The organism is Arcicella rosea (assembly GCF_014204325.1).
GTDB classification, from domain to species: domain Bacteria; phylum Bacteroidota; class Bacteroidia; order Cytophagales; family Spirosomataceae; genus Arcicella; species Arcicella rosea_A.
Window position 1 is genome coordinate 1 of record NZ_JACHKT010000018.1, and the last position, 57,671, is coordinate 57,671.

Here is a 57,671-nt window from a genome sequence, read left to right on the forward strand (position 1 = left end):
TAGCGATATGACAGATTACTTTTTTATCCCATTTTGAAGTAAATACAAAATTGTACTTTTTTAAGCAAATAAAAATCTTTTGCAAGATATGAGCTTTTTAATACTAGACAATTTTAAAAACAGTATTAAAATTTCTCATAGCTCAATTCTCAATGCTATAACCATGAAATACCTTACCAATCAACTCCCAAGTAATACTTTAGTTAGCGACGAACAAACTTATCTTTGGTTTAGTGGCACTTCGTATTTGGGCATTCCTCATCATCCTATTTTTAAAGAAAACTTCATTAAAGCCGTTGCCGATTATGGTACTTCTTGGGGAAGTTCAAGAAATAATACTGTTCAATTAAGCATTTATGAAAAAGCAGAAAAAGCTTTGGCAGAAATGGCACAAATGCCAGCCGCACTAAGCGTTTCGTCGGGAATGTGGGCGGGGCAATTGGTCGTAAATTTCTTAAAACACGAAGGTGCTACTTTCTTTTTTGCTCCGAAAACGCATCCTGCTTTGTGGAATGGAACGATTCCATTTTCTTCCGAAAGTTATCAGGCATGGACATTATCCATTGCTGAAAAAGTACAAAATACCTTCGCCGACAAGATTGTCATCTGTACCGATTCTGTGGGTTCTCCTTATGTAGAATACTTTGATTTTGAATGGATTAATACACTTCCAACGCATAAAAATATTACCGTTGTTATCGACGCTTCGCATAGTTTTGGGATTGATTTACCCAAAATTTCAGCTAAAAACATTCACTTAATTATTACTTCTTCGCTCAACAAAGCAATGGGTATGACGGGCGGAGTAATTTTTGCAGAAAAAGATTTTATCGAAAAGCTAAGACACTTTCCGATGTTTTCTGGAGCATCACCCATGATGCCTGCCTTGTTGGAAGCGTTTGTCAATTCAACTGATATTTTTCAAGAACAAAGAACAAAACTCTTTAAAAATATTCAATACTTCAATCAACAAATTCCAAATTCAAATTTAGATAGTATTGACAATTATCCTGCTTATTGTACCCATCAAGTAGGTCTTCACGAACACCTCAAAAAGCACGGCATCATGACAGCCTGCTTCCCATACCCCACCGCCACCGATTTACCCGTTACTCGCTTAGTAATTAGTGCCTTGCATACAAAAGAAGATTTAGATAAATTAGCTGAAGTTTTGAATGTTTGGAAGTAAAATTAGGTAGCACGAGTTTCCAACTCGTAAAGCAACTATTACACGAGTTGGAAACTCGTGCTACGGAAATTATACTTATTTTACTAGATGACCATTACATTTCACTAGATGGCAATTTAATCAAACAAGATGACTATTCCATTTTACTAGATGACAGTTCCATCAAACAAGACGACCATTCTATTTTACTAGATGACAGTAACATCAAACAAGATGACTATTCTATTTTACTAGATGACAATTTCATCGAACAAGATGTCGATTCCATTTTACTAGATGGCACTTACATCGAACAAGATGTCGATTATATTCAAATTATGAGAATTTTGATTGATAATGAACAGTAGTACGAGTTTCCAACTCGTAATTAACGATTACTTTACGAGTTGGAAACTCGTGCTACGGAAATACATCAACAAATTGACAAATGAATAAACACAAAATAGCTAAAACTTTAACGCTAATCACTTTGCTGTTAGTGACTTCTGGTATGACTCAAGCTCAGAATCTTGATACTGATTTCCTCCCTAAATTAATGGCTACTAAGACCGAACAGTTCAAAGATATTTTGGATAATGCCGATAAGTATCGGGTGCAAATTCTTTATACTCAGATTGATAGAGATAAAAAGAACCGTCCGACTTTTAAAAGTTATGGTTTTAGAATCAACAATTCTGAGTATTTTTATCCAGCCAGTACGGTGAAGTTTCCAGCAAGCGTGATGGCTTTGGAGAAAATTAATAAACTCAACATCAAAGGATTAACCAAAGAAACACCCATGTTTACGGGTGCGGAGTATGAACGTCACACACCTGTAGCGAAAGACTCTACAGCAGAAAATGGCTTGCCTTCGGTGGCACATTATATCAAAAAAATATTGATGGTTTCGGATAATGATGCTTTTAATCGGCTCTATGAATTTTTAGGACAAGAAGCGTTTAACGAAACCCTTCATCGGAAAGGCTATGAACAAAGTCGTATTTATCACCGCTTACAAGTGGGTATGAACCCTGAACAAAACCGAAGAACAAATCCTATCCAGTTCAAAGAAGACGACAAGGTTTTGTATGAACAGCCTATGGTGATTTCTGAGAAAAATTACGCTTCACCTACGCCCATTTTAATAGGTAAAGGTTATATGAAAGGAGATTCTTTGGTGAAAGAACCTTATGCTTTTACTGACAAAAACTTTTTCCCATTATTAGAGCAACAAGGTATTCTGAAATCTGTACTTTTTCCAGAAGCTGTTCCTGCCAAACAACGCTTTCAATTGACGGATTCCGACTATCGGTTTTTGTACAAGTATATGTCACAAACGCCTACTGAAAGTACTTATCCGAAGTATGAAGCTCCCGATTTTTATTCGACCTATTGTAAGTTTTTGATGTATGGAAGTCATAAAGACGATGTGGTAAATCCAAATATTCGCATCTTTAACAAAGTGGGCGATGCTTATGGTTTTTTGTTGGATAATGCCTATATCGTTGATTTTTCAACAGGTGTAGAGTTTATGCTCACGACTGTTTTGCTTTGTAATAATGATGAAGTTTTCAACGACGACCACTATGATTATGAAACCGTTGGCTTTCCTTTTATGAAGAATTTAGGACAATTGATTTACAACTACGAAAGTACTCGTCCGAGAAAATTTAAAGCAGATTTGAGTAAGTTTAAGGTGAGTTATGATAAATAAATATTACTATCTTTGAGCTACACAAATTTCTAGTAATATCGTTCAGATTTTTACAAACCTTTCTATGAAAAAAATTCTTCTAACAACCATCATTTTACTATTTTCTTTTTTTCACCTCTACGCACAGCAAGTTCCCACCATTACGACAGGACAAATAACTGAAGTTGTATGTAAAGGAGATACAATTTCCGTTCCATTTACAAGTACTGGCTCGTTTGATGCAGATAACACCTTTATGGTGCAGATTAGAGGTAGTCAACAATGGATTGATTTGGCTACAGAAGGTACCTCTAGCCCCTTAAAAGCAATAATCCCGTTAAATTATTTCACTCGTGAAAACAGTAATGATAATCAACAATCTATTAGAGTTATTGCGACTAAACCAAATATAATTGGTCGAGAATCTAGTTTCTACACCATTTATTCAAAACCTAACATTACACTATCTGGTGCTTCAATTCTTGATATTAGCCCTTATACCAGTACAGTATTAAAATTTAAAGGGTCAGGGAGTACGCCTATTACTGTAGTGCTTATGGACAGCACAAAACTTTCTATAAATTTTTTAAAATCTAATTTTGAATCAAATGACCCTTTTAATGCCTCAATCTATCCAACAAAAACAACAAACTACAAAATAGCCTATACAGAAAATATATGTGGTAGGTCTAACGGTTTTGGTAATGTTAGCATCACTGTTAATGAAATAGGGCTTAAAGCTTTAGAGCCAAATGTCACTAAGATATGTGTAGGTAACGTACTTAAAATTCCCTATTCTGCTTCTGGTAAAATCAATTCAGATAATCAATTCAAAATTAAACTTAGTAGTAGCAACGATAAATCAGAAACCTATGAAATTGATGCTGTTGCCAAAGACAATATCATAGAAGCTATTATTCCAGAAAAAATACCTCAAGGCACATATTATTCCTTACAAATTATTAGTAGTAGTCCAAAAGCCAGTTCTATTTGGTATGATTTTAACATACTTATCACTGAAAAGGCTGGTGTAGAAATTGCTCAAGAAAATATTGACGTTATTTGGGGCAACAAAGTAAATCTTAATTTTACACTAAAAGGACTGGGACCATGGATGGTAAAAATGAATGATGGCACTAATATTCCTCTAAGGATGTTCGATTATACGTCACCAAATTCCACTCTTACACAGAATTTCCAAATCAAACCTGATAAATCACAAAAATATTCTATTACATCCTTTATAAGTGGTTGTGGTTCAGGAATTGGCGGACAAAATATTACAAGTGTGATTGTAAAACCAGGAGTAGTACTTGATTCTATACAACAATTTAAAGAAATATGCGTAGGAGAAACTATTTCCGCCAAATTTCGTATCAATAGTTCATCATTGAATCCCAGTTCATTCAAAGCTGTTTTAAATGATTTTAACAATCATACAGTTATTCTTCCTGCTTCTTTCAATGATGGTTTATTAAAATTAGCCATTCCCAAAACACTGCTTGATATTAATGATTTTAATCTTACTTATCGTTTAGGTATATCATTCAACAATAATAAAAATATAGTTTACAGTCCTAATTCTATTCAAATAAAAAATAAGCCAACAGCTACCTTACTTGACGCCGATCCTTTTGAATTAGAAGAACCTGGCATTGTTTATATTCCAGTGAAAGCAACAGGAACCGGTATTATGACTTTTGTTTTTAATGATTCGATTAACATTGAAGATAGAAGTTATCCAGGATATGCTCTAAATAGCGATATTCCAGTGATTGATGTAAACGTTATAAAAAATACAACATTCAAACTTACTTCAGTTAGTAATTTGTGTGGAACAACTTACATTAATGAAAATAAAAAGATTGATGTCACTGTAAAAAATCCAAAGAAAAATGATTTAACAATAAAGTACGTAAATAATCAAATCTGTGCAGGTGATAGAATAAAAATACTAATTGATACACTAGGTAAATTTCAAGATAATAATGAATTTAAGGTTTTACTTTATGTAGGAATGTACAATAGAAACCCTACTGTTATTGGATCAGGGAAAGGAAAGTTAATAGAAGCATCAATCCCAAGTAATTTAGCAGGTAGTGCAGGTGCATATTACATTGAAGTAGTATCAACAAATCCTGTATTAGCTAGTCGCAAGCGAAATATAATGATTAATGCTAAACCAAACGCTAAACTTCTTAGCTATTCTACTTTACAAAATAATGAAGCCGTATTGTTAGCAGGTGAATCTATTAATACCTACTTAACTGTTGAAAACAGTATTCTTCATGATGGCACATATAGTAATTATGGATATAGTTTTTCAGATGGTACCAACGGTTTCGGACGAGGTAAATCATTTTATCCAACTTTTACAAAAAGTAATACTTACTCCCTACTATCAATATCAAATGAATGTGGTAATGGTACGGTTAGTAATGATATAAAAATAAAAGTTGTTCCCTTTAAAATTATTCGAAATTCTAATTCCATACAAAGCTCCAGTCCTCCTCTATCTATTTGCTCAGGAGCTAATTTAACCTATTCTTATTCCATTTTAGGAAGTGCAGAAAATGGTACAACTTATAATTTACAAATTGCATCGGCTAAAGACTCCGTCTTTACCGATTTAGTAAGTAAAACAAGCGAAAACCCTATCAATGTTAAAATTCCTAGTCAAATCAAAGAGGGAGTATATTTTATTCGATTAGTTAGCAATACAAACGAACCTCAGTCATCATCTTGGGCAAAATACAATATCAATGTTTTGAACAACGTAAATTTCACAACAGTATCAAGCCATGATACAATAACAGAATATGGTGGGAATGAAGTTAAATTTAAATATCAAAGTAAATCGGCAACACCAACAAACATTATCATTGCAGATAATTTTGGTAAAGTATATTCTTATAACAGTCAATCACTTGAAAACACAATAAGTATTATTCCTCAAAAAAGTACTACCTTTTCTATAAAATCAGTCGAAAATGTTTGTGGCTATGGAACAGCTAGTGGTTCTGTAAAAGTTACTATTATACCAGCATTAGTAATTCAATCAACGGGTTCATTAAATGGTTGTAGCGGAAAAGAAATAGAAATAAATTATTCTCCAGTAGGTGAATATGAGGCTGGTAATACTTTCAAATTTTCTTTTATAAACAAATCGAAGCCTAATATTAAGTATGAAGTAGGGCAAACGAGTAATGCTTCAGGAAATATAAAGTTAAAAATACCAAGTGATGCTCTTTGGGGAAGTTATCAATTAGAAGTAATTTCTTCAAAACCAGCCCTAACAAAGACTTATACAGACAACATCTTCAATATTTTCACCACATCTGATATTACCATTACTGGTAATACAATCATCAATGCTGGGCAAACTGCCTATTTCAAGCTTACGAATAACTCTCTTAAATCAAGTGCGTTATTAAGTTTAGATGCTGGGAATTATGAACTTTCAGATGGAACGAAAGGCAATTTTTATTATTATGAAAATATAGTTGCTGTTAAGCCTAGCCAAACAACAACTTACACACTTACTTCTGCTAACAATACTTGCGGTTTAAGTAAAATATCAGGTAATGTTACTGTAACAGTTAACCCTATTTCAAGCAAAAGTATCAATACAGAGTTCTATTCAAATTATGGCTACCCATATATTTGTCCTGGGGCTAATTATAATTTATATTATTACACGAATGGAAATTTTACGGCAAGTACTAAATTTTCAGCCCAAATTTCTGATAAAAATGGTGAAAACTATGTTGACATAAAAATGCAAGGGACAAGTAATCCATTACTAGTTACCATTCCTACTGATTTACCTACAGGAAATAATTATCGTTTTAGAGTAGTATCAACAGAAACGGATGTAAGTAGTTCAGCTAGCTCTTCACCTTTAAATGTGATGATAAACCCTACAGTAAGTTTTGATTCTTTAGTTTATATGAGTGATAGTAAACCTGTAAATTTAAAGTTTGATTTTAGTGGTACTCCTCCATGGTTTTTTAGGTTTGGCATAGACCAATCAACAACCCAATCTTACAGGATAGAAACTTCACCATTTACTATAATTGTAACTCCTAAAACTTCTGTTTCCTATAAAATATATAACTTAAACGATGCCTACTGTGTAGGAAAAGTATCAGGAACGGGAATTGTTCGCATTGAGCTTGTCACTGCCAATGAAGACCCTAGAGATTTGAATATAACGCTGTTCCCTAACCCAACAGCAGACTTTGTAACGATTAGAAGTGACAATTTTAAAAATACGACATTAAAGATTGTTGACGCTTTAGGAAAAGATATTTCAGAACAAGACTTAGTCAAATCTGAAACGGTTTTAGATTTTAGTGGTTTGACTACAGGCGTTTACCTTCTGCAATTCAATCGAGATAATAAACGAGTGGTTTATAAAATCCAAAAACTCTAATTTTTTAAATATTAAACTCCTTTCAAGTGTTAAATTTGAAAGGAGTTCTTTTTTAAGATTATATTCATAGAAATGTTTAACCCGTCAACAAACACTAACTTCCAACAACATTATGAAAAAACATTTCCTGCTATTCTTCTTCATTAATATCACAATTTTTGCAAGTCCTGTAAAATATACTTTTCCAACACTAACCCTTGCAGATTCTTCTGTTTCGCAGATTATAGATAGTTTTATGCAGCGGTTTGCTCCAGATAAACGAACAGCTATTTTTCAAATTGATGCTTTTCGAAAAGATAATCAATTGATTCTGACAGGAAAAACTAATTTGATAGAAGCTAAAAATGCTTTAATCAGTCGTCTGAAAGTAGGAAATGCCATCGTTGTTGATGAAATTAAAACTCTTCCTGAAACTGAATTAGAAGATAAAATTTATGGTTTGGTCGAAGTATCCGTTTGTAATATTCGCTACTCGCCTCGGCATAGCGGAGAGTTGGCTTCGCAGGCTTTATTGGGTACTCCAGTAAAGATTTTAGAGAAAGAAGATAATGGCTGGTTGTTGATTCAAACGCCAGATAACTATATCGCTTGGGTGGACAGAGGTGCAATTACTGCCATCAAAAAAGAACAATTAAAGCAATGGCAAAACTCGCCTAAACTTATTTATACTCGTTCGTATGGTTCGGCATATTCAGAAGCGAATATTAATTCAGAAACTGTTTCTGATTTGGTAGCAGGTTGTATTATTGAATTGAAAGCCGAAAAAGACGGCTTTTATGAAGTACTTTTTCCTGATAACAGAAAAGGATTTATTGCTAAAAGTGAAGCTAATATTTACAACAAATGGCTTTCGGGAATTAATGCTACTGAAGAAAATCTTGATAAAACATCAAAACGTTTAATGGGCGTTCCATATTTATGGGGTGGTACTTCTTTCAAAGGTGTTGATTGTAGTGGTTTTACCAAAACTGTTTATTTCTTGAATGGAATACTCTTGCCACGTGATGCTTCGCAACAAGTAATGATTGGTGAAACAGTTGATAAAACAGGCAATTGGTCAAATTTAAAAACTGGCGATTTATTATTTTTCGGAGAAAAACGTGAAGATGGCTCTGAAAGAGTAGTTCACGTAGCGATGTGGTTGGGAAATGGTGAATTTATTCACGCTTCGGATAAAGTGAGTATCAATAGTATGAATTCTTCTGCTCCGAATTATGATGCCTACAATTTCAAAAGATATTTACGAGCAAAACGTATTTTAAAAACTGGAATGGATGGAATTGAAAAGTTGAAATCGGATAAAGTTTATTAATGCTTAAAAGAAATGGGAACCTATCTGTATAAGTTCCCATTTTAATTTATATTTCATTCAAAAGTAAAAGTATTTTTACGCTCCAAAAACTCCTTTTATTTTGCCCCAAAGTCCTTTTGACGCTTCTTTGGCTTCTTCAATTTTTTCGGTAGCAACTTCTTTTAAGTCTTCAATTCCTGCACTTACTTCTTCTTTTAAATCATTAAATTCCTCTGTAGCTTCGGCTTTGAATTCTTCTGCTTTGGCAGCAATATCTATGTTTTTTAATTCCGTAATTTTTTCATTGACGGCTTCTTTTACATCTTCTAATTTTTCAGTCGCTTCTGCTTTCAGCTCAGTAATTTTCGCTGTTGCTACTACTTTTGCTTCTTCAAATTTTTCGGTAGCTTCGGCTTTAATTTCCTCAAATTTTGCTGTTGCTTCTGCTTTTAACTCTTCCGCTTTTCCTGAAATATCAATACTTTTTAATTCAGTGATTTTTTCATTTAATGCTTCTTTTACTGCGTCGAGTTTCTCTGTAGCCTCAGCTTTTAGCTCAGTAACTTCTTCTGCGGTTGCGGCCTTTACTTCTTCAAGTTTCTCAGCAGCTTCTTCTTTCAATTCCGCAGTTTCAGAAGCAACATCAATACTTTCTAATTCTGTGATTTTTTCAGTTACTGCTGTTTTTACTTCTTCAAGTTTTTCAGTTGCTTCTGATTTTAACTCTTGAGCTTCCGCAACAACATCTGTACCTGTAACTTCATTGATTTTATCCGTTGCAACTTCTGCTAAATCTTCAATTTTTTCAACAAGTATTGGTTGCTTCTCTTCTAATTGCTCTTCGGTTTGAGTTTCTTTATTTTCCATTGTTTGTGTTGTTAAAGTGACATTACACAAATATGAAAAAAATTAACAAAACTCCCTAATAATCAATAGAATAAGTTATCATTAAATAAGCTTACTAAAGTTCTTTTTTAGGATTACGAAAAGCATATACTAAAACACCAGTCGCAAACAGTACTACAGGCACACTTAGCCATTGCCCCATATTAAAAGCCATATCATTTTCAAAAGAAACTTGATTCTCTTTTAAGAACTCGTAGAAAAAACGAAGAATAAATACATACAATAAAAAGATGGCTGTCATAAAACCATTGGTTGTATTTTGTTTTTTCTTCGACCAAAACCACATCAAAATCACAAAAAGTACCAAACAAGATAGACATTCATATAATTGTGATGGGTGACGTGGAACAACTTCTAAATAATCATGTCCGAGCGACGGGTCATTAAAAAAGTTAAATGCCCAAGGTACATCTGTTTGTTTTCCTACAATTTCAGAATTCATCAAATTTCCAAAACGAATAAATGCACCGCCCAAAGCTGCTGTTGGTACTACCCTGTCGGTAACATATAAATAAGGAACATTTCTCTTTTTGGAGTACAGATAAAAGGCAATTAACATCCCAATTACTGCTCCGTGCGATGCTAAACCTGCATAAGGAGGTTTAATCATTGATATAAAAAACTTAACAGGGTCGCTTAACAATAGTGGATATTCATAAAAAAAGTAATGCCCCATTCTAGCCCCTACAACGGTAGCAATCATGGCATACAATAATAATTCATCGGCTTCTTCAAGCGAGCGTCCTTCTTTTTTAAACATATAGCTAAGTACTTGATAGCCTGCTAAAAAAGCCATTGCAAACATTAATCCGTACCAACGAATCGGGAAACCGAAAATTTCAAAAATTTCTGGAGAAGTATGCCAGTCAATATATGTTAATAACATTTGTATATGTTGATTTTTAATAAAAATATTTTTCAAAAATACAGCTTTTCTATCGAAAGATTTTCTTTTGTTTTATTAAAATACCGTGAAAATCGTTCTAAATTTTCTTTACAAATTTAAAAAGGCTTCTAAACCTCCCTCTAAATTTTTTAATTGCTGAAAGCCTTTTTTTGCTAAAATTTTTCTAGCTATTTCGCTTTGTAAACCTGAATAACAAACAATGATAATTTCTTCTTGCTGTAAATGAGCTATTTTTTCAACAGAAAGTAACAGTTCATCTAAAGGAATTTGCATTCCTCCAATATCAAAATCTTCAATTTCGTAAGGCGTTCGGATGTCTAAAATCTGAAGTGATGACAAACGTTCTTTAAATTCTGTAGGAGAAATACTGGATGAATTCATGGCAAATAAAAGTGGTCTGCCTCTTCGACAGACCACCCGAAATTATTTTGAAGCAAAACCAAATTAGTCTAATTTATTATAAGCTAAAATACCTCCTAATACATTTCTGACATTGGTATAACCTTGTGCCGTTAAAAATGCTTTAGCGTTTCCTGAACGAGCACCCGAACGACAATGAACAATCACTTCTTCCTCTTTCCAAGCTTCAATTTCATCCAAACGGTCTGGTAATTCTCCTAACGGAATCAATTTTGCTCCAAGATTTTGTTCATCAAATTCATATTCTTCTCGTACGTCAAGGAAATTAAAATTTTCACCTTTGTCAATTCTTTCTTTAAGTTCTTCTACAGTAATATCCATTGTGTTGGTATTTTATTGATTGTTAATTTTAATGACTAATCCATATTTTTCTGACAAATGTATTACGTTCATTTGAAAGTCGCAAAAGATACATTCCTGAATTTAGATGCTGTAAATTAATCGACTGACTGTCAACATTTTCTTTCAAAATACTTCTTCCATAAACATCTAATACTTCTACATTTTTCAAAGAACTATCGTTCCAATGAATAATATCTGGACTTGGATTTGGTGAAACGACTAAGTTCCTATCTTGAATTTCCGTCTCATTTTCCAATACAACATCCAAAGGCTTTCCTCCCATCACTGGACGAATCATCATACTTCCTCTGATAGCCTTGTAAATACTTGCATCAGCATTCGCTACATTCGCCCACGAATTACTGATATTAAAAAAATGTTTATTGGTGAATTGAGGCGAATTTTTATCTAAACCAACAATGATTGGCTCATCATCTGTCAATTGTAAGTAACCCACATAAAAAGTATCTGTAACGGCAACTGGGTCAATCGTGTATTCAACAAATCCATTCTGAACATCAGAATACTGTACTTTTGTGTAAAGTCCTCTGAGAATCTGCCCAGGTTTTCCGTGGTCATTTCCCATAACTTGTAAAGTAATGTTATTTCCAACGATATTTGTTAACGATGGCTGTAGATTAATACGAATTGCCTTTACAACATCAGCTTTATTGTTTACAAATTGGATAGCTACTCTTCCAAAACCTTTTTTAAGATAAGCACCCGCTTCTGCCGTTCCGTCGTCGTAAGCATAAAAGTTATCTAAAGCTACTGTTGTTGAAATGGTGTCATTTTGTGTAAGAATTCCATTTCTGAAAGAAATATTACTCGCATCTTGTGTTCCCAACAAGAATTTAAAATTTAAGTAAGCTTTATCGCCTGTAATATTATTGGCAAAATTATTTTTGAACTTAAACACTTTTGAAGCACCAGCCGTCAAGGCATCTCTACCTACTCTTTGGTCTTTTTGCAAAGTATCATTTCCTGCTGAAAGGTTTGTGTTTCTAACAGAAAAATAAATATTTACGTCGTTATTATTACTGTACAAATTGTTCACTTTCACACCCGTAGAATCATTGATTTCTGCCGATGGCGAAGGTTTTCCTGCTAAAAACTGAACCAATGGCATTGAGCGATAACGTTTTAATACTGGTTCGATATTATCACTACAAGCTATATCTTTCAAATAAGAAACTCTTTCAAATTTGTTCGTTTGGTTGTTCAGAACACTTCCTAAAATATATCCATTTACAGAATTGTCACTTTTTTTTGCCAAACAAACATAGTCTAAATGCCAAACATCAAATTGACCTGATTTTCTACCAAAACTCTGAAAACGAAATTGAAAATTTGAATGAAAGTACAAATTAGCACGAATTGGCAAAATTACTTGACTGAAATTGGAAGGAAGGTTTATACCTTTTTGCACCCAAACGGTATTCCAAGTATTGCCGTTCGTTAAAAATTGTAATTGCAATGAATCTGATAAATCTGGTTGTTCGCCCAAGCCTTTTCCTTGCCAAAAAAAACTAATATATAAAGAGTCAGCAGGAGTCTGAACTGATAAATTGATTGGAAGTGATGTTAAAGTATCTGTTGCTCCTTGGGTCAATTGATTCGTAAAATCATAAGGGAAACCATTGGCTTGTAATCCATCAAAAGTTGCCACATTCACCGTTGGTTGATTGACAGCTAAAGTATTATTCACAAAAACGCCTCCACCAGTTTGCCAAAGTGTAGGAATTGTTTGTCCGTTTTTTACCGTTGAAAAATCATCAAAAAAAGGAAGTGTTAACGCATTTATTCTACTACTTGCTTGACTTTTCTGTAAAGACGTTGATTGATTTTGCGGTACAGGAATTGTTAAAAACTGCGCATTCGAAACCTGATGAATAAGTAGGAAGAGTAGAAAAATAAAGAAGTGTTGCGTGAAACCACACAACACTATATTTTTTGATTTGATTAAATCAGAGGATATTTTTTTCATGAAATCGTTTAAAAGTAAAATATCAATTCGGTGGATTACCCGCAACCCAAAGGTCTATCATATCTCCAGAACGAACTTTATTTCCATTTTCGCATTCAGGATTTTGTTTGATAATCGTTCCTGCTGGTTCGGTAGAAGTTGGGTCATAAATAACAGTACCAATCTGTAAACCAGAACCTTTGATAACGATTTGTGCTTCATCATACAACTGTCCGACTACACAAGGTACATCAATTTCTACAGAATCAGTTCCATTACCTACTACCAAAGTAACTTTAGAGCCTTTAGCAATTAACGATCCCGATTCGATTTTCGTACCTCCGAACTTCACTTCTAATACTTCATTTTGTCGGCTATCGTTTTGATACTCTAAATCTGGTTTCAATAAACCCGAAACCAACAATTGTTGTTCAGCACTTCTTACCGACATTTCCGTAAGTTTAGGCAACTTAATCATCGGAGCCGTTTCGGTATTGATAGTCAAATAAATTTTTCTTCCTTGTTTTACTTTAGAATTCTCTAAAGGATATTGTGAAAGTACCGTAAGTGGTTTTAAACCAGCCGTGAAAGTGCTATCTGTTACTTCAAAATCGAGATTTCTTTCGTCCAAAAGGTCTTCTGCTTCTTCCATTGTTAATCCTTTTAGATTAGGAACAGTAATTGCATCGCCATGATTGGTACTCCAAGGCAAATACACAAAGAAAAAACCAAAGAATAAAACCATTAACAACAAGGTTATAATGGCTGCATGGAGATAAACGTCTTTTTTTGAATTGGTGGAAATTTTCATCATTAATTTTTTAGGGAAATATTAATGTCTATCTGTTAGTAATTATCTTTTTGAGCAATTATTTATTCTATTTTGCAAAGAATAAAGATATTTACAAACGGATAAAGGATATTTATGTTGCAATTTACAAGATATTCACTTGGGAAGAATAGATTTCGTAATATTTTAACATATTGCATCATATTTAAGGATTCAAGATTTTACGATGGAAAACAATATTATTTTACTGACTGATAGTTATAAAGTAAGTCATTACAAGCAATATCCCGAAGGCACAACACAAATTTATAGCTACTTTGAAAGTCGTGGCGGTAAATTTGAAGAAATTACTTTCTTTGGTTTACAATATTTATTGAAGGAGTTTTTAGTCGGACAAGTAGTCACGCAAAGAAAAATTGACCAAGCTGCCAAATTATATGAAGCTCATTTTGGTAATCCTACTTTATTCAACAAAGCAGGTTGGGAATATATTCTGAACAATCATGCAGGAAAATTACCTATCCGCATCAAAGCTGTTCCTGAAGGAAAAGTAATTCCAACGCATAACGTAATGATGACGGTAGAAAATACCGACCCAAATTGTTTTTGGCTGACAAATTTTCTGGAATCATTATTATTACAATTGTGGTATCCAAGTACTGTGGCAACGATTAGCAGAGAAGTAAAAAAACTTATTAGTCAATATCTTGAAGAAACAGGCGACCCCAATACAATTGATTTTAAATTACATGATTTTGGTTTCAGAGGCGTAAGTAGTGTGGATAGTGCAAGTATTGGTGGAGCCGCTCATTTAATCAATTTTATGGGAACTGATACTGTAGTTGCTTTAACTTTTATTCAGCATTATTACGGAAATGAAAACGATATGTTTGGTTTTAGCATTCCTGCGGCAGAACATAGTACCATCACCAGTTGGGGAAAAGACCATGAAGTAGATGCTTATGAAAATATGTTGGCACAATATCCAGAAGGTTTGGTGGCGGTTGTAAGTGATAGTTATGATATTTACAATGCTTGCGAAAAACTGTGGGGAGGATTATTAAAAGAACAAATTTTAGCCAGAAAAGGCACTTTAGTGGTTCGTCCAGACAGTGGTGAACCTAAAGATGTCGTGCTGAAAGTTGCTGAAATTCTGGGTGAAAAAATTGGTTTTAGCATCAACCCAAAAGGCTATAAAGTATTGCATCCAAACATCAGAATTATTCAAGGCGATGGCGTGAATTATGATAGTATCGGCGAAATTTTAGCCCATTTAAAAAATCATGGCTGGAGTGCCGACAATGTGGCTTTTGGCATGGGTGGTGCTTTGTTACAGAAAGTAAACCGTGATACACAAAAATTTGCTTTTAAATGTAGTGCAGCAACCATTAACGGAAAAGAGCAAGAAGTGTTTAAAGACCCCATCACCGACCACGGTAAAGTAAGCAAAAAAGGAAGAATGAAGTTAGTCTTTGAAAACAATACTTATCAAACCAAAAGTCTTGACGAAAGTGGAGAAGATATTTTGGAAACAGTATTTGAAAACGGAGAAATTTTGAAAGAAATTAGTTTTGGAGAGGTGAAAGGAAACAGTAAATGAAAACTTATTTATCCTTTTGGGATTAAGAAACCAAATATCTATGATTATTAACACAAATCAAACATACACAACTCATCATGAAAAAAATCATTATTACCTTTTTAACTTTATTATTAGTACAATTCTATGCTTTGGCACAATCAGACACACTTAGCAAAGTTTCTGCACTACAAAAAGCAGAGTACTCATTCAGAGGTGGGAAAGTCTATTTTATTCCTTCAATTGGTATTGAAAAAGGTTTTGTTCCTTATAGTATAGGAATGGAAATTGGATTAAGTAACTACCTAGGTTTAGGATTAGGAATTGGCCGTTCAAGAGTTGCTTATTATTCTCAATACTCGTACACTAAAACACTTAGCCATTATGAAACAGTAGCCAATACTGCCATCAGTCTAAACTTCCATTTTTCGCAGATTTTTCAATCTAAAATGATTGATATTGTACCAGGAATAGGCTGGGTTCATAGTTTTGCTTCGCCCAAAGAACTTAATATACTAGCAGGTTCTGTAGAATTTAGATTATATCCTGGGCCACACATTGGTATTGTTACAGGGCCATCCTTTGGAATCAGTTCTGCCACTGATTTAGGTTGGGGCATCGGTTTGATCTTCAAGTAAACAGCATAAATCATCCCGACTATTAAACCAAACATAAGTCATCCCGAATTTTAAAATCATAAAAAAGCGGTCGAAATTAGTTTTTCGACCGCTTTTTTATGATTGATGGGTAACGAATTCCTACTGTTTGAGCGAAGCGAGTTTAGGAATTCTTGATTTTCTTTTGTTACTTTTCTTTTATCAAGAAAAGAAAAGTAAGGACAAGGCGATAAAAACTACAAAACAACCCAAAACTCACTATTTGATTAGAAAATTCGGGATGAATCTGTTTCATTATCCTACAGCCTAAAGCTAAATCAAACTAATCTCTCCTACCCTTATTATTCCCTCTAAAAGGTTTCCACTCTTTATTTTCGGGCTTAACGTAAGGTTTTTTCTTTTTGTTTTTATCTAAACTTCCAGCATTATTTGGAATAGATTCATTCACTATAATTTTTCTTTCGTCGATTTCTGCACCATTTAATGACTCAATCGCTAATTTAGCTTCTGCATCATTAGGCATTTGCACAAAAGCAAAACCTTTGTTCTGACGAGTAATTTTATCAATCACAATTTTGGCAGAACTTACTTCGCCATATACTTCAAAAATCTCTTTCAGTCTTGCATCCTTCCACTTGAAAGGAATACTTCCTACATAAATATCCATTATTAATTATTTTATTTCGGCACAAAGGTAAAACATTCTATCCTATGTTTTGGCTGAATCCTGATAAAGCTTTTATACAGTTCGTAAATATTCTACCGAAATACCTTCTATTTTCTCTAATTTCCCCAAAATCTGGTTTGCTAGCGATTTACGAAAATCTATTTCAATAGTACATTGATTATCAAATTGTTGATTCTTGATTTTTAAATCAAAATCCTTCACCACTTTCATTACATCATTCATCTGAATATATTCAAACTGTACTTGATAGACTTCATTCACCGTTTTTTCAATGACCTCAGCCTCCGCCAAAGCTTCTTCCGTAGCGAATTTATAAGCATTGATTAAACCCGGAACGCCCAACAAAGTACCGCCCCAATAACGCACAACCACTACCAAAATATTGGTAATATCTTTCGACAAAAGCACATTCAATATCGGGCGACCAGCCGAACCCGAAGGCTCGCCATCGTCGTTTACTCTGAAATTAGTTCTATCCAAACCCAAACGAAAAGCATAACAAAAATGCACCGCCTTAAAATGTTCTTTACGAAGCGGTTCTATCAAAGCTTTCACTTCCGATTCTTGTTCTATTGGATAAGCAAAAGCAAAAAATTTACTCCCTTTATCTTTAAAAAGCCCTTCTGAGGGTGTTTTTATGGTTTTGTATGTATCTTCAAAAAGCATTACATTAATTTGAAAATTTGAGGATTTGAAGATTTGAAAATCTCATATAATTTAATTTCAAAATCAAACATTCAGTGATTTTGTATTTTTGGGCGTTAGCATTTTTTCGAAATTCCGCTGTTTGAGCGAAGCGAGTTTCGGAATTTCTTGACTTTCTTTTGTTACTTTTCTTTTGTCAAGAAAAGAAAAGTAAAATCTCTCTATGCAGAAATCTTATTTTGATTAATATAACCATAGGTAATTTTCTATTCATTGGACACACAATATTTCAACACCCTTGTTCTTATAAAATATAACATCTTCTGGCAAAGCATTCGTCACCAAAACATCTACCAAAGTAATCGCTGCGAAAGTTAAGTACTTGTCCTTTCCAAGTTTTGAGGCATCGCAAAGGAAATAGTTCTTTGCCGAAGCCTTTGCCATTGCCAAAGTAATACTGGCTTCGTCTTCCCCAAAAGCACTTAAACCATTTTCGGGCGAAATGCCATCTACACCCAAAAATGCCTTATCTACTTTATAGCGAGCGATATGTTCCTCCGCAATTTTACCGTGTACTGCTTGGCGTTCTTGGTCGATTTCTCCCCCAATGAGGTTGATAGATACTTGGCTGTTCATCAATTCATAGACCACGGGCAAAGAATTCGTAATCACTTTTATCCGCTTATTTTTGATAAACTGGCACATCCTAAATACCGTACTGCCACAGTCCATCAAAATAATATCGCCCTCTTGAATCTGCTGTGCCGCCAACTGACAAATCTTATCTTTCTCTTTGGCATTCATTGCCGTTTTGTTGGCAAAAGTAAAAGGCATTTGTGCCAAAGATAATTTCATCGCTCCGCCATGTGTGCGAAACAACAAGCCATCCGTAGCCATTTGTTGTAAATCTCTGCGAATGGTAATCTCTGAAATATCTAAAGCTTGGGCAAAATCTTTTACTTCGGCTTCTCCCTTTTCTTCTAAAATTTTTAGAATTATCTGCTTTCTATTTTGAAAACTCATAAAACATGATTAATTTGTTCAAAAATAATCAATAATTATCAAATATAATCATAAAATGACGCCAAGCATCAAAATTAACAAAACCGAAGTACTTTCTAACAATTGGTACACTTTGCGAAAAATCACTTTCGACATCCAACAAAAAGATGGTTCTTGGATTACGCAAGCTCGTGAGGCCTACGACCGTGGCAATGGTGCGGTGATTTTATTGTACAATGTTGCCAACAAAACCGTGATACTGACCGAGCAATTTAGAATGCCGACCTATCATAACGGAAATCCGACAGGCATGATGATTGAAGCTTGTGCAGGTTTACTCGACCAAGACAATCCAGAAGATTGCATCAAAAGAGAAACAGAAGAAGAAACAGGCTTTAGAATTACCGAAGTAAAGAAAATTTATGAAGCGTATATGTCGCCCGGTTCAGTGACAGAGATATTGTATTTCTTTGTAGCCGAATACGACAAGAGCCAACAAGTAAGCGAAGGTGGCGGAGTAGAAGGCGAACACGAAAACATTGAAGTATTAGAATTACCTTTTGAAAAAGCCCTCAACATGATAGAAACAGGCGAGATAAGAGACGCAAAAACGATTATGCTTTTGCAGTATGTTCAGTTAAAAGGCTTATTAAATGATTAGAAAAGAGGCTCTTACACAGCTTCTTTTCTCTTTTGGGAAGGAAGATTTCTCAGACGGAATACAAAATCTCTAAATCAGGAAGCAAAATCCCTTAGTCGGGACACGAAATCTCTAAGTCAGGAAGCAAAATCTCTTAGGCGGGTTAGAGGTTTTCTTTTCCAAGTAGCAATTTCTCTTTTCTGAGTATCAATATTTCTTTACCAAGTAAGCATTTCCTTTTTACAAGTAGCTATATTTCATTCACAAGTAAGCATCTTCCTTTTCTGAGTAGCAATATTTCTTTTCCAAGTAAGCGTTTTCCTTTCATAAGTAGCAATATTTCTTTTCCAAGTAAGCATTTCCCCTTTCTGAATAGCGTTATTTCTTTTCTATCAAATAAGGATCCTCAAATATTTTGCATTATACCAAGAAAACTTACCGTATAATAAGTTTTATGGAATTCGTGGATGGAATATTTTTGATTGGTTTTTGGAATTGGTAGATTGGGATTTAATTTACTGAGCAGTCGGAGACTGCTTTTTATATAACGTTCCAAGTCTGGAGACTTGCAACAGCGAGGAGAAGTAGGATGATATAAATTAACAATACAAATTGTACTACATCAATTGTCCGACAAAAATAAAAAAAACATAAACAATACAAGAAGTAATGCAAAACTTTCGCATATTAGTGAGTTTCCAACACTCTAAAAGACAGTTTAGTAACAAAAGAAAATGAAAAAAGCAAGTTTGACAAATTCTTCTTTAGTAGTCTTATTTTTGACTTCTTATATTCCATTATTTGGACTTTTGATACTTAGACAAATAAAACAGAATCGAGATTTTTTACATTTCGGTGGGTTTAAATTTGAGTCAATTATTATAGCATTTTTAAAATTTGGACTATCTTATTTTTTAATCTTAATTTCTTTATTTGGAATTGTAGGCGTAAAATTTCTTCTTTCAAATTTTAAGACAAAAATTAATAACGGACAAATAGTTAAAATTAAAGAAGTAGAAAATAAAAACAGTGAGGCTATTGGATATATTTCTACATATATAGTTCCATTCATTTTTCAAGATACAAATGATGTTTTTGACCTAACTTCTATTTTAATTGTCTTGATAATAATTTTTGTAATCTACACAAAATCAAATATGGTTGTAATTAATCCTATTTTAAATATTACTCATTCTTTATTCCAAATTGAATTTACTCAAAATAGTATAACCAGAAAATCATTATTAATTACAGAACAAATAGACATTGAAGTCGGACAGGAAATAAAAATAAATCAAATTTCAAAAGGTATAAATTATGGATAAATCAGAATTAATTGAAACAATAAAACAAGCAAATTCAGATAATTTGAATATGTATTTTGTTACTAGGATTTTAAAAGAGAATTTCAAAAATGGCTCAAAAATGCTTGAAAAATTTGATTTTAAAGTATACCAAATTGAAATAACAGATGGTATTCGAGAATACTTATTTGATTTATCCTTAAAGCAATTTGAGAAAATTGAAAATAATGAAAGTATAAATTTTATTGACTATGATGTTATTAGTGATGATACAGAACACTTGTTTACATATTCAGTAAAAAACAAAGTAGGTTCATTTTCAGATGTGGTTTACAAGCAATTAAATGATAACCCTGTTAAAATAACAGACCTAAATGAAATTTTAAGTTCAGAAAGTCTTTGGGCATATTGTGTTGGCTTTCAATTAGACAGCGAAAATACATTTTATACATTTAGGAAAATTTCACCAGGAAAAGTCGGAATAGATGAAAAAGAAGACAGTCAGAAAAAAACACTTTCTGCAAGTATTAGAACATTTTTTGACACCAACACCAACACATTATCTTTACTAAAAGGAGAAACTGTTTACTTGGATAAAAACATTGACTGTATTTTTTATCGTGATGTTTTCTATATACTAAGAAAATTTTATTTTGAACAAATTGTTGGATTACAAGATGAATACAAAAAGAGAGCCGAAGAAATTGCTGAAAATATATCTTGCCACATTTGTTTTGGCGAAACAAAATTGCTTTCTGAAAAAATAGCAAAATCGCCTTCTTTACATAAGAAATTGATGAAATTAGAAAAACTTGGAAGTTTGGATAAACTAAACGATAAAAGTTTAAAAAAATTAGAACGATTAGGAAAAAACAAAAAATCACCTATAAATGTACAAAACGGAAAAATAGTTTTTGAAACAGACGAGGATATTGAAAATGCACTTAAATTGTTGTGCGACTATTTTAAAACAGGGGATTATTCAGGAATATCTTATGGAACTTATGCAGGTAAAATACAAAAAAATGATGAAGGATAAAGGGTGATTGGCAACCCCTCACTGTTCCAAGTTTAATAAATTGAACAATAAATAAAATGCAGTCTCAGACTGCAAAACAAAGTAATAACCTAAATACAAAAAAGCTCTGGCTCGAAATCCTGAAAGGATTCAATGTTTATAGCAAATAATAAAGTGGAGAATACGACTCCTTCGGAGTCAAACAATTGTTGCTAAAACTTCTTCTCTATCTATAAACATTCAAATCCTTCGGATTTTTTATTTACTTGCACCTACAATACGACTTCTATCAGTTAAAATAAACAATTTGATAAATGAAATTCTTTATACAGACTAGCCATAAAACTATCGTTTTTCTTCTATTTTTCACTGTATGGACTGACATGATTTTACCCAAACAATATAATAACAGTAAGTTTGCTTTTTGGATTTGGGCGATGTTTCTTTTAAGTTGGTTTTATTTTGCATTTCGACATTTATCTACTATTTCAGACAGAAATATTAATATCAAACTATCATATAATTTAGCATTGATATGGTTAGTCATTGCCATAAGTTTACGTAGTGCATTTGGGTTTAACCTAATTCTTTTGGGTTATTTTAATTTGATATGTTACATTTATTTAGCTGTTATACTAACAATTTATTTGTCAGCATTGGAACAAAATAAAAAAGTAAATATTAAATCAATCATTACCTTTTTTATGATTCTCATTCTACCATTGGGTGCATGGTGGATTCATAAAAGAATCCAGAAAGTTGTTATACATCATAATGGTGTTGTGAATAACTAGCCCTCGCTGTTCTAAGTTTAAGAACTTGGAACAAAAATAAAATGCAGTCTCAGACTGCAAAACAAGTAAAACAGTACACAAAACAAATACAACAATGGGTTTTGCCTATAAAATAAATAATCCAAGAGGAACATATTTTATCACCTTTGCCAAGTTCTAGATAGTTTTGAGTATCATAAAGATTAAAACCTTAATTTTCTTTGGATTATGATAGCTTTTTAAAAATTGTGTCACAGAAATCACCAAACAACCTGAATAAAAAAATCCTGCTTTAAGAGCAGGATTTTTTTTGCTTTTTGTCAAAGAAATCGCCTTTATAAAGTTTGCAATTTGCAAACTTTATGCTATTTTTGAATTGTAATATTAAACAAATTACATTTATCGTAATGATAAAACCCAACCAGACAGATGAGCTACTAAGGGTAGCCTCTGAAAACCCAACAGGGTTCACGATTAACTTAACTGACTTTTCCCCTGTAAAAAGAGGATGGGCAGTTGCTCTAAAAGACACGCAGAATTGTTTTGGAAGAGCAGGAGCTGAAAAAGCAATTGCTATTGCCATTGAAAAAACTGCGAGTATTGTAGGCGGTTGGCATCACGACAGAGGTTATTACTTCGATGCGGTGCTGATTGTAGAAGATGAAGAAGAAGCCACACGGCTCGGTATTGAAAACGAGCAGATTGGAATCTACGAAATCCACACAAACACTTACAAAGAGTTAATCTTTTAAAGGTCAGGGGCTTAAAGCCCCTGCCTTTATTAATGTAAAATTAAAATCGTAAAACAAAAATCGAAAAGATGAAAACTGTAATCGAAAATCTTCATCGTTTAACGTATTTAAACGATGGGCAAAAGCAATCTCTTGAAGTGAAAGCTCAAGCTCACTTGAGATATAGCAACATTAGTTTTACGGTTATGAAAGTAACCGATACTGAGCTGATTATACAAACAGCTCAATTAAAACATTTAAGTGAAAATTATGCAGATATGGAAAAGCTTGTTAAAGTGACTGAAAGTGTTTTTTCGCCGATGTTGTACGGGCGTAAACTAAAGGTTGGAGCTAAACCTTATGTACCAGCACCCGCAGACATTGTTACATTTGATTGGATAAAAAAAGAGATGGCTCAACAACAATTGAAAGCCGTAGAGCTTGAAACAGCTTTAGGAATAGATAAAAGTACTCTATCTTTATTAATCTCTGGAAAGCGTGATATGACCAGAGCTATGAAGTCTATGTTTTATTATTTCTTTGAGTATAACAAGTTAGTTAGCTAATTCTCTTGCTGTTCCAAGTCTGAAGACTTGGAACAGCAAAAGTAATGGAGTGGAACAACAAAGCTATTTACTCAAAAAACTATTTTCGATTCATTTTTCGTATTTCCCAGAAAAGCCCAACATTAATATAACTATAAGGCTGCGAAAGCTCTTTGATAGGCACATTCGGTACTAAATACATTGCTTTTACTCTAACTCCTACTATTGAGCGGCCCATTGCATTGTATATATATGCTGTTTCTTTAGGTTTTCCAATGATAAATGGATAATCAATAATAGCACCTAATCCTAAAGCTGTTCCATTTCCCCTGTACAAACTTAAATCTCTACCCTCTTTTGCGAGAGGAATTATTCCATTGTAAGCGAAAGTGGCATAAGAATATACACGAAATCGTTTTGCAGATATTACCCGATAACCAGCCCCAAACTCAATGTTTGCAATACCTCCTTCAACATCTTTATCCCACAATACTCCTTGTCTAACTTCTAATGATTCATTAGTTCTGATTAATCCTTGAACTGCATTCGCATTCATTGCAAAAATCCATTTTTTATGAACCACTTGAAGTCCTATTGAAAAACCTATATTATTTTCTTTAAAGTACTTTTTAAAGCGTGAAGAGAAGTTAAAATAATTCATCGCTAAATCAAAGATAAAACCAGTTTCTGATTCTTGATATTCCTCTTTGATAAAATGCTGAACAAAAGGCACATACACAGATTCTGAGTTTTGTTGCATAAAAACATCAGCATCTTTGTTTAACTGTGATACAGCACTTGCTCTATTCCCCTGCATACTTTCTACATCAAAAGATTTATACATCAATACCAATAAATCTTTATCTTCTTGTTTCAGTCGTTCAGCATTTGGGATATTCTTTCGCAAAGTTTCTTTATTTTTCTCTACAAAAGCTGATGCAATTTGCAAAAGTCCATCGCTTTTATAAGCTACAATTTTATCTCCTTTGTTGGTTGAAAGATTATTTAATCCTCTGGAAATATCAGTAAGAAGAACACCGTATTCCTCCAAAGCCAAGCTCAATATAAGTCGTTCTGTTGAAGCAAAAGGAGCATAATTAGACAAGTCATATTTATCAGTAATAAACTTAAATGTAGTTTTTGCTTTCTTAAAATCATTGCTTTTAATAGCTTCAGCAATAATTAATCTGGCATTGGCAATAAAAGTAATGTCTTTACTTTCATAGGTATTTATTTCCTTTTCGAGTGAATTTTGTGTTGAATCTGCTGTTTGGGCTTTAAGCTGAAACGTGGTTGTAAAGAAAGAGAAAATGAGTAATAGTTTTTTCATTGAGTATGAATGTTTATGTAGTTTAACAGCTTGCTAACTTCAGTATAGTAGTCTTATAGCTTTTTTTACTAAAGATATTAATTTTTATCATCCTTAAATACCGCTCGTTCAAACAATTATAAAATTTTGTAAAGTATTGTACCCTAAAGATTGTCTGGGAAGAATCTTTTCATAAGCCGTTTTCCATTCATCCATTTTAAAAGCCACTCCTACTTTTCCTTGCTTTAACATTTGTTTTCACAAAAGTCATTGTGCTATATTTGTAGTGTACTATTAAACTAATACAGTATATGATAACAATCAACAACCTCTCGTTTAACTATGGAAAACGAAAACCTGTATTCCATCATTTAAACCTAAAACTATCAGCTGGAAATGTGTATGGATTATTAGGGAAAAATGGTGCAGGTAAATCCTCATTACTCCGAAACATGGCAGGTTTGCTTTTCCCAAGTGAAGGAACTTGTACAGTAAATGGTTACAATGCACAAGAGCGTTTGCCTAGTTTTTTACAGGAAATGTATTTCTTACCAGAAGAGTTTTACACGCCACCTGTAAAGATTAAGGATTTTGTAAAGACTTACTCGCCATTTTACCCAAATTTCTCTTTGAAACAATTTTTAGAGTATTTGGAAGAATTTCAAATTTCTGAAAACGAGAAGTTTACAGAGTTATCATTAGGACAAAAGAAAAAGGCTTTAATCGGTTTTGGTTTGGCAACAAACACAAAAGTATTGATTATGGACGAACCAACGAATGGTTTGGATATTCCTTCAAAAAGTCAGTTTCGTAAAATCATTGCTTCTGTGGCTACCGACGAACGTATCATCGTAATCTCAACGCACCAAGTTCGTGATTTAGATTCATTGATAGACCCAATCATTATTTTGGACGGTTCAGAAGTATTATTACACGCTACCACGGAAGAAATTTCTGAAAAATTATCTTTCAAAACAGTTTCTGTCGTAACCGATCATGAAAAAGTATTGTACTCAGAACATTCTATCAGAGGTTTTTCAGTAGTAATGCCAAACAGCGGACACGAAAACAATAAAGTAGATTTAGAATTATTATTCAACGCTGCTTTAACAAATCGTCAGGCAATTAAAGACATCTTCCAATAACTTTTATCTGTTTAACCCTTAGTCATATATAAGTAAGTACGATGTTATTATGTGAATTAATATAATATTTTAAATTCACAACTCATCATTCATAATTCTTACTTAACGCAATGGCTATCAACCAATTAAGCAACAATATTATGAACAACTTTTTTAGCTATGAGCGTTTCTCTTTACTTGTCAAGCGGCAGTGGACTGAAAACTATTTTATATTGATGATGGGCGTCGTTGTTTATGCAAGTATCGTCTCTGTCATTTATTCAATCAATTTTGATCTTGAGAGTAATTACACACTCAACAAAGGTGCGCAAACATCAATGTTTGTATTGGGTCTTTTTGCAGGAGGAACACTTTTCGCAAATTATATCTTCAAAGACTTTGGGAATAAGACCCAAACAATGAGTTTCTTGATGACACCAGCTTCGCATTTTGAAAAACTTTGTGTTGGTCTTTTCTATTCACTTATTGCATTCCCGATTGCTTTCTTTTTTGTATTCGGTGCAGTTGATTATACTTTCGTAGCACTGTCTGGAAACAAATCAAATGATATACTTTACAACATCATTTTAGATGCGTATAAAGAGTATTCAATTTTTGTAAATGTTTGGGTTACTTTACAAGTATTTGTGTTATTAGGTGCTATTTACTTCGGCAAAATGTCTTATATCAAAACGGCTTTTTCAGGCTTTTTGATTATTGCAGCTTGCGGCTTGTTAGAATATCTATTTTTCAAAATCATTATAGGAGATGATTCTATGCACAGTCACAACGTTAATTTGAGCAGTGAAAATAGACATAATCTTTCAGCTGAATTTAATTTTATAAATGATACTACAAAGTTTATTACGTTCTATCTTTTAGCACCGTTTTTAGCAATTATAGCCTATTTTAAATTAAAAGAAAAGGAGGTTTAAAATGGAATTTAGAGATAACCAAGCGATTTACCTCCAAATAGCAGAGTATATTTGTGAGCGTATCCTACTGAAACAGTGGAAGATTGGCGATAAAATCGCATCTGTCCGTGAACTGGCTGTTCAGTTAGAAGTAAACCCGAATACTGTAGTGAGAACCTACGAATTCTTACATCAAAAAGAAATCATTTTTACTAAAAGAGGAATGGGATTTTTTGTATCAGATGAAGCAGAAGACAAAGTATTGGCATTTAGAAAAGATGAATTTTTAGGCAATGAATTACCAGTATTCTTTAAAAATGTTCATTTACTGGGACTAGACTTTGACTTCATTAAAGAGAAATACGAGGCATTTAAAACAGCTAATTTTTAAGCACATAAACCTTATGAAAACATCAAATAAATTATTAGCGGCTTTAGCCATTATGATTTTTATCGCAATGACTTCCTTCACAATTTTGTTGAAGGCTGAATATAAAAAAGCGGCTGCCAAATCGGATATTTCTAAAAAAGAAATCAAATTAAAGGCTTTTGAAAACTTAGAAGTAAGCGCTGAAAATGGTGTTGAAATCAGTATTGAAGAAGGCACAAATTATAGTATCAAAAATGCTCCAAATGCAAAAGTAATTGGTTCAACATTGAAGATTGATAGCCTTACTGATATGTATGGAAAAGTAATTATTACGATGCCAAAACTACCGAACATTACTTTGAAGGGTAATGAAATTGCCGTAAACATTAAAGGAAATGCCAATAAATTTGCGAACAATACTTTGCAAGTAAATAGCACTGCAACAGGCGACCTCAACCTGAGTAATTGTGATTTGACCAATCTAAATATTACCTCAGAAAATGCAGTAATCGAGAATAAATGGATGGATTCTTGGCAAAGATATTACCATTTTCATTTAATTGATTCTAAAGTGGCAAGCACAGATATTACTTTGAAAGGAAAAGCAAGTTTATCGTTGAAAAATACTTCTATAATATCGCCTACTTTTAATCTTAGCGATTCGGCAAGTATCAGTATTGAAGGAAATGCTATGAATCCTTTTGTGAAGAAATAGTCATCCATTCTGCCAGCAAAGCCCAGCAATGAGCTTCGCAAGTCCAGTTGATATGAAAGAGTTTTGAAGAAGCCATTTTATACAAAACAGGATTTTCGTAGGCTGTCAGAAAACCCGCAATAAAGAAGTAAAAATCCGCAAATATCTCCTTTGAAAAATCAGTAATGAGTGTTTTTTCAAAGGAGATATTCAATCGAGAAAGACTGGTTTCTATCAGTATTCTATCCATCAAAGCCAAATCTGGTTTCTTTAAATAGTTCAACATATCTTCCACCAATTTTTCTCGGCAAATCTCCAAAGTTGGAATCGAAAATCTACCCATCAGTCTGGCTACATGATACATAATCAAAGGCGTGCGAGCGTATTGATGAGCTACTTTAAAAGGCTTATCTAAGTACTGATTTGAAAGAATAGTTTGTTGAATGTACTTCACAGAATCTTGTCCGCATTCGTCCAATTCCAAATTGTATGATAGCAAACAATAAAGCATATTCGACAAAGCACAAGCATCAAATTCGATATACATATTTTTGCCAAACCAAGTAGAATAAGCTTTTAGATTTTTGTATTCTTGAAAAGTATTTTGAATGGTTTTTTGATAAGTGTTTGAATGAGTCACCAATTTGTTTTTCAGCCAAATAGTTTCTTCTTGACTATGTTTTTTTGCTAGAAAAACCATAGCAGTATCATCAATGTCATCAGGAATTTTGAAGTGATCCAGTTTGTGTAAAATATTGCCATTAGGAAAATGCTGAGAAGGCTTAGTTTGAAAGAAATTATAAGTATTTAAGCCATCCTTATTTTGAAAAAGCGGATAAGTAGCAATCGCTTTTTCGGTGATTTTTCCAATAAGTATTTGTGAAGAAGGAGAGAGTTTTTCTTTAATAGAATTTAAAGTAAAAACCGTAATTGCTGTAAAAAAAACATTCGTATCTGGGCGACGATAATGTAAAAGTGTATTCTCCCGATAAGATTCAAAAAGCCCTTCGGGAAAATACTTTCTGTCAGCAGATTCTTGTAAATCTACAATTTTTAAAATTATATCATCAATTGTCAAAACCGCAAAATTTTTAAAATCCGAAAGCTCATAGCTGAAATCTGATGGCTGAAAGCTAAAGATATCTCACCATCGCATTTTCATCCACAAAAAGCTCTTCGCTCATCCGTATCGCATTTTTTTCAAAACTAAATACTTCAAAACCTTCTGAAAGATACAGGTTTTTAGCCCGATAATTATCCGCAATCAATGTTAAAATAATTTGTTTCAGTCCAACACCTTGTTTGGCTCTTTCGATAGCCGCTTGGAGTAATTTTCTACCCAAACCCAAGCTTTTGGCTTCTGGAGCAACGTACATTCTGAAAATCAAACCTTTGTGACGGAGTTTTAAAATACTTTCTCGTTTAAAACCAACCGTTCCTAATAATTCACCATTTTCGGCAAAAGCTCCCAAAGTAAAACTATCAAAAGTATCTTCTGTTGGAAAAGTTTCGCCTGCAATATCCACAGGCGAAACCCTAAAAAACTGCGACTCCTCCGTTATTGCTTTATGCAATAATTGATAATAAGTTTTGATGTCGGCTTCTTGCTTAATTACTCTTATTTCCATTTTATATCGGATACTCCATTTTTATATTACCCCGCTCATACAGGTTTGATTTAAGCGGTACTTCCACAAAACCAATGCTGCTGTACATCGTAATTGCTGGCGTTAAACTTCTATTTGAGACCAAATACAATGATTTTGCCTTGCGAACTTTGGCTTCTTCGATAGTTTTTACACACAATTTTTTACCCAAACCCAAGCCTTGAGCTTTAGGCGTAACACCCATTTTTGCCAATTCATACACGCCATCGCCATCGTGAATTAGGGCAGAAGTACCCACAATTTCATCCCCCAATTTTGCCAGAAAAATTTGTCCTCCCCCATTAATAATATCTTCGGGAGCTTCCAATTGTTCTAAATCGTGTGGTTCGATTTTGAAATAAGTTTCAATCCATTCCACATTGATTCTTTTAAAATCATCTTTGTATAATGGTTGATATTCAATGATTTGCAAATTATTTTCCATATTATTTCAAGAAATTGGATAAATGTTTTTTTCAAAAAAGTGCGTGTCAACCGCCATAAAAGGAAAAACCGAAGGAATATCTTGCTTTTCAATTGCCTCAAAACCATTTCTGATATAAAAACGAATAGCCGCTTGAAGGCGTTCTAACGTTCCTAAGTACAAGTTATTCATACCTGCTTTTTGAGCTTCGTTAGTCAGAATATCCAAGAGCTTTTGGGCAATGCCAAACTCTTTGCCACGAAATTCTTTTTTGACAAACATCTTCCGAATAGCTCCTACATTTTCGCCACAATCAATCAAAGCGATACTTCCTACTACTTGGTTTTCGTGCAAAGCGACCCAAAAGTTGCCATGATTTTGTTGGTAAAAGTTGGGAATATCTAACAAATCTTGTTGTTCATTTATCGTAATCGGTACTTGAAATTCTTTTTGTTGTATCGTCAAAATCAAATCAACCACTTGGTCGGTATATTGATTTTCAAAGGATTGTATATTAATCATATTCTAACATCTTAATTAAACAAAAATTTCACCTTTTAAATACGGAGCAACTTTGCCCGCAATTTTTACTCTGTCGCCTACCAATGTACAAGTAAGTTCGCCGCCTCGGGCTGAAATTTGCTTTGCTGTCAAAGTACTTTTGCCCAGTTTCGTTGCCCAAAATGGTGTTAAAGTAGTATGTGCCGAACCAGTCACGGTGTCTTCATCAATGCCTGACTGTGGCCCAAAAAATCTTGACACAAAATCTACTTCATCGCCTTTGGCCGTAACGATTACGCCACGACAAGGCACTTTGGCAATCGTTTTGAAATCTGGCTTGATTGCCTTGATTTGACTTTCGTTTTCAAAAACTAAGAAGTAATCCGAAATTCCTTTCAGCGTTTCTATGGGTTTTATGTCCAAGCCCTCAAAGTACTCTTGAGGTGTTTCGGCTGGCACTGGAACATCCACGGGGAAATCTAATTCCAATAAATCACCTTGCTTTTCTACCCTCAGAATACCACTTTTTGAAGTAAATTCAATGAGCGATTTCGGGTAATTGGCGTATTCAAAAATGGTATAAGCCGTTGCCATCGTAGCGTGTCCGCAAAGATTTACTTCCACAGTAGGCGTAAACCATCGTATATGAAACTGTTCACCTTCGGCAACGTAAAAAGCCGTTTCGGCGAGATTATTCTCAGCAGCAATTTTTTGCATTAATTCATCCGAAATCCATTCCGTAAGTGGTACAACTGCGGCAGGATTTCCAGCAAATACAGTACTTGTAAATGCGTCTAATTGATAGATTGTTAGGTTCATATTTAGCTATCAGCCTTGAATAATTTACTTAATTTATTCTTATTCCGTGGCTGGTCTCCTGACCAGTCCACATTCATACTTTCGATACAAAAGGTGGGCTGGTCGGGAGACCAGCCACGGGTATAAAGTCTCAAAATCCTAAAGTCATTTTCATGTCTTGTGTCTTGCTTCTTGTATCTTTCTTCCTAAAGTCCATGAAATTCCTTAAAGCGTTCTAAGTAACTTTTTGCAGCCCAAGCGTCTTCAATTTCTTTGACAGCAATGAGTAAATTATGCTCTTGATTTTCGATAATTTCAGCATTCATTAACTTTATTTCCTCCCAGATTTTCTGGAGTGTCGGTAATAAATCTTTTCCTTTTTTGGATAATTTTAGATTGCGTTTTCTGGCATCTTCATCTGATTTTTTAGAAACAATCAAGCCTTTTTTTTCTAATTCTTTCGACATCTGAATCACAGCAGGATGCGTAACATTCAAACCCTCAGCGATTTCCATGATGCCAGCTTCACTTTTTTGAGAAAGAAAATAAAAAATAGGAAACCATTTTGGTTGAAAATCTACCCCATAAAAGCGATAAACATCTTCGCCTCCACGCATGATGGTTTCACTAAGTCGTTTAAGCCTACTACCAAAAGCCAAAGGTCCTAATTCTGATATTAAATCCATTATATGTAATCAATTACGTAAGTGATTACGCAAATTTTAAATCTTTTTTTGAATTAAACAAAAAAATCTTCTCCTTTTTGTAAAAGAGAAGATTTTTACGGTAGTACGAGTTTCCAACTCGTAAATTAACGTTTGCTTTACGAGTTGGAAACTCGTGCTACATTTCTATGCCCAAACCTGCGTACCTTCTGTGCAGTTTTTGCACATTTCTATTTCTGAACGAGAACGAATTAGGGTTTTTCTGAACTGTTGATACGATTTTCCATGCCATAATTCACTGAAAGTTTGGGTTTTCATATCGCCTAAACGATGATGTGCATCTTTATCAAAACAACAAGGCACCACCAAACCGTCCCAAGTAATGACGCAAGAATGCCACATTTTCCAACAATGATTCACTAATTTATTCTTGATTTTATAGCTTCCATCAGCTTGTTTTTTATAACGTGCATATTTATCAATCGTCGGAATCAAGTCAGAGCCATTTTCATAATCATAAATTTGTGCCGTCTTTAAACCTACTTCGTCCACGCCCAAATCTTTGGCTAATTGCTGTACTTCTTCAATTTGATGTTCGTTTGGTTTTACTACCAAAAACTGAAAAACAATGTGAGGCGTTTTGGATTTTAATTCCTTTTTCCATTTGATAATATTCTTTGTTCCCTCCAATACTTTCTCCAATTTTCCACCCACACGATACTGTTCATAAGTATCTTGGCTTGTTCCATCAATTGAAATTATCAATCTGTCCAAACCCGATTCTACCGTTTTTTTTGCATTCGCATCCGTTAAATAATGGGCATTGGTGGACGTAGCCGTATAAACTCCTTTTCGGGAAGCGTAACCAACCAAATCTAAAAACTGAGGATGCAGATAAGGTTCGCCCTGAAAATAAAAGATTAAATAGAGTAAAGTACTTTCCAGTTCGTCGAGTGTTCTTTTGAACAAATCACCTTCCAACATTCCTGTTGGACGAGTAAAAGAACGCAAACCGCTTGGGCATTCGGGACAACGCAAATTACAAGAAGTAGTAGGTTCAAAAGAAATACTGATGGGCATTCCCCATTGTGCAGGTTTACCCGAAAGTTTAGAATTATAAAAACTTGTTACCACTTTCAGTCCATTCCAAATGCGTTTTGGAGTAAGTTTTGAAAGTAGATTTAGTCCATCTTGAAGATTTCCGTTCATTTTATTTATTGCAATTAATAATAGTTCAAAGGGTATAATGCAAGATACCTTCAAATAGACGAAAAGCCAAATTGATGCATCAGGATAAAGTAACATAAGCTTATCCAAATAAAGTAGTAATTTATTTAACGAAATTCCTCCCTCAATAATATTTAATCAAAAATTATCCAATTTAACTATGTCAAATTCAAGAAGAGATTTTATTAGAAAAATCGGTGGGACATCCGCTCTACTTTTTGGTGGTGCGGCTCTTACCGATGCTTACGGAAAAACCTTTACCTTAGAACCAACCGCAAAAATCTCTGCCAATGACAAAGTACGCATTGCTTTGATTGGCTCAGGCATTATCGGACATTATGATGCCGATACAGCCCTACAAGTACCCGGAGTTGAAATCGTTGCCGTTTGTGATTTATACAAAGGGCGTTTGGAAAGAGCCAAAGAAAAATGGGGAAATGATATTTTTACGACCAGAGATTATCGTGAGATTCTGAGCAGAAAAGATATTGATGCCGTTTTGGTTTGTACTTCTGACCACTGGCACGATAAAATTTCAATTGATGCCATGAATGCTGGCAAGCATGTGTATTGTGAAAAACCAATGGTTCATCATATCGAAGAAGGGCAGGCGGTGATTGATGCACAGAAAAAAACGGGTAAAGTATTTCAAGTAGGTTCGCAAGTGGCGAGCAGTAGCGTTACTTGGGAAGCCAAGAAAATCTACGAATCGGGCATTATTGGTGAATTGGTTTATGTAGAAGCCACCAACGACCGTACTTCTGCCAACGGTGCTTGGCAATATACCATTCCGACGGATGCTTCAACCCAAACGGTAGATTGGGATACATATATTGGCGATGCTCCTAAAATGCCTTTTGATGCAAAAAGATTTTTCCGTTGGAGAAATTACAAAGACTACGGAACAGGCGTAGCGGGCGATTTATTTGTGCATTTATTAACCAATTTACATACCATTACAGGTTCAACTGGACCAAACAAAATTTTTGCATTGGGCGATTTGAACCTCTGGAAAGATGGCAGAGACGCTTACGATATTGTTACGGCTTTAATGAATTATCCAGCAACTAAAGCGAACCCCTCATTTCAGTTTTTTACCAGAGTAAACTTAGCTGACGGTGGCAGTGGTGGCTCTCCTACTCGTTTGATTGGGACAGAAGGCGTAATAGAATTATCATGGGGAGGCTTGAAAGTGAAGAATTTCAAACGTCCGAAAGCACCAGAAATCGGTGGTTATGATTCTTTAGCTACTTTCTCGAAAGCAGAACAAGAAGCTTCAATGAAAGCTTACAAAGCCATGTACTCTGATGAAGATACCAAATGGCAATATGGGAAAGAAATTACTTTTAAAACACCAGACGGTTACGATTCTCGACTCGACCATTTTATTAATTTCTTTGAATCAATCCGAACAGGAAAAAAAGTTTGGGAAGATGCTACTTTTGGATTGAGAGCCGCCGCACCAGCATTGGCTTGTAACAAAAGTGCAGAGATTGGGAAACCAGTAATTTGGAATCCAGAGACAATGAAATTAGGATAAAACAGAAAATATTTTTTCAAGATTACAAAATTTGAAAAGGTATTTTCTCATTAAATCAAAAATAATCCGCACTTATCTTGTTTTTATAAAAATTACTTTTCATCTTGTATTAGAATTAAGTCTCAGTAAAACATTTCAGCAAATGAATTGAGGATATGAATTAAACAGTATTCTTTATGATACAATTATTCATATTAAAGTATCCATCCTAAAGATTGGTTTATTCTTTTCCTTTGATAGAATCAATTTTTAATTGTTTTTCTGATTATTTATCATGTTTATTTTTTAGAATTATTCTATTGGCTGATTACATATTTTAGTTTTTTTACAGATTTTTTATGGGTTAGGGTTATTGAAAAAGTCGTTGGTTATGCTAACGACTTTTTTACTTTTTTAGACAAGCTGTTATTAAAATCCTTTAAAAGTTGGCTTTCTTTTTTGTAAAAAAGCCGTTACTCCTTCTTCAAAATCCTGAGTTTTTCCTGCTAAATCTTGGTTGATGGCTTCCAATTCTAACATCTCTTCTAAAGTAGAAAAAGAAGATTGATTCAATACTTTTTTGATTAATCCAATAGCAGAAGTAGCCGATTGTGCATATTGATTAGCCATGTTGGAAACAGCTAAATCTAAGTTTTCAGAAGCAACAACAGAATTGACTAAACCCAAAGCTAAACATTCTTGGGCTTCCACTACTCTTCCTGTAGAACAAAGTTCAAATGCTTTTTGCGAACCGACAAATTTGGGTAAAAAGAACGAAGAACCAGCATCCATGATTAAACCAATACTGACAAAAATTTGAGACATTTTAGCATTTTCAGCAGCGATGATCATATCACAAGCCAATGCCAGAGAACAACCCGCTCCTACAGCAGTTCCATTCAAACGACAAATGACAGGTTTTGGTAAATTCCTGATTGCCAAAATCATTGGATTGTAATTTTTCCGAAGAGAATCTCCCAAACTTGTAGCGTTAGTCATTCCACTTTTCAAATCTGCTCCTGAACAAAAAGCTTTTTCACCCGCTCCAGTCAATACAACTACTCGTACAGATTCATTACTCGCAGCCGCTTCAAAAGCCTGTGTAATTTCTTGAATAAGTAAAGTATTGAGTGCATTGTAAACTTCTGGGCGATTCAGCGTAATTGTACAAACGCCATTCTGAATTTGGTAAATGAGATGCTGATACATGAGATTTGCTTTTTGGGATTATCAGCAACAATTTGGGATTTTTTTATTTATTATGCAAGCATAACATTTTAAATAAAGAAGATAACAACCGACAAGCTAACAGACAAACCAAGGACGGTTCCAGCTAGGATTTGTGCAGGCGTATGTGCATTAAGGTGAAGTCTTGCAGCCGTGAGATAACCAGCGACTAAAATAGCAATTAATATGGGGAAAAATAATTGTTCAATTCCTAATTTAGCCCCTATACCAGCCAACGCTCCAACCGTTCCACTGATACCAACGGCATGAGCCGATATTTTCCAGAAAAGACTAATAAACGAAACCGCTGAAATTGAAAAAGCAATACTGGTTAGAATGAGTGATACTTCTGGAAATTGGCTAAGTTTGAAAGTAAAAAAAACAGCTACAAAAGTATAAATTGCCACAGTAACCAAATAGGGGACTCTCCTATCAGCCAAAGTTTCCATCTTTAAATCTTTGATTATTTTGAAACGATGAAGTGCATAAATACAAAATACTGGTAAGATAAAAGTTTGTAAAAAAATGAGTAATAAAAGCCCAAGTTTTAAGCTCATCATACCTACACGAGAAGTACCATTGAATAATTCAAGGTTATGAATGGATTCAGGAGCAACATAAAAAAGTACAGCAAAAATGATGGTTGGCATAGCCAAAGGATGCAACAATGCTGATAATATTTGGGCAAAACGTGTGTTCAAGTGGTTTTTGTTTATTAGGCTTTCAGTCATCAGCTTTCAGCCAGTAAGTTTTTTTTTACAGAATAATATTGCCGAAAGCTGAAAGCTGACGACTGAAAGCCTCCTCACAACTGCTTCCTAAGCCTCGCCACTGGTATATTTAATTGTTCACGATATTTAGCAACGGTTCTTCTGGCGATATTATAGCCTTTTTCATTCAGAAATTTTTCTAATTTATCATCAGAAAGCGGATTCTTTTTAGATTCATTATCAATTAATTCTTTCAAAATATTTTTTACTTCACGGCTTGAAACATCTTCTCCTGAATCTGTAGCAATACCTTCAGAAAAAAAGTATTTTAAAGGATACAAGCCAAATTCTGTTTGAACCGATTTACTACTTGCCACCCTCGAAACCGTTGAAATATCCATATCAATTTGTGTGGCAATATCTTTCAAAATCATTGGTCGCAATTTAGATTCATCACCTGTCAAGAAAAACTCTTTTTGATAGTCCAAAATAGCTTTCATCGTTCTCAGCAAAGTATTTTGTCTTTGTTTGATGGCATCAATAAACCATTTTGCCGAATCTAATTTCTGTTTAATAAAAGTAACAGTTTCTTTAATGGCTTTGTTATTTTTATCACTCTTATCATAAGTATCCAACATTTCATGAAAGGAATGGCTAACTCTGAGTTCTGGAGCATTTTTGGCATTCAAATAAAGTTCTAATTTCCCATTTGAATTGGTTAAAATATAATCTGGCAATAAGAACTGAACTACTCCGCCGTCTTCTTCGGCAGCACCAGGCCTAGGATTTAATTTAGTGATGAGTTTGATGGTTTGTTTCAATTCTTCATCATCAATTCCTAAGCGTTTTTGAATTTTATCGTAATGTTTTTTTGAAAATTCTTCAAAACTATCTTCAATAATCCTAATGGCATCTTGCACAAAAGGGTCATGAACATCTTTTCTATCTAATTGTAGCAAAAGACATTCTTGTAAATCTCTAGCCGCAATGCCAGCAGGGTCAAAAGTTTGTATTTGCTTTAAAACTACTTCAATCTCTTCGATGGTTGTATAAATTCCTTGTGTAAAGGCCAAGTCGTTCACTACAGCTTGCAAGGGTCGGCGAATATATCCATCTGTTTCAATTGAACCAATCAACTGTTTCCCAATAATTTCTTGTTGTTCGTCTAGCTTCAAAAAACCTAATTGGTCTATCAAATGGTCATTTAAACTTGAAGTCATGGCAATGGGCATCTCTCTATCTTCATCATCCGAATTTCCATCGCCTTGCATTTTATAGCCATTATAATCATCACTCAAATACGACTCTACATCAATATCTCTATCATCATATTCCTTAAATTCTTCGTCAGCGTAATCATCAAAATCATCATCGTATTCATCGGCTTCTCTTACTTCAATTTCAGCACCTTCTTCTAAAGCAGGATTTATTTCTAACTCCTCCTCAATCCGAGCGGATAATTCAAAAGTTGGTATCTGCAACAGTTTGATAAACTGAATTTGCTGAGGAGATAACCTTTGCTGAAGGCTTTGATTAAGACTAAGTTTCTGCATAAATCAATAAAAGTGATTGCGTAATCGTAAATTTTCTTGGTTATTGTGTTGATGAAAACCAAAACCGACAGCCTTATCAACTATCTTGCCAAATTTATTGAAATAAATAACAAAACTGACACAATTATTAAACTATTTCAGCTAAAAATAGACAAATTATTAATAATCAAAATTTTACACATCGCAACCATGTAAAGTTTACGCCTTTGTTAACTCATTTTAAATAAAAATAGATTCATAAAACAAAGATTCTAGAATCGAGAACATCCACTCTTTTATCTTGATAAAGTACAAGTATTGAATTATAAACCACGAAAAACACACTCCGATTCGGTAATTGTAAGAATTGTAAGTAATTTTGAAACTTATAAAATGATTAATACGAGTGGTTTAAGTTTGTTCAAAGGCAAACTAAGAATCCAAAATCCGAAATTATAGCAATGCAAATCAAGCAAATTTTAGCCGAAGCCCTTGTTGGCGAAGAAATAACTGTAAAAGGTTGGGTAAGAACGAAACGTGTACAACCAAATGTAATTTTTATTAATATCAATGACGGTTCAGTAATTCATAATATTCAGGCAGTTGCAGAGCCGGGCGTAATTGATGAAGATACACTTAAATTAATTACGACGGGTTCTTGTGTTGCCGTTTCGGGTACGCTTATTGAATCAAAAGGTTCGGGACAAAGAGTAGAATTACAAGTAAAAACGGCTCAGGTTTATGGCACAGCCGACCCAGAGAAATATCCTTTACAACCGAAAAAACACTCGTTGGAATTCTTGCGTGAAATCGCTCACTTGCGTCCACGTACTAATACTTTTTCAGCCATTCTTCGTATTCGTCACTCGTTGGCATTTGCGATTCATCAATATTTTAACGACAACGGATTCTTCTATTTACATACGCCAATCATTACAGGTTCGGATGCAGAAGGTGCTGGTGAAATGTTTCATGTAACAACATTAGATCCGAAAAATCCGCCATTGAACGAAGATGGTTCTGTAAACTACAAAGAAGATTTCTTCGGAAAAGAAACTAATTTAACGGTTTCTGGACAATTGGAAGGCGAATTGGGAGCGATGGCTTTATCGAAAGTTTATACTTTTGGACCTACTTTCCGTGCTGAAAATTCAAATACTGCTCGTCACTTAGCTGAATTCTGGATGATTGAACCAGAAGTTGCTTTCTATGAATTAGAAGACAATATGCGTTTGGCAGAAGATTTTACAAAGTATGTTATTAATTATGCTTTAGAAAACTGTGCCGACGATTTAGCTTTCCTTGAAAATCGTTTGAAAGACGAAGAAAAAACGAAAAAAGCCGAAGAACGTTCGGAATTGGCTTTAGTTGAAAAACTTCGTTTTGTAGTTGATAACGAGTACGTAAAATTGACTTATACCGAAGCGATTCAGATTTTATTATCATCGAAACGCCATAAAGAAGGTAAATTCCAATATCCAGTTCAGTGGGGAATTGATTTACAATCAGAACACGAGCGTTATTTGGTAGAAAAACACTTCAAAAAACCAGTGATTTTGACCAACTATCCAAAAGACATCAAAGCATTTTACATGAAATTGGACGAAGATGGAAAGACAGTTCGTGCGATGGACGTATTGTTCCCGGGCATTGGCGAAATCATTGGTGGTTCTCAGCGTGAAGATAATTATGAAAAATTATTACAACGTACCAAAGATGTAGGCATCCACGAAGATACTATTTGGTGGTACTTAGAAACTCGTCAGTTCGGAACAGCACCGCACTCAGGTTTTGGTATTGGTTTCGAGCGTTTGGTAATGTTTGTAACAGGAATGACCAACATCCGTGACGTAATTCCTTTCCCACGTACTCCAAAATCAGCGGAATTTTAAACAATTGTGAGTGAGTGATTTAGCGAATGAGTGATTTTTTTTAGTAAATTGATTACTAAATCACTCATTCATTAAATCACTCAATTACTTATGCTGAAAAAATCTCTTTCCTTTTTACTTCTTTTCTTGGGAATTACTTTCGCTCTTACTGCTCAAAATTCGGAAGAAAAAGCGGTTCAAGCTGTCGTTGAACAATTGTTTACTGGAATGCAAAAACACGATTCAACGATGATTCGTGCTACCTTTCATCCCACTGCCCGAATGCAATCGATTGGCATTAACCGTAAAACCAATGTTATGGCTCTGACAACCGAAGAAAACATCGACGGTTTTGTGAAGCAAATTGGTTCTTTACCAGCCAATGTACAAATTGAAGAAAGAGTATTAAGTTACGAAATCAGGATTGACGGAAACATGGCTACCGCTTGGACTCCCTACGAATTGTATGTAAACGGCAAACGCCAACACTGCGGCGTGGACGCCTTTCAATTTTACAAAACCGAAAACGGTTGGAAAATTATTGCATTGGCTGATACTCGTCGGAAGTGTGAATAAGATATAAAACTAAGATTTTTAGAGGTCAGCCCAGAAAGCTGACCTTTTTTAATTATTTTGCATCAGAAATACGAAACAGACTCCATGAAAGTTACAGAATTATATATCAAAGAATACAATCAATTTAAAGACTTCCGTTTGGATTTAACTTATCCAGAAGGACATCCAAAAGCTGGACAAGCTTTGGATAAAGTATGTTTTATTGGACAAAGCGGGACTGGAAAGACTTCAATTCTAAATTTAATCTCATCATTAATCGAAAGTAAAATTGACATACCGTATGGTCAACATATTCGACACACCTTTACAGATAACAACCCTCCTAAAAGCTGGGTTTACAGTAGTAATGAAAAAAATAAAATAATACCTGAAAGTTTTTTGGGTAAAATAGTAGTTATTGAAAATTCTAAAGACAGATTCAATGAACTTGTTATTGTAAACGAATTAGTAGAAATTACTCAAAATGGATATTCTTCTAAAGTCTCTGTATTTAACAATCAAGAAATGTTAGATGATGGAAATGTCGAAATATTTCTTGAGAAATATAATCATAAGAAAAAAGAACTCATAAATTATGAAGCTGGTTTGAGTTTTAAGCAAATAGAAAATGAGAAAAATTCTTCAAAAATTAGTATTGATAATAATTCAAACATTATAAAAATAGCAAACTTAGATTTCAATGAAATATGGCAAAAAATAAACAATGTGCTTACTTCTTACAGAGAACAAGAAATTAAAGAGCGAATTAAAATGTCTGAAGTAATACAAAACTCATTATCTGATCAATATAAAATTTTAAAAACAGTCGAAGATTTTAATAACTGGCAAAAATCTAATATAAATCCAATCTTCAAACTTGCTGAGTATTTAGATTCTTTGCTAAATGAATTTAACTTACAAGTTAGAACAAAACTTGATTTTCAAAAAACAGAAGATATTAGCTCAATAAAAATTGAAACGATTAATGGGGTTGAAGTCCCAAACCCTTTCCTTAGTAGTGGAACTAAACAGGTTATTTTTACTGGACTCCCTCTATATTCACTTAAACCTGACAATCTTATTATTCTTTTTGATGAGCCAGAATGTTCTCTTTACCCAAATATTCAGTTAAAAATCGTAGATTTTTATAAATCACTTACTCATAATTGTCAGCTTTTCTTTGCTACCCATTCGCCTTTAGTGGCTTCGTCTTTTGAACCTTGGGAAATTGTTGAATTGAAGTTCAATGACGAAGGCTATGTATATCAAGAGCTATATTATGACAAGGAAAAAGGCAGAAACGTAGATAATTATACAATCTATCCTCAATATTTGACTTGGACAGGCATTTTACAAAAAGTATTTGATTTAGACCAAGAAGGTAATGATTTGAGAAACAAACAATTAGTTCGTATTGCAACTTTAGAAAGTCAGTTGAAACACAATCATTTGAGTTTGGAAAAAAAGAAAGAAAAATTTGAAGAGTATAAAAAATTGGCTACACTTTTAAATTGGGAATTAAAGTAAAATGAGAAAAATTGATAAATCTACCATACTTTCTAAGGCTTATAAAACATGGGAAGAAGCCTTAGAAAATAATCATCAAAAACATCCAAAGTATAATTCAAGTGCATTTGAGTTCTATAAAGATATTGTAATGAATCTTTACCATTGCCAAAATGGTCTCTGTGCTTATACTGAAAAAGCTATTTTACTCAATGGTTTTGAACAAGATAAATGGTCGGAAGATGGGCGGTATGTAAATTCAATACCTTTTCATTTTGGTGAATTAGAGCATTTTGACGAAAGTCTAAAAGATAATAAAGCATGGTTATGGGATAATTTATTGATGGTTGAAAGTAAAATCAACCGAAAGAAAAGTACGAAAGCCTCAGATAATATTCTGAAACCAGACAGTTCAAATTATAATCCATTTGAATTATTAGCCTATAATCACGAAGAACATATTTTTTATCCAAATCCAATCCTTGATGAAAATCTAATAAAACGTATAGAAGAGATGATTGATATTTTAGGCTTAAATTATGTGAAAGACTGGCGTAAAAAATATATTTCAGAACGAATCAAAGCCATTGAGTTTGGTTTAGAGCCAGAACCTGCAAAAGAATACGTAACCGCCTACGAAATGACACTAAGAAATCTTAATCTTCAATAAAATTTCAAAAATATTTGGAATTTTATTTTTTCATAATTTACTTTGCAATACAAAGTAATTTGAAAAACATGAACCAACATCTACAAGATATTTCTGACATACGTTCAATGATGGAACGTTCAAGCCGATTTATTTCCTTTAGTGGTCTATCGGGAGTATTTGCAGGCTCTTTTGCTTTGGTGGGTGCTTATTTGGCCTATCAAAGAATCCTTGCAGACTATCCATCCAATTATATTAATTTACAGGATAATACTCCTCTATTAAAATATATTTTAATAGACGGAATCGTTGTCTTGCTACTTTCTCTTAGTTTTGCAAGCTATTTCAGCCTTAGAAGTGCCAAACGCAGAGGTTTAAGTATTTGGACGAGTACTTCAAAAAGACTACTAAGTAGTATAGCAGTTCCTTTGGTGTCGGGAGGTTTGTTTAGTTTAATTTTATTGAAACATGCACCGCATTTAATAGATGCTACCACACTAATTTTCTACGGATTGGCTATCGTAAACGCTTCAAAATATACTTATGATGAACTTCGTTTTCTTGGCTATATCGAAATAGTTTTGGGCTTATTATGTGCTTTTTTAGACCAATGGAAGCTTGGTTTGTTATTTTGGGCAATTGGCTTTGGGGCATTACACATTATTTATGGCATTGTGATGTACCGTAAATATGAATCTTGATTTGAAAATTTGATAATTGTTTTTACCTAAAATTATCAGATTGAATATTATGCAAACTATTATTTCTAACATAAATAAATCCTTTGAAAACCGTGTAAGGCTTGGCGTGATGTCTATCTTAATGGTGAACGATTGGGTGGATTTTAGTGAATTTAAAGAGACGCTCAACGTTACTGATGGGAATTTAGCTTCACACATTACCGCATTAGAAAAAGAAAAATATATCCAAGTACGAAAAGCTTTTATAGGTAAAAAACCGAATACTTCCTTTCAAGCAACTGCCGAAGGAAAGCAAGCTTTTCAAGAACATCTCAACGCTCTTGAAGCACTTATTAAAGGCACTTTATAATCAATTCAACGAATCTTTTGCATTCGTTTTTTTAATCAATTTTCACTTTGAAATTCAAAGCAATTTGCGACTTACAGCCATGAACAACAGAAAAACATTATTAGCCTTTACTTCAATAGCTTATAGCTATTTGTTTTATCAACAATCTGCAGGAATTAATTTCTTGGTTTTTACAATTATCGTCATCGTTGGAATGCTAATTTTTCAGCCTGATTTAATCAAAAACAAAACATGGCAAATTGTAGCTATTGGTAGTGTTTTATCAGCAGGAATGATTGTTTTTCATCATTCAAATCTTTCAATGATAGCAAATTTCTGTTCTTTAACTTTATTAATTGGAGTAAGTAATCATCAAGATAGCAGTGTTTATATTGGTTTCTTGAAGGGATTTGTTTCCATCGCTTTTTCATCTTTCAAAATCACATTTGAAAACTTTGACGAATACATATTAAATCAGAAAAAGTTGGAAAAGAAAGGTTTTACTATTCAGAAAACTACAGCATTTTATATTATTCCGCTGTTAATCACTTTTGTGTTTTATTTATTATATGCTTCTGCAAACCCTGAATTTGGCAGTTATTTCCAATTACCAAAAGATATTATTTCTTTGCAGTTTTGCTTATTTTTTCTGGTTGGAACAATGATGAGTGCTGGTATTTATTACCAATTTTTTGGTCAACAACTAACGGAATGGGATATTACTTTACCCAATACTTTAATTAGAAATAAACAAAAAGAGAAAAAGATTTTCCAATTAACGATTCTAAAAGTTGAAAATACAAAAGGTATTATCGTATTTTCAATGCTGAATTTACTCTTACTTTTTTTCAATTTTGTTGATTTTTCTGTCATTTTCTCAGATCAGAAATTACCCAAAGGACTTCATCACTCGGCTTATGTGCATCAAGGAGTAAATACGTTGATTTTCAGTGCTATTCTCGCTATCAGCATTATTTTATATTATTTCAGAGCCAACCAGAATTTTTATTCAAGAAATCAGTGGTTAAAAAGACTTGCTTATATCTGGGTTTTCCAAAATACGCTTTTACTCATCGGAGTCATTTTCAAAAATCAATTGTATATCAACGAATTCGGATTAACCCATAAAAGAATCGGCGTATATGTTTTCTTGATATTGACGATGGCAGGACTTATCAGCACTTTCTGGAAAGTACTTCATCAAAAAACGATTTGGTTTTTATTAAGAAAAAATTCTTGGTTTGCTTACTTCTTGTTAATTACAAGCAGTTTCACAAATTGGGATAGCCTCATTGCTTCCTATAATATCCACAAAGCGAGTCAGTTAGACGTAACTTATTTACTGAATCTCAGCGACAATACTTTGCCTGCATTAAAAACATTATTGATACATCCAAAAGTAAATCTTGATACCAAAGTGTTCGATTACACCTATTTAAAAGAAAATGAATACTACAAATCTGCACCTATTATTACACAAAGAGTATTTATTCTGAAACAAATTGAAGCCTTTGAAAAACAATACAAAGCCAAACAATGGCAATCTTGGAATTATGCTGATGAACAGATTTTTAAACAATTAAATAAACAATGAGAGTAAAAGCATTTGTTCTATCGCCTATCTTAACAGGCTTGGTATCTTTTATCATTTATTTTGTCTTTAACATTTTTAACGATGGATTTCATTTTGATAAAGAACTTACAGCGGCAATCTATTTTTTTGTCCTCATCCCGCTTTTTGTTCAATTATTATTTGTTGAACCATGCCTGTTTTTAATTAGCTATTTCAAAAGGGTCGATTTAAAAACCTATTATTATTTTGCAATATGCTGTTGTTATTTTTTAACATCTCTGATGGTGGATATTACTTCTTCAAAAGTTTCCATCTTTAAATCAATCAAGGATTTTGTTTCTATTTTTTCATTATTCTTTTTTTACTCATTAGTCAATAGTTGTTTTTACAATCTATTTTATTTCAAACACAAACATGAAGATTTACAAAGAGAGTAATCGACAACAAGTACTTTTCAATTTGGGGCTGATGTCAGCTTTAGCAGTATTATTATTCCTTTTTGAAGCCATCGTACTTCATAATACTTATCTGATAGGAATTAATTGGAATTTATTTCTGGCTTGGATTCCCCTTTTTATTGTTTTGTACATGAATAAACAAATCAAAACTAAAGTCCTTTCAAAAAATAAAATAATGATTTATAGCCTTTTATGGCTATTGTTTTTCCCAAATGCTCCTTACATTATTACCGATTTAGTGCATCTTTATCCATATAATGGCAATTCGTATTGGCACCATCAAATCATGATTTATACTTTTGCTTTTGTGAGTTTAATTTGTGGCTTGCTTTCTTTGTATTGGATTCAGAAAATTTGGGCAACTACATTTTCGAAGTATTGGAGCATGATTTTTATAATCTCATCTGTAGTACTTTCTGGATATGGAATATTTTTAGGAAGAATTCAACGTTTTAATTCTTGGGATTTGTTTACTCATCCTGTGGCATTATTAAAATATGTTTTACATTCGTTCAGTAATCCAACGGCTATTTTAATGACCTTCGAATTTTCGGTTTTTATAGGTTTGGCTTATTGTATGCTTCACAGTTTAATTCATTTGAATGACCAGTAATTTTAACACAAAAAAAAATGATTGATTTTCAGAAATTCATAAAAAGTACTTCATTTGCCATTAAAGGAATACGCTCGATGATAATTTCTGAAAACAATGCAAGAATTCATCTTTTAGCAAGTATTGTGGTTATTTCAGCAGGAATTTATGTTGAACTTTCTAATCAGGAATGGCTTTGGATTGCACTAGCAATCGCTTTAGTCTGGATTTTGGAAGCCATCAATACCTCCATTGAAGCTTTGGTAGATTTGGCTTCTCCAGATTTTCACCCATTGGCAGGCAAAGCCAAAGATGTTGCTGCTGCTGCGGTTCTAATTGCGTCAATCTTTGCTATAATCGTAGGAATTATCATCTTTTTCCCTAAACTTTCGTTATAAATATTCATCTTGCTGAAAGTTTTAAGGCTTTCAGAAATTCATTGAATAAATATTCCTATTTTTGCCTTTTAGCAACAGCCATTCACGACGAATACCGAAATCGTCCTTATTATATCATGAAAGAATACGGAACCAACGTCCAGAAATTAGTGAACCATATCCTAACGGTTCAAGATAGAGAAAAACGTACCAAATATGCTTATTTATTGGTTGAATTGATGCGTCAGGTTCACCCAAATATGCGTGATACGCAAGATTATACCAACAAACTTTGGGATGATTTATACATCATGTCAAACTTTAAGTTGGATGTTGATAGTCCTTTTCCTCCACCATCACCCGATGCTGTTGGTAAACTTCCAAAAACTGTTCCTTATAATACGCATCAATTACGCTATCGTTATTATGGTCGTAATGTTGAATTATTAATTGTAAGAGCCATTGCAGAAACTGACGATAATGAAAAACGTATTTTGGTTGCACACATCGCTCGTTTGATGAAAACATTCTATCAAAACTGGAATCGTGAAGTAGTTGATGATGAAGTAATTTGGGGACACATTCTTGAGATTTCTAACAATACGCTCGCTCCTATTGTTCATGCTATTTCTGGACATTCATCATTAGGAAACTTACGCAATGCGAACAATCGTCCAACACCACCAAACACACATGTAAGTAGTGGTGGTAGAAATGACAGTCGCAATAACAATAGTGGTGCTCGTCAGAATTTCGGAGGAAGAAACGACGGTAATCGTGGTGGTACAGACACCAGAAATAACGGTGGTAGAAGCGACAATCGTAACAACAATAACGGTGGTGGCAGAAATGACAATCGTAACAACAATAATAATAACAGCAACAATCGCAATAGAAGATAGTTTTTGATTTAGGTAAATCCAAAATACTTATCTCAAATGATAGATAGACAATTTAAGGTTTAAACATGGCATCATTCAAAGTAACTGGTAGTCGCCAAATGAAAGGCGAAATTATTCCGCAAGGAGCAAAAAACGAAGCATTACAAATTTTGTGTGCAGTAGTATTAACGAAAGAACCCGTAACGATTCATAACATTCCGAATATCAGAGATGTGAATCAATTAATCGACCTACTTGGCGATATGGGCGTTCGTTGTACTCGCATGGCAGAATCTTCGGTAAAATTTGATGCCTCTGAAGTAAACTTAGATTACTTAAATTCAGAAACTTACAAAAGAAAAGCGGCGGCTCTTCGTGGTTCGGTCATGTTATTGGGTCCAACATTGGCACGCTTCAAAAAAGGGCGAATTCCTTCGCCAGGAGGTGACAAAATTGGTCGTCGTAGATTAGATACACACTTTTATGGTTTTATGAAATTGGGTGCAAAATTCAATTACAGCCAAGAAGAAGGTGGAATTTACGAAGTAGATGCTTCTCATTTGAAAGGAGCTTACATGCTTTTAGACGAAGCTTCTGTTACAGGTACAGCCAATATCGTAATGGCAGCAGTTTTGGCAGAAGGAACAACGACGATTTACAACGCAGCTTGCGAGCCATACTTGCAACAACTTTGTAAAATGTTGAATAGAATGGGTGCTAAAATCACTGGAGTTGGTTCAAATTTATTGACGATTGAAGGCGTTGAATCTTTGAACGGAACAGAGCATACCATGCTTCCTGATATGATTGAAATTGGTTCGTTTATCGGTATGGCAGCAATGACTCAATCTGAAATCACGATTAAAAATTGTTCAATTCCTGATTTAGGCATTATTCCTTTAGTATTCCAAAAGTTAGGAATTAAATTAGAAATCAGAGGCGACGATATTTATGTTCCTTCACAAGAACATTACGAATTAGAAACTTTTATTGATGGTTCGATGCTAACAGTTTCAGATCATCCTTGGCCCGGTTTCACGCCAGATTTACTAAGTATCGTTTTAGTGACGGCAATTCAGGCAAAAGGAACGGTATTGATTCATCAAAAAATGTTTGAAAGCCGTTTGTTCTTTGTAGATAAATTGATTGAAATGGGTGCTCAGATTATCCTTTGCGACCCGCACAGAGCAACAGTAGTTGGTTTAAATCGTCAACAACAATTAAGAGGTATCAGAATGACTTCACCAGATATTCGTGCTGGGGTTTCATTATTAATCGCTGCAATGTCTGCAAAAGGTACTTCAATCATCGAAAACATCGAGCAAATTGATAGAGGTTATCAAAACATTGATACTCGTTTGAATGCCATCGGTGCTGAGATTGTAAGACTTTAATAGTTGTGAATGAGTGATTTAGTGAGTTAGTGATTACTTGTACTGTCATTCATCTGCCAACGACTGACAGCTTTTAGCTTAAAGCTTTTTAAAACATTTTCGGTTCGGTAAAGTTGATTGTATTAAGCATACGTAAAATATGGAGTGACAAAATTAAAATTAATATATTGATAATCAATTATTTAATTTTAAAACCCACCACTCTTAATTCATAATTCTTACTACATGATACAAAATGTATTTAATTTCGACTTTACTGAACCGATTGTTTTTTTCTGGCTTACCCTTTCGATTTTTGCCATTGTTGTCTTTCGCTACTTTCTGTTAGCAAGTATTTTTCACCTTTATTTTTATGTGTGGAAATCAAAAGAATGGGAAAAACGCAAACTGAATAAAAAAAAATATCCCCCAAAACAATTTAGAGAAGAAATGTTTTGGTCGATGCTAACAGCTTTGATTTTCTCCGTGATTGGCTCTTTGGCAGCGATACTTTGGCAGAAAGGACTCACTCATATCTATCTTGATGTCAACGAATTTCCGATTTGGTGGATTCCTGTCAGTATTATTGTTTCAATGTTTATTCACGAAACGTACTATTATTGGCTTCACCGTTGGATGCACCAACCCAAGATTTACAAAATTGTACATCATGTTCACCACGAAAGTAAAATCACTTCTGCTTGGACAGCCTTTTCTTTTCATCCTATCGAAGGAGTATTAGAAGCTCTGATTATGCCCGCTATTGTTATCGTCCTTCCGATGCACATTTATGCGATTGTGATTCACCTGACGATTATGACCATTACGGCAGCCATCAATCATTTAGACATAGAAATTTATCCGAAAAATATATTTGGAAATCTTGTTGGGAAATACATGATTGGAGCGACACATCACAGCCATCATCACAAGTATTATCGCTACAATTACGGATTATACTTCACTTTTTGGGATAAATTAGGCAAAACCGAAAGCCCTAATTTCACTAAGGAATTTGAAGAAAGAGAAGAAATGTAAACAAAAACAGTGAAGGGTTAAATTTGAGCAGATAATTATCTCAAATTTAACCCTTCACTATTTGCTAGAGAAACAAAATGAAGAACTCAGTCTTTTATCTTGTTTCTTATGTCTTTTTTCTCTACAAACCTATCTCAAATCATTAACCTCAACGCCTGGAAATTTACTTTTATCAAATACAAAGTATTTATCATCAACGGGAACATTCGGTACAAAATTGCTTACTTTAAAAGTTTGACGCTTGCCACTTTTATCAGTGATAGTCCAACTTTTTACAGATTTGTCTTTTTTATTCAATTTAATTTTAACTTTTGAAACCTGTGTTCCTTTTTTCTCAGGTGAAAGTTCAATTACTTCATAAGTTTCAGCACCTTCTTTTACTTCTTGGATAAACACATAACGAAATCCTTTTTTATCAAATGAATAAATTTTAGAAGGATTCAAATCATTATCAGATGGTTCATAATCAGAAATGTTTACTTCATTTGTTTCTTTAATATAAGTAGAAACTTCTTTTCCATTATTATAAATCTCCTGACCACTCGTTTTTAAACGATATTTCTGACCTTTTACCGTAATATTTCCTTGTAATACTTGTGTTGAGCCATCAGCACCGTATGCAAATGAAGCACTAAATGCTTTCATTGATTTGTACTTTTTCTGCATTGCATCGATAATCACTCCAGCCTTTGAATCCTGAGCTTTTACCCCTATTACATTAATTATTAGGCAAATGGCAAGTAAAAAAATGTTTTTGTTCATCATTTTGTAATATATTTTATTTTGCTTTCGTTTGGACAAAACAAGTAAAGTATGGTTTAACACAATCGTTATAAAAACACAAAGGTGCTTAAAAAGTTCATAATTTCCATCAATCCAAGGATTGATTTAATGATTTAACAACCTTATTTTTTAATACTATCGAATTTAAAGCGGTTACGTCGCTTTCATGCAAAATTTCAAATTAGAAACTTTATCTTTGCATATAAGGTAATCTAAGTCCAAATCTTAAGAAAAAATATGCAGTTTTCATTCAAGAAATTCCTCCCACATTTGTACGCAGTAATTGCTTTAGTTGTGCTTGCAGGAATTTACGCCTCTCCAGCCATACAAGGCAAAAAATTAAAGCAACACGACATTACGATGTCTTTGGCTTCTTCTCATGAATCTACCGAATTTACAAAAGCAACAGGCATTGTGCCTTGGTGGACAAACTCTATGTTTGGCGGTATGCCTGCTTATATGATTCACGGTGCTTATCCAAATAGTATTGGTTCTACCGTTGGCGGTGAAATCATGGGATTTTTACCCTCACCAATCAACGTTATTTTCTTAGAAATGCTCGGAATGTACATCCTCTTAATTGTACTGGGAGCAAATATTTGGCAATCAATCATTGGTGCTATTGGTTATGCTTTCTGTACACTCAATATGGTGATATTGCCAGCAGGACATACTTCTAAAGCTATTGCATTGGCTTATGCACCGATGGTTGCGGCTGGTGCTGTTTTGTGTTTTAGAGGAAAATATTTACTTGGTGGTGCATTAACGGCTCTTTTTATGAGCTTAGAAATCTATGCCAACCACGTACAAATTACTTATTACTTTGGCTTAATGCTTTTTGGTTATGTAATTGTAGAAATTATTAACCATGTAAAATCTGGTAAAATCAAATCTTTGTTTTTTGCACTGTTGGCATTAGGCTTGGGTTCATTCGTTGGTGTTGCTAATCACACCATGAGACTTTGGAATAACTACGAATACTCTAAAGAAACCATTCGTGGTAAATCTGAATTAACGACTAATACGCAATCAAAAGGTGGTTTAGACCGTGATTATGCTTTCAGTTACAGCTACGGAATCGGTGAAACAGGTACTCTATTGATTCCAAATTTTTATGGAGGAACAATGGGTGGAAGTTTAGGTGGTAAAAAATCTGAAACTTTGAAAGCAATGGTCAATGCAGGTATTCCTGAAGAAAATGCTTTACCATATACTGAAAGAGGGCCAGCTTATTGGGGCGACCAGCCTGCTGTTGGTGGACCAGTTTATGCAGGTGCTATCATTTGTTTCCTATTTGCTTTAGGAGCATTTTTAGTGAGAGGTTCGCTAAAATGGTGGTTAGTTGGTACAGCAGTATTTTTTACGATGCTAGCTTGGGGTAAAAATTTCCCTCTTTTAAACTATCCAATGTTCGATTACTTCCCGATGTTTGATAAATTCAGAGCAATCACGATGATACTTTCGCTTACTCAATTAGCGATGGTAATATTAGGCGTATTGGCTTTGAAACAAATTAGCGATAATAAACCAACATTTGAAGAACTTAAAAAACCTTTAATATACAGTTTGGCATTCACCGCTGGCTTATGTGTTATTTTTGCACTTGTTCCAAGTTTGTTTTTCAGTTTCAAATCTGTAAACGATGAAGCGATGCAAATTACAGGTGATAAAGGTGTGGATGCTCAGATTTTAAGAGCAATTGTCCTCGACCGTGAATCGTTGATGCGTTCAGATGCTTTTCGTTCTTTAGCATTTATTTTATTAGCGGCTGGATTACTTTGGGCTTGGGTTACTGGCAAAATTAAAGAATCATTATTCTATCCAGTTTTGATATTACTTATCCTGATTGACTTATTCGGAGCTGATAAACGCTATTTCAACAATGATAATTTCGTTTCAAAATCAGAATACGAAGAATTATTTACACCAACAGCTGCCGATGAGCAAATTTTGAAAGATAAGAGTATTTATAGAGTATTCGATGCTGCTGCCGCAGGTGGCTTTAGTAGCGATGCTACTGCTTCTTATTATCATCAGTCAATTGGTGGTTATCACGGAGCGAAATTGCGTCGTTACTCAGAGATTATTGAAAACCAAATTGCTAAAAACAATATGCAGGTTTTGAATATGTTGAATACGAAGTACTTTATCATTCCAAATCAACAAACAGGTCAGCCAGTTGCACAACAAAATCCAGATGCTTGTGGAAATGCTTGGTTTGTCAATTCATTTAAAATTGTGGCGAATGCCGACGAAGAAATGAAATCTTTAGACAAGTTTGAGCCTAAAGAAATCGCATTTATCGACAAACGTTTTGCAGACCAAGTAGCTAATTTGAAAATTCAACCTGATAGTGTTTCAAATAAAATTGTATTGACTTCTTATAAGCCAAACGATTTGACTTACCAATCTGACACTAAAACGGAACAATTAGCAATTTTCTCTGAAATATTTTATCGTGGAAACCAAGATTGGAAAGCTTATATCGATGGACAATACAAACCACATTTAAGAGCTAACTATATCTTGAGAGCAATGGTAATTCCAGCAGGGAAACATAAAATTGAATTCAAATTTGAACCAGAATCAGTCAGTAAAGGAAATAAAGTTGACCTTATTATGTCTGTAATTTTGGTTGGCGTATTAGGATTAGCCATCTTTTTTGAAGTAAAGAAAAAATAGCTTTTGGATTTCAGTCATCGGAATTCAGATTTTAGATACACATTAACTATCACATTTTGAATTTAGAAAATTTAACCTCAGAAGTAAGCAAACTAGCTCGTCAGACGGGAGAGTTTGTTAGAAAAGCAGCCTCAGAGTTCAGCAAAGACAGTATTGAATATAAAGGCTTGAATGATTTAGTTTCGTATGTTGATAAACAAACTGAGGAACTTTTAGTAGCTGGACTTTCTAAAATACTTCCAGAAGCTGGAATAATTGCGGAAGAAGGCACATCGGAACAAGCTGAAAATCATAATCTAGCTTGGATTATCGACCCAGTTGATGGTACAACAAATTATATTCATGGAGTACCCGTTTTTGCGATTTCAATTGCTTTAATCAAAGAAAGTAAAATTGTATTGGGCGTAGTATATGAAATTAATCGTGATGAGTGTTTCTCTGCTTGGCTTGGTGGTGGTGCTTATTTGAACGAAAAACCAATTCAAGTATCGTCGGCTAAAACATTAGGAGAAAGCTTAATTGCTACAGGCTTTCCTTATTATGATTTTGAATTGATGGAAAACTACATCGGTATTTTGAAAGAATTGATGCAAAAATCTCATGGTTTACGTCGTTTTGGTGCAGCAGCCGTAGATTTAGCTTATACCGCTTGCGGACGATTTGATGGATTTTTTGAATACAATTTAAAACCTTGGGATGTAGCAGCTGGTACTTTAATTGTGCAAGAAGCAGGAGGATTTGTAAAAGACTTCAAAGGTGGTGATGATTTCGTATTCGGACGTGAACTAATTGCGGGTTGTGCAATGTTTCCTGAATTAGAGGAAGTGATTGTTCGTAATTGGAATATCACAAAGTCTTAAATTAACATAAAGACTATCATGGAAAATATCATCATTGCTATTATATTTTTATCTGCTTTAGCTTATCTGGGCAACATCGTCTTAAAAAACTTTAGCTTAAAAAATAAAGCAGGTTGTTCAAAAGGCTGTGGCTCATGTGGAGCAATAGATTTTGATAAAATTGCAGCTGAGATGGAGGCTAAAAACTAATAGCATTCGCATAAAAAAACCTCTAAGGATTTTCTTTAGAGGTTTTTTTATGTTGTTCTTGAAGAGCTTAATTATCCAATTGATACTAATTCAATATCAAAAATTAAATCTTTTCCAGCTAAAGGGTGATTCGCATCTAAAGTAATTGTAGTATCAGTTACTTCAGTTACGGTTACTGGCATTACTTGACCAGAACCATCTTGGTGCATGTTTAATTGCATACCTACTTCATAAGGAATATCAGCAGGAATTTCTGCTTTTGGGAATACTGCTAAATAATCAGGATTCACGGGTCCATAAGCTTCATCAGCAGGGATATGAACAGTCTTTTTCTCGCCAATAATCATTCCAGTAATGCCATCATCAAAACCTTTGATAACCATTCCTGTTCCTAATTCAAACGCTAAAGTTTCACGTCCTGCTGAACTATCAAATACAGTTCCGTCTGTTAATTTTCCTGTGTAATGGACGTTTACTTTATCGCCCGCCTTTGCTTGTGCCATTTTATCAATTATTTTTAAAAATTTCGGTAAAGGTCGTAATTTTTATGGAAAAACTGGACTTTGTTCAAACGAAATATTAACAATCGACTAAACTCCTACAATCAATTTAGTAAAATAAATAGCAAGATATTTACAAAATTTTGCCTGTGATAGACATAAAAATTCACCAACTCGCTCAATTGCTAAAATCAATGTATCTTTGTTAAAAGCTTAATTAAATGTATTTACTCTTTGTTGAAATTGTTGGTTGGATTGGCTCTGTGCTTATTGTTGGAGCGTTTGCGTTGAATGCTTTGAACAAGATTTCATCCACTTCTATCAATTACCAATTAGCCAATCTGTTTGGTGGTTTATGTTTTATCGTCAATACACTTGAACATAAAGCTTATCCTTCCGTTTTTGTAAACGTAGTGTGGGTAGTGATTGCCATTACTGCCATTTTAAAAGCTAAAAAGCAATGAAATTTATTGATTTAAGTCATGTTATTGAAGAAGGTGTCGTTACTTATAAAGGACTCCCCGCTCCTATTATTTGTGATTTTTGGACACGTGAAGAATCCAAACAATGGTATGAAGAAGGTACTTCTTTTCAAATGGGAAAAATCGAAATGGTTTCTAACACAGGAACGTATTTAGATACGCCTTTTCATCGCTATGAAGATGGAAAAGATTTATCAGAAATCCTGATTGAACAAACTGCTATGTTGGATGCCGTAAAGGTTTCTGTTCCTTTTGAACAACATTTAAGCATTCATAAATCATTCTTTGAAGGATTAGACTTGACAGGAAAGGCAGTTTTGGTACATACTGGCTGGGATAAAAAATGGAAAACTGATGAGTATTTTACTGGCAATCCATTTTTAACAGCCGATGCGGCTGAATATTTGGTTATGCAAGGTGTAAAATTAGTAGGCATTGATTCTCATAATATTGATGATGTTGCTGGAAAATCCAGACCAGTTCATACGATTTTATTGAAAAATGAAATATTGATTGTAGAACATTTATGCAATTTGAATGAAATTCCTGTGAATACTTCATTCAAATTCTCAGCAACTCCACCCAAAGTAAAAGGCATGGGAACTTTCCCTGTGAGAGCTTATGCGGTAATTGAAAACCTTTAATTTTCCTTGAAACCAAGATATTTACTTCCAGTCGTTATTTTTGCTCAATTTGCAGGTACTTCTTTGTGGTTTGCACTCAATGCAGTTCTGAAAGATTTACAAGTACTATATCCCAACACATCCAATTTTCTGGGAAATATGACCTCCGCAGTTCAGTTTGGTTTTGTGGTTGGCACAGCGATTTATGCAATTTTTACATTGAGTGATAAATTTTCTCCTGTAAAAGTATTTGTCATTTCAACACTTATCGCAGCAGGTTTCAACCTGATAATTGTTTGGATTAAGCTGGATTTTAAAGCACTTTTAATCATTCGTTTTTTAGTTGGTTTTTTCTTGGCTGGTGTTTATCCTGTCGGCATGAAAATCATGGCAGATTGGTATGAAAAAGGTTTGGGCAGAGCTTTGGGTTATCTAGTCGGTGCTTTAGTTTTGGGTACTTCTTTTCCGCATTTTATTGCTTATTTTTCATTAAAGATTCATTGGCAATCGGTTATTATTGCTACGTCAATCATTGCTTCAAGTGGTGCTTTGATGATGTTATTATTGATTAAAGATGGTCCTTTTCGGAAAAAAGCTGGAAAATTCAATCCAAACAGTATTGTAGCATCCTTTAAAAATCCTTCATTTAGAACATTTTCATTTGGCTATTTCGGACACATGTTTGAAGTATATACTTTTTGGGCTTATGTTCCATTAATTCTTCAACAGTACAATCAGCATTCAAATTTTCATTTCAATACTTCTTTGTGGTCTTTCTTAATCATTGCTGCTGGCCTTCTGGCTTGTGTATTGACTGGTGAATTTTCAGCGAAGTTTGGAAGTGCAAAACTGGCATTTTTATGCTTATCCCTTTCATTAATCTGTTGTTTACTTTCAGTTTGTTTTTCACAAGCTAATCCTTTTGTATTTATTACAATTATGTTGATTTGGGGAATGAGTGTAGCTGGCGACTCTCCACAATTTTCAACGTTAATTTCACAAAATACCAATCCTGAATATCGAGCTTCATCAATCACAATCGTAAATTGTATTGGTTTCGCTATTACGATAGTTAGCTTACAAATTTTACAATTGGCGAGTAAATACATTTCAAATAATTATATTTATTTAATACTAAGTTTTGGTCCAGTCATTGGTTTAATAAATACTTTTAACCGTACTTTTCTGGTAAAAAACAATGTTTGAAATATGGATTTATTAGCATCTGATACACTAACGATTGCCAAAAACCTGTTGGGCTATCGTTTGGTTCATGAAAGCGACGAAGGAATTACTGCTGGAATCATTGTAGAAACAGAAGCATATTTACAAGACGACCCAGCCTGTCATGCTTATCGAAAAAAGAGTATTAGAAATGCACCAATGTTTGGTGTAGCAGGAACAGTTTATGTGTATCAAATCTATGGAATGCACTTTTGTGTAAACATAGCGACCAATCAAAAAGATGTTGGAGAAGCTGTTTTGATAAGAGCTTTAGAACCAATAGAAGGCATTGATTTGATGGAGAAA

At 33.9% G+C, this 57,671-nt stretch carries 58 protein-coding genes (1 of these 58 running past the window's edge); 36 read left to right on the forward strand and 22 right to left on the reverse strand.

Translation table 11 applies throughout. The features are described from left to right. The first annotated feature begins 163 nt into the window (after nucleotides 1-163). From HNP25_RS12605 to HNP25_RS12625, 5 genes are all read left to right on the forward strand, one after another. Nucleotides 164-1,189 carry an aminotransferase class I/II-fold pyridoxal phosphate-dependent enzyme gene (locus HNP25_RS12605; RefSeq protein WP_184134630.1) on the forward strand — a complete coding sequence of 342 codons (1,026 nt, stop codon included), beginning with the start codon at nucleotides 164-166 and terminating at the stop codon, nucleotides 1,187-1,189. 47 nt (nucleotides 1,190-1,236) lie between these two features. Further along, nucleotides 1,237-1,536 (forward strand): hypothetical protein, encoded by a 300-nt coding sequence (locus HNP25_RS12610; protein ID WP_184134631.1) that lies wholly within the window; start codon nucleotides 1,237-1,239, stop codon nucleotides 1,534-1,536. A gap of 80 nt (nucleotides 1,537-1,616) precedes the next feature. Next, nucleotides 1,617-2,882, forward strand: coding sequence for a serine hydrolase (locus HNP25_RS12615; RefSeq protein WP_229202855.1), 1,266 nt, complete (start codon nucleotides 1,617-1,619; stop codon nucleotides 2,880-2,882). Nucleotides 2,883-2,946: 64 nt separating this feature from the next. Further along, complete coding sequence (locus HNP25_RS12620; protein ID WP_184134633.1) at nucleotides 2,947-7,296, forward strand: T9SS type A sorting domain-containing protein; 4,350 nt, start codon at nucleotides 2,947-2,949, stop codon at nucleotides 7,294-7,296. Nucleotides 7,297-7,408: 112 nt separating this feature from the next. After that, nucleotides 7,409-8,608 carry a C40 family peptidase gene (locus tag HNP25_RS12625; protein WP_184134635.1) on the forward strand — a complete coding sequence of 400 codons (1,200 nt, stop codon included), beginning with the start codon at nucleotides 7,409-7,411 and terminating at the stop codon, nucleotides 8,606-8,608. A 75-nt stretch (nucleotides 8,609-8,683) separates the two neighbouring features. Here the strand turns inward: HNP25_RS12625 and HNP25_RS12630 are convergent, their stop codons facing one another. The 6 genes from HNP25_RS12630 to HNP25_RS12655 form a co-directional block, all read right to left on the reverse strand. Further along, nucleotides 8,684-9,454, reverse strand: a complete 771-nt coding sequence (locus HNP25_RS12630; protein WP_184134637.1) for a hypothetical protein — start codon at nucleotides 9,452-9,454, stop codon at nucleotides 8,684-8,686. A gap of 94 nt (nucleotides 9,455-9,548) precedes the next feature. Beyond that, complete coding sequence (gene lgt, locus HNP25_RS12635) at nucleotides 9,549-10,379, reverse strand: prolipoprotein diacylglyceryl transferase (RefSeq protein WP_184134639.1); 831 nt, start codon at nucleotides 10,377-10,379, stop codon at nucleotides 9,549-9,551. 108 nt (nucleotides 10,380-10,487) lie between these two features. Continuing rightward, complete coding sequence (locus HNP25_RS12640) at nucleotides 10,488-10,781, reverse strand: rhodanese-like domain-containing protein (protein WP_184134640.1); 294 nt, start codon at nucleotides 10,779-10,781, stop codon at nucleotides 10,488-10,490. A gap of 63 nt (nucleotides 10,782-10,844) precedes the next feature. Further along, complete coding sequence (locus HNP25_RS12645) at nucleotides 10,845-11,141, reverse strand: rhodanese-like domain-containing protein (protein WP_184134642.1); 297 nt, start codon at nucleotides 11,139-11,141, stop codon at nucleotides 10,845-10,847. A gap of 28 nt (nucleotides 11,142-11,169) precedes the next feature. Beyond that, on the reverse strand, nucleotides 11,170-13,149 hold the full coding sequence (locus tag HNP25_RS12650; protein ID WP_184134643.1) for a T9SS type A sorting domain-containing protein: 1,980 nt from the start codon (nucleotides 13,147-13,149) through the stop codon (nucleotides 11,170-11,172). Nucleotides 13,150-13,171: 22 nt separating this feature from the next. Further along, nucleotides 13,172-13,942 (reverse strand): PASTA domain-containing protein, encoded by a 771-nt coding sequence (locus HNP25_RS12655; RefSeq protein WP_184134645.1) that lies wholly within the window; start codon nucleotides 13,940-13,942, stop codon nucleotides 13,172-13,174. Between the two features lie 202 nt (nucleotides 13,943-14,144). Between HNP25_RS12655 and HNP25_RS12660 the strand changes: the two genes are divergently transcribed. Continuing rightward, complete coding sequence (locus tag HNP25_RS12660; protein ID WP_184134646.1) at nucleotides 14,145-15,518, forward strand: nicotinate phosphoribosyltransferase; 1,374 nt, start codon at nucleotides 14,145-14,147, stop codon at nucleotides 15,516-15,518. Between the two features lie 77 nt (nucleotides 15,519-15,595). Continuing rightward, complete coding sequence (locus HNP25_RS12665) at nucleotides 15,596-16,135, forward strand: hypothetical protein (protein ID WP_184134648.1); 540 nt, start codon at nucleotides 15,596-15,598, stop codon at nucleotides 16,133-16,135. Nucleotides 16,136-16,436: 301 nt separating this feature from the next. Here HNP25_RS12665 and HNP25_RS12670 read toward each other — a convergent pair whose 3' ends face one another. From HNP25_RS12670 to HNP25_RS12680, 3 genes are all read right to left on the reverse strand, one after another. Next, a complete protein-coding gene (locus tag HNP25_RS12670; protein WP_184134649.1) occupies nucleotides 16,437-16,781 on the reverse strand; it encodes an RNA recognition motif domain-containing protein in 345 nt (114 codons plus the stop codon). Nucleotides 16,782-16,853: 72 nt separating this feature from the next. Beyond that, complete coding sequence (locus HNP25_RS12675) at nucleotides 16,854-17,468, reverse strand: IMPACT family protein (RefSeq protein WP_184134651.1); 615 nt, start codon at nucleotides 17,466-17,468, stop codon at nucleotides 16,854-16,856. Between the two features lie 249 nt (nucleotides 17,469-17,717). After that, nucleotides 17,718-18,470, reverse strand: coding sequence for a DeoR/GlpR family DNA-binding transcription regulator (locus HNP25_RS12680; RefSeq protein ID WP_184134653.1), 753 nt, complete (start codon nucleotides 18,468-18,470; stop codon nucleotides 17,718-17,720). Between the two features lie 55 nt (nucleotides 18,471-18,525). Between HNP25_RS12680 and nudK the strand changes: the two genes are divergently transcribed. The 5 genes from nudK to HNP25_RS12705 all read left to right on the forward strand — a co-directional run bounded on the left by nudK (nucleotide 18,526) and on the right by HNP25_RS12705 (nucleotide 23,481). After that, nucleotides 18,526-19,110, forward strand: coding sequence for a GDP-mannose pyrophosphatase NudK (gene nudK, locus HNP25_RS12685; RefSeq protein ID WP_184134654.1), 585 nt, complete (start codon nucleotides 18,526-18,528; stop codon nucleotides 19,108-19,110). Nucleotides 19,111-19,823: 713 nt separating this feature from the next. Beyond that, nucleotides 19,824-20,414, forward strand: coding sequence for a hypothetical protein (locus HNP25_RS12690; protein ID WP_184134656.1), 591 nt, complete (start codon nucleotides 19,824-19,826; stop codon nucleotides 20,412-20,414). Further along, nucleotides 20,407-21,432: a Kiwa anti-phage protein KwaB-like domain-containing protein gene (locus tag HNP25_RS12695; RefSeq protein ID WP_184134658.1), complete on the forward strand. Its 1,026-nt coding sequence runs from the start codon at nucleotides 20,407-20,409 to the stop codon at nucleotides 21,430-21,432. Before HNP25_RS12690 ends, HNP25_RS12695 begins: the two co-directional genes overlap by 8 nt. A 1,159-nt stretch (nucleotides 21,433-22,591) precedes the next feature. Beyond that, nucleotides 22,592-22,936 (forward strand): hypothetical protein, encoded by a 345-nt coding sequence (locus HNP25_RS12700; protein WP_184134659.1) that lies wholly within the window; start codon nucleotides 22,592-22,594, stop codon nucleotides 22,934-22,936. Nucleotides 22,937-23,004: 68 nt separating this feature from the next. Beyond that, nucleotides 23,005-23,481, forward strand: coding sequence for a hypothetical protein (locus HNP25_RS12705; protein ID WP_184134660.1), 477 nt, complete (start codon nucleotides 23,005-23,007; stop codon nucleotides 23,479-23,481). Between the two features lie 79 nt (nucleotides 23,482-23,560). Here HNP25_RS12705 and HNP25_RS12710 read toward each other — a convergent pair whose 3' ends face one another. After that, entirely contained in the window at nucleotides 23,561-24,790 is a 1,230-nt protein-coding gene (locus HNP25_RS12710; protein WP_184134661.1) for a hypothetical protein, read from the reverse strand. Nucleotides 24,791-25,080: 290 nt separating this feature from the next. Here HNP25_RS12710 and HNP25_RS12715 point away from each other — a divergent pair, with 290 nt between their 5' ends. The 4 genes from HNP25_RS12715 to HNP25_RS12730 all read left to right on the forward strand — a co-directional run bounded on the left by HNP25_RS12715 (nucleotide 25,081) and on the right by HNP25_RS12730 (nucleotide 27,892). Further along, on the forward strand, nucleotides 25,081-25,914 hold the full coding sequence (locus tag HNP25_RS12715) for an ABC transporter ATP-binding protein (protein WP_184134662.1): 834 nt from the start codon (nucleotides 25,081-25,083) through the stop codon (nucleotides 25,912-25,914). A gap of 140 nt (nucleotides 25,915-26,054) precedes the next feature. Next, on the forward strand, nucleotides 26,055-26,828 hold the full coding sequence (locus tag HNP25_RS12720; RefSeq protein ID WP_184134663.1) for a hypothetical protein: 774 nt from the start codon (nucleotides 26,055-26,057) through the stop codon (nucleotides 26,826-26,828). A 1-nt stretch (nucleotide 26,829) separates the two neighbouring features. Then, nucleotides 26,830-27,198, forward strand: a complete 369-nt coding sequence (locus HNP25_RS12725; RefSeq protein ID WP_184134664.1) for a GntR family transcriptional regulator — start codon at nucleotides 26,830-26,832, stop codon at nucleotides 27,196-27,198. A 13-nt stretch (nucleotides 27,199-27,211) separates the two neighbouring features. Beyond that, the gene (locus HNP25_RS12730) at nucleotides 27,212-27,892 is read left to right on the forward strand and encodes a hypothetical protein (RefSeq protein WP_184134665.1); all 681 of its coding nucleotides are present in this window, start codon (nucleotides 27,212-27,214) and stop codon (nucleotides 27,890-27,892) included. Here HNP25_RS12730 and HNP25_RS12735 read toward each other — a convergent pair. The 7 genes from HNP25_RS12735 to HNP25_RS12765 all read right to left on the reverse strand — a co-directional run bounded on the left by HNP25_RS12735 (nucleotide 27,867) and on the right by HNP25_RS12765 (nucleotide 33,114). Continuing rightward, the gene (locus HNP25_RS12735) at nucleotides 27,867-28,949 is read right to left on the reverse strand and encodes a hypothetical protein (protein ID WP_184134667.1); all 1,083 of its coding nucleotides are present in this window, start codon (nucleotides 28,947-28,949) and stop codon (nucleotides 27,867-27,869) included. The two genes, HNP25_RS12730 and HNP25_RS12735, sit on opposite strands and share 26 nt — an antisense overlap. Before the next feature lie 55 nt (nucleotides 28,950-29,004). Beyond that, nucleotides 29,005-29,499 carry a GNAT family N-acetyltransferase gene (locus HNP25_RS12740; RefSeq protein WP_184134668.1) on the reverse strand — a complete coding sequence of 165 codons (495 nt, stop codon included), beginning with the start codon at nucleotides 29,497-29,499 and terminating at the stop codon, nucleotides 29,005-29,007. Between the two features lies 1 nt (nucleotide 29,500). Continuing rightward, on the reverse strand, nucleotides 29,501-29,962 hold the full coding sequence (locus tag HNP25_RS12745; protein WP_184134670.1) for a GNAT family N-acetyltransferase: 462 nt from the start codon (nucleotides 29,960-29,962) through the stop codon (nucleotides 29,501-29,503). A gap of 6 nt (nucleotides 29,963-29,968) precedes the next feature. Next, on the reverse strand, nucleotides 29,969-30,463 hold the full coding sequence (locus tag HNP25_RS12750) for a GNAT family N-acetyltransferase (protein ID WP_184134672.1): 495 nt from the start codon (nucleotides 30,461-30,463) through the stop codon (nucleotides 29,969-29,971). Between the two features lie 15 nt (nucleotides 30,464-30,478). Next, complete coding sequence (locus tag HNP25_RS12755) at nucleotides 30,479-31,261, reverse strand: PhzF family phenazine biosynthesis protein (RefSeq protein ID WP_184134674.1); 783 nt, start codon at nucleotides 31,259-31,261, stop codon at nucleotides 30,479-30,481. A gap of 185 nt (nucleotides 31,262-31,446) precedes the next feature. Next, complete coding sequence (locus HNP25_RS12760) at nucleotides 31,447-31,926, reverse strand: MarR family winged helix-turn-helix transcriptional regulator (protein WP_184134675.1); 480 nt, start codon at nucleotides 31,924-31,926, stop codon at nucleotides 31,447-31,449. Between the two features lie 165 nt (nucleotides 31,927-32,091). Next, complete coding sequence (locus HNP25_RS12765) at nucleotides 32,092-33,114, reverse strand: SPASM domain-containing protein (protein ID WP_184134677.1); 1,023 nt, start codon at nucleotides 33,112-33,114, stop codon at nucleotides 32,092-32,094. Nucleotides 33,115-33,292: 178 nt separating this feature from the next. On the opposite strand from HNP25_RS12765, the gene HNP25_RS12770 reads away from it, so the two are divergent. After that, complete coding sequence (locus HNP25_RS12770; protein ID WP_184134678.1) at nucleotides 33,293-34,672, forward strand: Gfo/Idh/MocA family protein; 1,380 nt, start codon at nucleotides 33,293-33,295, stop codon at nucleotides 34,670-34,672. 408 nt (nucleotides 34,673-35,080) lie between these two features. Here the strand turns inward: HNP25_RS12770 and HNP25_RS12775 are convergent, their stop codons facing one another. The 3 genes from HNP25_RS12775 to rpoN all read right to left on the reverse strand — a co-directional run bounded on the left by HNP25_RS12775 (nucleotide 35,081) and on the right by rpoN (nucleotide 38,141). Further along, a complete protein-coding gene (locus tag HNP25_RS12775; protein WP_184134679.1) occupies nucleotides 35,081-35,860 on the reverse strand; it encodes an enoyl-CoA hydratase/isomerase family protein in 780 nt (259 codons plus the stop codon). Between the two features lie 68 nt (nucleotides 35,861-35,928). After that, complete coding sequence (locus HNP25_RS12780; RefSeq protein ID WP_229202856.1) at nucleotides 35,929-36,579, reverse strand: hypothetical protein; 651 nt, start codon at nucleotides 36,577-36,579, stop codon at nucleotides 35,929-35,931. A 104-nt stretch (nucleotides 36,580-36,683) separates the two neighbouring features. Further along, nucleotides 36,684-38,141 carry an RNA polymerase factor sigma-54 gene (rpoN, locus tag HNP25_RS12785; protein ID WP_184134682.1) on the reverse strand — a complete coding sequence of 486 codons (1,458 nt, stop codon included), beginning with the start codon at nucleotides 38,139-38,141 and terminating at the stop codon, nucleotides 36,684-36,686. 440 nt (nucleotides 38,142-38,581) lie between these two features. Here rpoN and asnS point away from each other — a divergent pair, with 440 nt between their 5' ends. The 12 genes from asnS (at nucleotide 38,582) to HNP25_RS12845 (ending at nucleotide 50,022) form a co-directional block, all read left to right on the forward strand. Continuing rightward, nucleotides 38,582-40,012, forward strand: coding sequence for an asparagine--tRNA ligase (gene asnS, locus HNP25_RS12790; RefSeq protein ID WP_221432462.1), 1,431 nt, complete (start codon nucleotides 38,582-38,584; stop codon nucleotides 40,010-40,012). Nucleotides 40,013-40,102: 90 nt separating this feature from the next. Beyond that, complete coding sequence (locus HNP25_RS12795; protein ID WP_184134684.1) at nucleotides 40,103-40,567, forward strand: nuclear transport factor 2 family protein; 465 nt, start codon at nucleotides 40,103-40,105, stop codon at nucleotides 40,565-40,567. Between the two features lie 84 nt (nucleotides 40,568-40,651). Continuing rightward, nucleotides 40,652-42,073 (forward strand): ATP-binding protein, encoded by a 1,422-nt coding sequence (locus tag HNP25_RS12800; RefSeq protein WP_184134685.1) that lies wholly within the window; start codon nucleotides 40,652-40,654, stop codon nucleotides 42,071-42,073. A 1-nt stretch (nucleotide 42,074) separates the two neighbouring features. Next, nucleotides 42,075-42,722 (forward strand): hypothetical protein, encoded by a 648-nt coding sequence (locus HNP25_RS12805; protein ID WP_184134687.1) that lies wholly within the window; start codon nucleotides 42,075-42,077, stop codon nucleotides 42,720-42,722. Between the two features lie 68 nt (nucleotides 42,723-42,790). Beyond that, a complete protein-coding gene (locus HNP25_RS12810; RefSeq protein WP_221432463.1) occupies nucleotides 42,791-43,402 on the forward strand; it encodes a hypothetical protein in 612 nt (203 codons plus the stop codon). Nucleotides 43,403-43,451: 49 nt separating this feature from the next. Beyond that, on the forward strand, nucleotides 43,452-43,751 hold the full coding sequence (locus tag HNP25_RS12815; RefSeq protein ID WP_184134691.1) for a winged helix-turn-helix domain-containing protein: 300 nt from the start codon (nucleotides 43,452-43,454) through the stop codon (nucleotides 43,749-43,751). A 79-nt stretch (nucleotides 43,752-43,830) separates the two neighbouring features. Continuing rightward, nucleotides 43,831-45,324: a DUF4153 domain-containing protein gene (locus HNP25_RS12820; protein WP_184134692.1), complete on the forward strand. Its 1,494-nt coding sequence runs from the start codon at nucleotides 43,831-43,833 to the stop codon at nucleotides 45,322-45,324. A 393-nt stretch (nucleotides 45,325-45,717) separates the two neighbouring features. Further along, on the forward strand, nucleotides 45,718-46,374 hold the full coding sequence (locus HNP25_RS12825; RefSeq protein ID WP_184134694.1) for a DUF1361 domain-containing protein: 657 nt from the start codon (nucleotides 45,718-45,720) through the stop codon (nucleotides 46,372-46,374). A gap of 17 nt (nucleotides 46,375-46,391) precedes the next feature. After that, the gene (locus HNP25_RS12830; protein ID WP_184134695.1) at nucleotides 46,392-46,751 is read left to right on the forward strand and encodes a diacylglycerol kinase family protein; all 360 of its coding nucleotides are present in this window, start codon (nucleotides 46,392-46,394) and stop codon (nucleotides 46,749-46,751) included. A gap of 41 nt (nucleotides 46,752-46,792) precedes the next feature. Continuing rightward, the gene (locus HNP25_RS12835; RefSeq protein ID WP_229202857.1) at nucleotides 46,793-47,632 is read left to right on the forward strand and encodes a DUF4290 domain-containing protein; all 840 of its coding nucleotides are present in this window, start codon (nucleotides 46,793-46,795) and stop codon (nucleotides 47,630-47,632) included. A 65-nt stretch (nucleotides 47,633-47,697) separates the two neighbouring features. Next, nucleotides 47,698-49,005 carry a UDP-N-acetylglucosamine 1-carboxyvinyltransferase gene (gene murA, locus HNP25_RS12840; protein WP_184134697.1) on the forward strand — a complete coding sequence of 436 codons (1,308 nt, stop codon included), beginning with the start codon at nucleotides 47,698-47,700 and terminating at the stop codon, nucleotides 49,003-49,005. Between the two features lie 225 nt (nucleotides 49,006-49,230). After that, nucleotides 49,231-50,022, forward strand: coding sequence for a sterol desaturase family protein (locus HNP25_RS12845; protein ID WP_221432464.1), 792 nt, complete (start codon nucleotides 49,231-49,233; stop codon nucleotides 50,020-50,022). Nucleotides 50,023-50,151: 129 nt separating this feature from the next. On the opposite strand, the gene lolA1 is transcribed toward HNP25_RS12845, so the two are convergent. Further along, nucleotides 50,152-50,787, reverse strand: coding sequence for an outer membrane lipoprotein periplasmic chaperone LolA1 (gene lolA1, locus HNP25_RS12850; RefSeq protein ID WP_229202858.1), 636 nt, complete (start codon nucleotides 50,785-50,787; stop codon nucleotides 50,152-50,154). Nucleotides 50,788-51,042: 255 nt separating this feature from the next. Between lolA1 and HNP25_RS12855 the strand changes: the two genes are divergently transcribed. Genes HNP25_RS12855 through HNP25_RS12865 form a run of 3 tightly spaced genes read left to right on the forward strand, consistent with a single transcriptional unit; the run spans nucleotide 51,043 to nucleotide 54,536 of the window. Beyond that, on the forward strand, nucleotides 51,043-53,487 hold the full coding sequence (locus HNP25_RS12855; protein WP_184134698.1) for a glycosyltransferase family protein: 2,445 nt from the start codon (nucleotides 51,043-51,045) through the stop codon (nucleotides 53,485-53,487). Between the two features lie 56 nt (nucleotides 53,488-53,543). After that, a complete protein-coding gene (locus HNP25_RS12860) occupies nucleotides 53,544-54,347 on the forward strand; it encodes an inositol monophosphatase family protein (protein WP_221432465.1) in 804 nt (267 codons plus the stop codon). An 18-nt stretch (nucleotides 54,348-54,365) separates the two neighbouring features. After that, the gene (locus HNP25_RS12865; RefSeq protein ID WP_184134700.1) at nucleotides 54,366-54,536 is read left to right on the forward strand and encodes a FeoB-associated Cys-rich membrane protein; all 171 of its coding nucleotides are present in this window, start codon (nucleotides 54,366-54,368) and stop codon (nucleotides 54,534-54,536) included. A gap of 71 nt (nucleotides 54,537-54,607) precedes the next feature. On the opposite strand, the gene HNP25_RS12870 is transcribed toward HNP25_RS12865, so the two are convergent. Continuing rightward, the gene (locus HNP25_RS12870; protein WP_184134701.1) at nucleotides 54,608-55,039 is read right to left on the reverse strand and encodes an FKBP-type peptidyl-prolyl cis-trans isomerase; all 432 of its coding nucleotides are present in this window, start codon (nucleotides 55,037-55,039) and stop codon (nucleotides 54,608-54,610) included. Between the two features lie 218 nt (nucleotides 55,040-55,257). On the opposite strand from HNP25_RS12870, the gene HNP25_RS12875 reads away from it, so the two are divergent. The 4 genes in view from HNP25_RS12875 to HNP25_RS12890 are tightly spaced (at most 6 nt apart) and all read left to right on the forward strand, a layout consistent with a single transcriptional unit that may run on beyond the window. After that, the gene (locus HNP25_RS12875; protein WP_184134703.1) at nucleotides 55,258-55,500 is read left to right on the forward strand and encodes a CBU_0592 family membrane protein; all 243 of its coding nucleotides are present in this window, start codon (nucleotides 55,258-55,260) and stop codon (nucleotides 55,498-55,500) included. Further along, nucleotides 55,497-56,162: a cyclase family protein gene (locus HNP25_RS12880; RefSeq protein ID WP_184134705.1), complete on the forward strand. Its 666-nt coding sequence runs from the start codon at nucleotides 55,497-55,499 to the stop codon at nucleotides 56,160-56,162. Before HNP25_RS12875 ends, HNP25_RS12880 begins: the two co-directional genes overlap by 4 nt. 6 nt (nucleotides 56,163-56,168) lie before the next feature. Beyond that, on the forward strand, nucleotides 56,169-57,347 hold the full coding sequence (locus HNP25_RS12885; protein WP_184134706.1) for an MFS transporter: 1,179 nt from the start codon (nucleotides 56,169-56,171) through the stop codon (nucleotides 57,345-57,347). 3 nt (nucleotides 57,348-57,350) lie between these two features. Further along, nucleotides 57,351-57,671, forward strand: partial view of a DNA-3-methyladenine glycosylase gene (locus HNP25_RS12890; protein WP_184134708.1) — the 5' portion only. 243 nt of this gene lie beyond the right edge of the window; 321 of the gene's 564 nt are visible here — the first part of the coding sequence; the start codon lies at nucleotides 57,351-57,353; the stop codon falls past the right edge of the window.

Excerpts from the sequence above, each read along its gene's own strand:
- HNP25_RS12605 (WP_184134630.1), top strand. The coding sequence starts at position 164 with ATGAAATACCTTACCAATCAACTCCCAAGTAATACTTTAGTTAGCGAC.
- HNP25_RS12615 (WP_229202855.1), top strand. The coding sequence starts at position 1,617 with ATGAATAAACACAAAATAGCTAAAACTTTAACGCTAATCACTTTGCTG.
- HNP25_RS12620 (WP_184134633.1), top strand. The coding sequence starts at position 2,947 with ATGAAAAAAATTCTTCTAACAACCATCATTTTACTATTTTCTTTTTTT.
- HNP25_RS12625 (WP_184134635.1), top strand. The coding sequence starts at position 7,409 with ATGAAAAAACATTTCCTGCTATTCTTCTTCATTAATATCACAATTTTT.
- HNP25_RS12630 (WP_184134637.1), bottom strand. The coding sequence starts at position 9,454 with ATGGAAAATAAAGAAACTCAAACCGAAGAGCAATTAGAAGAGAAGCAA.
- lgt (WP_184134639.1), bottom strand. The coding sequence starts at position 10,379 with ATGTTATTAACATATATTGACTGGCATACTTCTCCAGAAATTTTTGAA.
- HNP25_RS12640 (WP_184134640.1), bottom strand. The coding sequence starts at position 10,781 with ATGAATTCATCCAGTATTTCTCCTACAGAATTTAAAGAACGTTTGTCA.
- HNP25_RS12645 (WP_184134642.1), bottom strand. The coding sequence starts at position 11,141 with ATGGATATTACTGTAGAAGAACTTAAAGAAAGAATTGACAAAGGTGAA.
- HNP25_RS12650 (WP_184134643.1), bottom strand. The coding sequence starts at position 13,149 with ATGAAAAAAATATCCTCTGATTTAATCAAATCAAAAAATATAGTGTTG.
- HNP25_RS12655 (WP_184134645.1), bottom strand. The coding sequence starts at position 13,942 with ATGATGAAAATTTCCACCAATTCAAAAAAAGACGTTTATCTCCATGCA.
- HNP25_RS12660 (WP_184134646.1), top strand. The coding sequence starts at position 14,145 with ATGGAAAACAATATTATTTTACTGACTGATAGTTATAAAGTAAGTCAT.
- HNP25_RS12665 (WP_184134648.1), top strand. The coding sequence starts at position 15,596 with ATGAAAAAAATCATTATTACCTTTTTAACTTTATTATTAGTACAATTC.
- HNP25_RS12670 (WP_184134649.1), bottom strand. The coding sequence starts at position 16,781 with ATGGATATTTATGTAGGAAGTATTCCTTTCAAGTGGAAGGATGCAAGA.
- HNP25_RS12675 (WP_184134651.1), bottom strand. The coding sequence starts at position 17,468 with ATGCTTTTTGAAGATACATACAAAACCATAAAAACACCCTCAGAAGGG.
- HNP25_RS12680 (WP_184134653.1), bottom strand. The coding sequence starts at position 18,470 with ATGAGTTTTCAAAATAGAAAGCAGATAATTCTAAAAATTTTAGAAGAA.
- nudK (WP_184134654.1), top strand. The coding sequence starts at position 18,526 with ATGACGCCAAGCATCAAAATTAACAAAACCGAAGTACTTTCTAACAAT.
- HNP25_RS12690 (WP_184134656.1), top strand. The coding sequence starts at position 19,824 with ATGAAAAAAGCAAGTTTGACAAATTCTTCTTTAGTAGTCTTATTTTTG.
- HNP25_RS12695 (WP_184134658.1), top strand. The coding sequence starts at position 20,407 with ATGGATAAATCAGAATTAATTGAAACAATAAAACAAGCAAATTCAGAT.
- HNP25_RS12700 (WP_184134659.1), top strand. The coding sequence starts at position 22,592 with ATGATAAAACCCAACCAGACAGATGAGCTACTAAGGGTAGCCTCTGAA.
- HNP25_RS12705 (WP_184134660.1), top strand. The coding sequence starts at position 23,005 with ATGAAAACTGTAATCGAAAATCTTCATCGTTTAACGTATTTAAACGAT.
- HNP25_RS12710 (WP_184134661.1), bottom strand. The coding sequence starts at position 24,790 with ATGAAAAAACTATTACTCATTTTCTCTTTCTTTACAACCACGTTTCAG.
- HNP25_RS12715 (WP_184134662.1), top strand. The coding sequence starts at position 25,081 with ATGATAACAATCAACAACCTCTCGTTTAACTATGGAAAACGAAAACCT.
- HNP25_RS12720 (WP_184134663.1), top strand. The coding sequence starts at position 26,055 with ATGAACAACTTTTTTAGCTATGAGCGTTTCTCTTTACTTGTCAAGCGG.
- HNP25_RS12725 (WP_184134664.1), top strand. The coding sequence starts at position 26,830 with ATGGAATTTAGAGATAACCAAGCGATTTACCTCCAAATAGCAGAGTAT.
- HNP25_RS12730 (WP_184134665.1), top strand. The coding sequence starts at position 27,212 with ATGAAAACATCAAATAAATTATTAGCGGCTTTAGCCATTATGATTTTT.
- HNP25_RS12740 (WP_184134668.1), bottom strand. The coding sequence starts at position 29,499 with ATGGAAATAAGAGTAATTAAGCAAGAAGCCGACATCAAAACTTATTAT.
- HNP25_RS12745 (WP_184134670.1), bottom strand. The coding sequence starts at position 29,962 with ATGGAAAATAATTTGCAAATCATTGAATATCAACCATTATACAAAGAT.
- HNP25_RS12750 (WP_184134672.1), bottom strand. The coding sequence starts at position 30,463 with ATGATTAATATACAATCCTTTGAAAATCAATATACCGACCAAGTGGTT.
- HNP25_RS12755 (WP_184134674.1), bottom strand. The coding sequence starts at position 31,261 with ATGAACCTAACAATCTATCAATTAGACGCATTTACAAGTACTGTATTT.
- HNP25_RS12760 (WP_184134675.1), bottom strand. The coding sequence starts at position 31,926 with ATGGATTTAATATCAGAATTAGGACCTTTGGCTTTTGGTAGTAGGCTT.
- HNP25_RS12765 (WP_184134677.1), bottom strand. The coding sequence starts at position 33,114 with ATGAACGGAAATCTTCAAGATGGACTAAATCTACTTTCAAAACTTACT.
- HNP25_RS12770 (WP_184134678.1), top strand. The coding sequence starts at position 33,293 with ATGTCAAATTCAAGAAGAGATTTTATTAGAAAAATCGGTGGGACATCC.
- HNP25_RS12775 (WP_184134679.1), bottom strand. The coding sequence starts at position 35,860 with ATGTATCAGCATCTCATTTACCAAATTCAGAATGGCGTTTGTACAATT.
- rpoN (WP_184134682.1), bottom strand. The coding sequence starts at position 38,141 with ATGCAGAAACTTAGTCTTAATCAAAGCCTTCAGCAAAGGTTATCTCCT.
- asnS (WP_221432462.1), top strand. The coding sequence starts at position 38,582 with ATGCAAATCAAGCAAATTTTAGCCGAAGCCCTTGTTGGCGAAGAAATA.
- HNP25_RS12795 (WP_184134684.1), top strand. The coding sequence starts at position 40,103 with ATGCTGAAAAAATCTCTTTCCTTTTTACTTCTTTTCTTGGGAATTACT.
- HNP25_RS12800 (WP_184134685.1), top strand. The coding sequence starts at position 40,652 with ATGAAAGTTACAGAATTATATATCAAAGAATACAATCAATTTAAAGAC.
- HNP25_RS12805 (WP_184134687.1), top strand. The coding sequence starts at position 42,075 with ATGAGAAAAATTGATAAATCTACCATACTTTCTAAGGCTTATAAAACA.
- HNP25_RS12810 (WP_221432463.1), top strand. The coding sequence starts at position 42,791 with ATGAACCAACATCTACAAGATATTTCTGACATACGTTCAATGATGGAA.
- HNP25_RS12815 (WP_184134691.1), top strand. The coding sequence starts at position 43,452 with ATGCAAACTATTATTTCTAACATAAATAAATCCTTTGAAAACCGTGTA.
- HNP25_RS12820 (WP_184134692.1), top strand. The coding sequence starts at position 43,831 with ATGAACAACAGAAAAACATTATTAGCCTTTACTTCAATAGCTTATAGC.
- HNP25_RS12825 (WP_184134694.1), top strand. The coding sequence starts at position 45,718 with ATGAAGATTTACAAAGAGAGTAATCGACAACAAGTACTTTTCAATTTG.
- HNP25_RS12830 (WP_184134695.1), top strand. The coding sequence starts at position 46,392 with ATGATTGATTTTCAGAAATTCATAAAAAGTACTTCATTTGCCATTAAA.
- murA (WP_184134697.1), top strand. The coding sequence starts at position 47,698 with ATGGCATCATTCAAAGTAACTGGTAGTCGCCAAATGAAAGGCGAAATT.
- HNP25_RS12845 (WP_221432464.1), top strand. The coding sequence starts at position 49,231 with ATGATACAAAATGTATTTAATTTCGACTTTACTGAACCGATTGTTTTT.
- lolA1 (WP_229202858.1), bottom strand. The coding sequence starts at position 50,787 with ATGATGAACAAAAACATTTTTTTACTTGCCATTTGCCTAATAATTAAT.
- HNP25_RS12855 (WP_184134698.1), top strand. The coding sequence starts at position 51,043 with ATGCAGTTTTCATTCAAGAAATTCCTCCCACATTTGTACGCAGTAATT.
- HNP25_RS12865 (WP_184134700.1), top strand. The coding sequence starts at position 54,366 with ATGGAAAATATCATCATTGCTATTATATTTTTATCTGCTTTAGCTTAT.
- HNP25_RS12870 (WP_184134701.1), bottom strand. The coding sequence starts at position 55,039 with ATGGCACAAGCAAAGGCGGGCGATAAAGTAAACGTCCATTACACAGGA.
- HNP25_RS12875 (WP_184134703.1), top strand. The coding sequence starts at position 55,258 with ATGTATTTACTCTTTGTTGAAATTGTTGGTTGGATTGGCTCTGTGCTT.
- HNP25_RS12880 (WP_184134705.1), top strand. The coding sequence starts at position 55,497 with ATGAAATTTATTGATTTAAGTCATGTTATTGAAGAAGGTGTCGTTACT.